At 56.1% G+C, this 57,671-nt stretch carries 48 protein-coding genes and 2 rRNA genes (1 of these 50 running past the window's edge); 33 read left to right on the plus strand and 17 right to left on the minus strand.

Going from position 1 to position 57,671, the window contains the following annotated elements:
- The 7 genes from IAE50_RS11835 to aceK form a co-directional block, all read left to right on the plus strand.
- Positions 1-2,363: ribosomal RNA gene (locus IAE50_RS11835) — 23S ribosomal RNA — on the plus strand; the annotation flags it as partial.
- 92 nt (positions 2,364-2,455) lie between these two features.
- Positions 2,456-2,571: ribosomal RNA gene (gene rrf, locus IAE50_RS11840) — 5S ribosomal RNA — on the plus strand.
- A 98-nt stretch (positions 2,572-2,669) separates the two neighbouring features.
- Positions 2,670-3,098, plus strand: a complete 429-nt coding sequence (locus IAE50_RS11845; RefSeq protein WP_200134469.1) for a YjaA family stress response protein — start codon at positions 2,670-2,672, stop codon at positions 3,096-3,098.
- A 133-nt stretch (positions 3,099-3,231) separates the two neighbouring features.
- Complete coding sequence (gene metA / locus IAE50_RS11850; RefSeq protein WP_200580334.1) at positions 3,232-4,161, plus strand: homoserine O-succinyltransferase; 930 nt, start codon at positions 3,232-3,234, stop codon at positions 4,159-4,161.
- A gap of 246 nt (positions 4,162-4,407) precedes the next feature.
- On the plus strand, positions 4,408-6,009 hold the full coding sequence (aceB, locus tag IAE50_RS11855; RefSeq protein ID WP_200580335.1) for a malate synthase A: 1,602 nt from the start codon (positions 4,408-4,410) through the stop codon (positions 6,007-6,009).
- A gap of 153 nt (positions 6,010-6,162) precedes the next feature.
- Positions 6,163-7,473, plus strand: coding sequence for an isocitrate lyase (gene aceA / locus IAE50_RS11860; RefSeq protein WP_042712589.1), 1,311 nt, complete (start codon positions 6,163-6,165; stop codon positions 7,471-7,473).
- 85 nt (positions 7,474-7,558) lie between these two features.
- Positions 7,559-9,307 carry a bifunctional isocitrate dehydrogenase kinase/phosphatase gene (gene aceK, locus IAE50_RS11865; RefSeq protein WP_200580336.1) on the plus strand — a complete coding sequence of 583 codons (1,749 nt, stop codon included), beginning with the start codon at positions 7,559-7,561 and terminating at the stop codon, positions 9,305-9,307.
- Here the strand turns inward: aceK and IAE50_RS11870 are convergent.
- Positions 9,304-10,320, minus strand: a complete 1,017-nt coding sequence (locus IAE50_RS11870; protein WP_200580337.1) for a hypothetical protein — start codon at positions 10,318-10,320, stop codon at positions 9,304-9,306. The genes aceK and IAE50_RS11870 overlap by 4 nt on opposite strands.
- Before the next feature lie 118 nt (positions 10,321-10,438).
- Positions 10,439-11,266: a glyoxylate bypass operon transcriptional repressor IclR gene (gene iclR / locus IAE50_RS11875; protein WP_023478496.1), complete on the minus strand. Its 828-nt coding sequence runs from the start codon at positions 11,264-11,266 to the stop codon at positions 10,439-10,441.
- Between the two features lie 192 nt (positions 11,267-11,458).
- Between iclR and metH the strand changes: the two genes are divergently transcribed.
- The 4 genes from metH to IAE50_RS11895 all read left to right on the plus strand — a co-directional run bounded on the left by metH (position 11,459) and on the right by IAE50_RS11895 (position 18,432).
- Complete coding sequence (gene metH, locus IAE50_RS11880) at positions 11,459-15,145, plus strand: methionine synthase (protein WP_200580338.1); 3,687 nt, start codon at positions 11,459-11,461, stop codon at positions 15,143-15,145.
- 256 nt (positions 15,146-15,401) lie between these two features.
- Positions 15,402-16,178, plus strand: coding sequence for a hypothetical protein (locus tag IAE50_RS11885; RefSeq protein ID WP_200134474.1), 777 nt, complete (start codon positions 15,402-15,404; stop codon positions 16,176-16,178).
- Positions 16,153-16,629, plus strand: coding sequence for a hypothetical protein (locus tag IAE50_RS11890; RefSeq protein WP_232045116.1), 477 nt, complete (start codon positions 16,153-16,155; stop codon positions 16,627-16,629). Before IAE50_RS11885 ends, IAE50_RS11890 begins: the two co-directional genes overlap by 26 nt.
- Positions 16,630-16,800: 171 nt before the next feature.
- Entirely contained in the window at positions 16,801-18,432 is a 1,632-nt protein-coding gene (locus tag IAE50_RS11895) for a Na/Pi cotransporter family protein (RefSeq protein ID WP_042712600.1), read from the plus strand.
- A 28-nt stretch (positions 18,433-18,460) separates the two neighbouring features.
- Here IAE50_RS11895 and IAE50_RS11900 read toward each other — a convergent pair whose 3' ends face one another.
- Positions 18,461-18,739, minus strand: coding sequence for an addiction module antidote protein (locus IAE50_RS11900; RefSeq protein WP_042712602.1), 279 nt, complete (start codon positions 18,737-18,739; stop codon positions 18,461-18,463).
- 17 nt (positions 18,740-18,756) lie between these two features.
- Complete coding sequence (locus IAE50_RS11905) at positions 18,757-19,047, minus strand: type II toxin-antitoxin system RelE/ParE family toxin (protein ID WP_128483861.1); 291 nt, start codon at positions 19,045-19,047, stop codon at positions 18,757-18,759.
- 240 nt (positions 19,048-19,287) lie between these two features.
- On the opposite strand from IAE50_RS11905, the gene rluF reads away from it, so the two are divergent.
- Positions 19,288-20,157 carry a 23S rRNA pseudouridine(2604) synthase RluF gene (gene rluF, locus IAE50_RS11910; protein WP_094419107.1) on the plus strand — a complete coding sequence of 290 codons (870 nt, stop codon included), beginning with the start codon at positions 19,288-19,290 and terminating at the stop codon, positions 20,155-20,157.
- Here rluF and IAE50_RS11915 read toward each other — a convergent pair whose 3' ends face one another.
- The 3 genes from IAE50_RS11915 to rtcR all read right to left on the minus strand — a co-directional run bounded on the left by IAE50_RS11915 (position 20,158) and on the right by rtcR (position 23,257).
- Complete coding sequence (locus tag IAE50_RS11915; protein WP_042712605.1) at positions 20,158-20,430, minus strand: DUF3811 domain-containing protein; 273 nt, start codon at positions 20,428-20,430, stop codon at positions 20,158-20,160. It lies immediately after the preceding gene.
- A 149-nt stretch (positions 20,431-20,579) separates the two neighbouring features.
- A complete protein-coding gene (gene panS / locus IAE50_RS11920) occupies positions 20,580-21,521 on the minus strand; it encodes a ketopantoate/pantoate/pantothenate transporter PanS (protein ID WP_200134476.1) in 942 nt (313 codons plus the stop codon).
- Positions 21,522-21,670: 149 nt separating this feature from the next.
- Positions 21,671-23,257 (minus strand): RNA repair transcriptional activator RtcR, encoded by a 1,587-nt coding sequence (gene rtcR / locus IAE50_RS11925; RefSeq protein ID WP_200580339.1) that lies wholly within the window; start codon positions 23,255-23,257, stop codon positions 21,671-21,673.
- 473 nt (positions 23,258-23,730) lie between these two features.
- Here rtcR and IAE50_RS11930 point away from each other — a divergent pair, with 473 nt between their 5' ends.
- From IAE50_RS11930 to IAE50_RS11940, 3 genes are read left to right on the plus strand one after another with little or no spacing between them, the layout of a single operon-like run.
- Positions 23,731-24,876: a slipin family protein gene (locus tag IAE50_RS11930; RefSeq protein WP_200580340.1), complete on the plus strand. Its 1,146-nt coding sequence runs from the start codon at positions 23,731-23,733 to the stop codon at positions 24,874-24,876.
- Positions 24,866-26,092: an RtcB family protein gene (locus tag IAE50_RS11935; RefSeq protein WP_200134479.1), complete on the plus strand. Its 1,227-nt coding sequence runs from the start codon at positions 24,866-24,868 to the stop codon at positions 26,090-26,092. The genes IAE50_RS11930 and IAE50_RS11935 overlap by 11 nt, the downstream gene beginning before the upstream one ends.
- Positions 26,093-26,103: 11 nt before the next feature.
- Entirely contained in the window at positions 26,104-26,889 is a 786-nt protein-coding gene (locus tag IAE50_RS11940; protein WP_042712617.1) for a nucleotidyltransferase domain-containing protein, read from the plus strand.
- A gap of 88 nt (positions 26,890-26,977) precedes the next feature.
- Here the strand turns inward: IAE50_RS11940 and lysC are convergent, their stop codons facing one another.
- Positions 26,978-28,327, minus strand: coding sequence for a lysine-sensitive aspartokinase 3 (gene lysC / locus IAE50_RS11945; RefSeq protein ID WP_139568492.1), 1,350 nt, complete (start codon positions 28,325-28,327; stop codon positions 26,978-26,980).
- 364 nt (positions 28,328-28,691) lie between these two features.
- On the opposite strand from lysC, the gene pgi reads away from it, so the two are divergent.
- From pgi to IAE50_RS11970, 5 genes are all read left to right on the plus strand, one after another.
- Positions 28,692-30,341 carry a glucose-6-phosphate isomerase gene (gene pgi, locus IAE50_RS11950; RefSeq protein ID WP_054804247.1) on the plus strand — a complete coding sequence of 550 codons (1,650 nt, stop codon included), beginning with the start codon at positions 28,692-28,694 and terminating at the stop codon, positions 30,339-30,341.
- Positions 30,342-30,785: 444 nt separating this feature from the next.
- Positions 30,786-31,028: an exopolysaccharide production protein YjbE gene (gene yjbE / locus IAE50_RS11955; RefSeq protein ID WP_071789442.1), complete on the plus strand. Its 243-nt coding sequence runs from the start codon at positions 30,786-30,788 to the stop codon at positions 31,026-31,028.
- 64 nt (positions 31,029-31,092) lie between these two features.
- Positions 31,093-31,731 carry a YjbF family lipoprotein gene (locus IAE50_RS11960; protein WP_023478525.1) on the plus strand — a complete coding sequence of 213 codons (639 nt, stop codon included), beginning with the start codon at positions 31,093-31,095 and terminating at the stop codon, positions 31,729-31,731.
- Positions 31,728-32,465 (plus strand): capsule biosynthesis GfcC D2 domain-containing protein, encoded by a 738-nt coding sequence (locus tag IAE50_RS11965; RefSeq protein WP_200580341.1) that lies wholly within the window; start codon positions 31,728-31,730, stop codon positions 32,463-32,465. The genes IAE50_RS11960 and IAE50_RS11965 overlap by 4 nt, the downstream gene beginning before the upstream one ends.
- Positions 32,466-32,467: 2 nt before the next feature.
- On the plus strand, positions 32,468-34,564 hold the full coding sequence (locus IAE50_RS11970; protein ID WP_076769055.1) for a YjbH domain-containing protein: 2,097 nt from the start codon (positions 32,468-32,470) through the stop codon (positions 34,562-34,564).
- Positions 34,565-34,599: 35 nt separating this feature from the next.
- Here the strand turns inward: IAE50_RS11970 and IAE50_RS11975 are convergent, their stop codons facing one another.
- Positions 34,600-35,061, minus strand: a complete 462-nt coding sequence (locus tag IAE50_RS11975) for an acyltransferase (RefSeq protein WP_200580342.1) — start codon at positions 35,059-35,061, stop codon at positions 34,600-34,602.
- A gap of 9 nt (positions 35,062-35,070) precedes the next feature.
- Positions 35,071-35,580, minus strand: a complete 510-nt coding sequence (locus IAE50_RS11980) for a GNAT family N-acetyltransferase (protein WP_200580343.1) — start codon at positions 35,578-35,580, stop codon at positions 35,071-35,073.
- 137 nt (positions 35,581-35,717) lie between these two features.
- Between IAE50_RS11980 and psiE the strand changes: the two genes are divergently transcribed.
- Complete coding sequence (psiE, locus tag IAE50_RS11985) at positions 35,718-36,128, plus strand: phosphate-starvation-inducible protein PsiE (RefSeq protein WP_023478361.1); 411 nt, start codon at positions 35,718-35,720, stop codon at positions 36,126-36,128.
- Positions 36,129-36,203: 75 nt separating this feature from the next.
- On the opposite strand, the gene malG is transcribed toward psiE, so the two are convergent.
- The 3 genes from malG to malE form a co-directional block, all read right to left on the minus strand.
- Positions 36,204-37,094 (minus strand): maltose ABC transporter permease MalG, encoded by an 891-nt coding sequence (malG, locus tag IAE50_RS11990; protein ID WP_023478487.1) that lies wholly within the window; start codon positions 37,092-37,094, stop codon positions 36,204-36,206.
- Between the two features lie 14 nt (positions 37,095-37,108).
- Complete coding sequence (gene malF, locus IAE50_RS11995; protein WP_200580344.1) at positions 37,109-38,653, minus strand: maltose ABC transporter permease MalF; 1,545 nt, start codon at positions 38,651-38,653, stop codon at positions 37,109-37,111.
- A 124-nt stretch (positions 38,654-38,777) separates the two neighbouring features.
- Positions 38,778-39,968, minus strand: coding sequence for a maltose/maltodextrin ABC transporter substrate-binding protein MalE (malE, locus tag IAE50_RS12000; protein WP_023478521.1), 1,191 nt, complete (start codon positions 39,966-39,968; stop codon positions 38,778-38,780).
- Between the two features lie 370 nt (positions 39,969-40,338).
- Here malE and malK point away from each other — a divergent pair, with 370 nt between their 5' ends.
- The 5 genes from malK to ubiA all read left to right on the plus strand — a co-directional run bounded on the left by malK (position 40,339) and on the right by ubiA (position 45,591).
- Positions 40,339-41,448: a maltose/maltodextrin ABC transporter ATP-binding protein MalK gene (gene malK, locus IAE50_RS12005; RefSeq protein ID WP_023478364.1), complete on the plus strand. Its 1,110-nt coding sequence runs from the start codon at positions 40,339-40,341 to the stop codon at positions 41,446-41,448.
- A gap of 170 nt (positions 41,449-41,618) precedes the next feature.
- On the plus strand, positions 41,619-42,971 hold the full coding sequence (locus IAE50_RS12010; RefSeq protein WP_200580345.1) for a maltoporin: 1,353 nt from the start codon (positions 41,619-41,621) through the stop codon (positions 42,969-42,971).
- Positions 42,972-43,079: 108 nt separating this feature from the next.
- The gene (gene malM, locus IAE50_RS12015; protein WP_200580346.1) at positions 43,080-44,027 is read left to right on the plus strand and encodes a maltose operon protein MalM; all 948 of its coding nucleotides are present in this window, start codon (positions 43,080-43,082) and stop codon (positions 44,025-44,027) included.
- Between the two features lie 181 nt (positions 44,028-44,208).
- On the plus strand, positions 44,209-44,706 hold the full coding sequence (gene ubiC / locus IAE50_RS12020) for a chorismate lyase (RefSeq protein ID WP_200580347.1): 498 nt from the start codon (positions 44,209-44,211) through the stop codon (positions 44,704-44,706).
- A gap of 12 nt (positions 44,707-44,718) precedes the next feature.
- Positions 44,719-45,591, plus strand: a complete 873-nt coding sequence (gene ubiA / locus IAE50_RS12025; protein WP_200134486.1) for a 4-hydroxybenzoate octaprenyltransferase — start codon at positions 44,719-44,721, stop codon at positions 45,589-45,591.
- Between the two features lie 287 nt (positions 45,592-45,878).
- Here the strand turns inward: ubiA and plsB are convergent, their stop codons facing one another.
- A complete protein-coding gene (gene plsB, locus IAE50_RS12030; protein WP_042712639.1) occupies positions 45,879-48,299 on the minus strand; it encodes a glycerol-3-phosphate 1-O-acyltransferase PlsB in 2,421 nt (806 codons plus the stop codon).
- A gap of 132 nt (positions 48,300-48,431) precedes the next feature.
- Here plsB and IAE50_RS12035 point away from each other — a divergent pair, with 132 nt between their 5' ends.
- From IAE50_RS12035 to IAE50_RS12050, 4 genes are all read left to right on the plus strand, one after another.
- Positions 48,432-48,800: a diacylglycerol kinase gene (locus tag IAE50_RS12035; RefSeq protein ID WP_042712640.1), complete on the plus strand. Its 369-nt coding sequence runs from the start codon at positions 48,432-48,434 to the stop codon at positions 48,798-48,800.
- A gap of 108 nt (positions 48,801-48,908) precedes the next feature.
- Complete coding sequence (lexA, locus tag IAE50_RS12040; protein WP_023478391.1) at positions 48,909-49,523, plus strand: transcriptional repressor LexA; 615 nt, start codon at positions 48,909-48,911, stop codon at positions 49,521-49,523.
- A 75-nt stretch (positions 49,524-49,598) separates the two neighbouring features.
- Positions 49,599-50,933 (plus strand): MATE family efflux transporter DinF, encoded by a 1,335-nt coding sequence (gene dinF, locus IAE50_RS12045; protein ID WP_200580348.1) that lies wholly within the window; start codon positions 49,599-49,601, stop codon positions 50,931-50,933.
- A 133-nt stretch (positions 50,934-51,066) separates the two neighbouring features.
- Positions 51,067-51,276: a CsbD family protein gene (locus IAE50_RS12050; protein ID WP_042712644.1), complete on the plus strand. Its 210-nt coding sequence runs from the start codon at positions 51,067-51,069 to the stop codon at positions 51,274-51,276.
- Positions 51,277-51,544: 268 nt separating this feature from the next.
- Here the strand turns inward: IAE50_RS12050 and zur are convergent, their stop codons facing one another.
- Complete coding sequence (gene zur / locus IAE50_RS12055; protein ID WP_023478461.1) at positions 51,545-52,060, minus strand: zinc uptake transcriptional repressor Zur; 516 nt, start codon at positions 52,058-52,060, stop codon at positions 51,545-51,547.
- Between the two features lie 331 nt (positions 52,061-52,391).
- Here zur and traF point away from each other — a divergent pair, with 331 nt between their 5' ends.
- Positions 52,392-53,657: a conjugal transfer protein TraF gene (gene traF, locus IAE50_RS12060; protein WP_234467175.1), complete on the plus strand. Its 1,266-nt coding sequence runs from the start codon at positions 52,392-52,394 to the stop codon at positions 53,655-53,657.
- Between the two features lie 42 nt (positions 53,658-53,699).
- On the opposite strand, the gene ycaC is transcribed toward traF, so the two are convergent.
- Positions 53,700-54,323 (minus strand): isochorismate family cysteine hydrolase YcaC, encoded by a 624-nt coding sequence (gene ycaC, locus IAE50_RS12065; protein WP_042712648.1) that lies wholly within the window; start codon positions 54,321-54,323, stop codon positions 53,700-53,702.
- A gap of 264 nt (positions 54,324-54,587) precedes the next feature.
- Here ycaC and dusA point away from each other — a divergent pair, with 264 nt between their 5' ends.
- A complete protein-coding gene (gene dusA / locus IAE50_RS12070; protein ID WP_369811773.1) occupies positions 54,588-55,625 on the plus strand; it encodes a tRNA dihydrouridine(20/20a) synthase DusA in 1,038 nt (345 codons plus the stop codon).
- Positions 55,626-55,853: 228 nt separating this feature from the next.
- On the opposite strand, the gene IAE50_RS12075 is transcribed toward dusA, so the two are convergent.
- Positions 55,854-56,837: a quinone oxidoreductase gene (locus IAE50_RS12075; RefSeq protein ID WP_042712650.1), complete on the minus strand. Its 984-nt coding sequence runs from the start codon at positions 56,835-56,837 to the stop codon at positions 55,854-55,856.
- A 61-nt stretch (positions 56,838-56,898) separates the two neighbouring features.
- Here IAE50_RS12075 and dnaB point away from each other — a divergent pair, with 61 nt between their 5' ends.
- Positions 56,899-57,671 carry the 5' portion of a replicative DNA helicase gene (dnaB, locus tag IAE50_RS12080; protein ID WP_023478500.1) on the plus strand. 634 nt of this gene lie beyond the right edge of the window, so the window shows 773 of its 1,407 coding nt (coding positions 1-773); it begins with the start codon at positions 56,899-56,901; the stop codon falls past the right edge of the window.

A 57,671-nucleotide genomic window follows, 5' to 3' on the forward strand; every position in this document is an offset into this window, starting at 1 on the left:
TTTATGGGGTGACTGCGTACCTTTTGTATAATGGGTCAGCGACTTATATTCTGTAGCAAGGTTAACCGTATAGGGGAGCCGCAGGGAAACCGAGTCTTAACTGGGCGTTAAGTTGCAGGGTATAGACCCGAAACCCGGTGATCTAGCCATGGGCAGGTTGAAGGTTGGGTAACACTAACTGGAGGACCGAACCGACTAATGTTGAAAAATTAGCGGATGACCTGTGGCTGGGGGTGAAAGGCCAATCAAACCGGGAGATAGCTGGTTCTCCCCGAAAGCTATTTAGGTAGCGCCTCGTGAATTCATCTCCGGGGGTAGAGCACTGTTTCGGCTAGGGGGCCATCCCGGCTTACCAACCCGATGCAAACTACGAATACCGGAGAATGTTATCACGGGAGACACACGGCGGGTGCTAACGTCCGTCGTGAAGAGGGAAACAACCCAGACCGCCAGCTAAGGTCCCAAAGTCATGGTTAAGTGGGAAACGATGTGGGAAGGCACAGACAGCCAGGATGTTGGCTTAGAAGCAGCCATCATTTAAAGAAAGCGTAATAGCTCACTGGTCGAGTCGGCCTGCGCGGAAGATGTAACGGGGCTAAACCATGCACCGAAGCTGCGGCAGCGACACTATGTGTTGTTGGGTAGGGGAGCGTTCTGTAAGCCGTCGAAGGTGGCCTGTGAGGGCTGCTGGAGGTATCAGAAGTGCGAATGCTGACATAAGTAACGATAAAGCGGGTGAAAAGCCCGCTCGCCGGAAGACCAAGGGTTCCTGTCCAACGTTAATCGGGGCAGGGTGAGTCGACCCCTAAGGCGAGGCCGAAAGGCGTAGTCGATGGGAAACAGGTTAATATTCCTGTACTTGGTGTTACTGCGAAGGGGGGACGGAGAAGGCTATGTCGGCCGGGCGACGGTTGTCCCGGTTTAAGCGTGTAGGTGTGTGTTCCAGGTAAATCCGGTTCACTCTAACACTGAGGCGTGATGACGAGGCACCACGGTGCTGAAGTGACAAATGCCCTGCTTCCAGGAAAAGCCTCTAAGCATCAGGTAACACGAAATCGTACCCCAAACCGACACAGGTGGTCAGGTAGAGAATACCAAGGCGCTTGAGAGAACTCGGGTGAAGGAACTAGGCAAAATGGTGCCGTAACTTCGGGAGAAGGCACGCTGGTGCGTAGGTGAAGCGACTTGCTCGCGGAGCTGAAACCAGTCGAAGATACCAGCTGGCTGCAACTGTTTATTAAAAACACAGCACTGTGCAAACACGAAAGTGGACGTATACGGTGTGACGCCTGCCCGGTGCCGGAAGGTTAATTGATGGGGTCAACCGCAAGGTGAAGCTCTTGATCGAAGCCCCGGTAAACGGCGGCCGTAACTATAACGGTCCTAAGGTAGCGAAATTCCTTGTCGGGTAAGTTCCGACCTGCACGAATGGCGTAATGATGGCCAGGCTGTCTCCACCCGAGACTCAGTGAAATTGAACTCGCTGTGAAGATGCAGTGTACCCGCGGCAAGACGGAAAGACCCCGTGAACCTTTACTATAGCTTGACACTGAACATTGAGCCTTGATGTGTAGGATAGGTGGGAGGCTTTGAAGCGTGGACGCCAGTCTGCGTGGAGCCAACCTTGAAATACCACCCTTTAATGTTTGATGTTCTAACGTGGACCCGTGATCCGGGTTGCGGACAGTGTCTGGTGGGTAGTTTGACTGGGGCGGTCTCCTCCTAAAGCGTAACGGAGGAGCACGAAGGTCAGCTAATCCTGGTCGGACATCAGGAGGTTAGTGCAATGGCATAAGCTGGCTTGACTGCGAGCGTGACGGCGCGAGCAGGTGCGAAAGCAGGTCATAGTGATCCGGTGGTTCTGAATGGAAGGGCCATCGCTCAACGGATAAAAGGTACTCCGGGGATAACAGGCTGATACCGCCCAAGAGTTCATATCGACGGCGGTGTTTGGCACCTCGATGTCGGCTCATCACATCCTGGGGCTGAAGTAGGTCCCAAGGGTATGGCTGTTCGCCATTTAAAGTGGTACGCGAGCTGGGTTTAGAACGTCGTGAGACAGTTCGGTCCCTATCTGCCGTGGGCGCTGGAGAATTGAGGGGGGCTGCTCCTAGTACGAGAGGACCGGAGTGGACGCATCACTGGTGTTCGGGTTGTCATGCCAATGGCACTGCCCGGTAGCTAAATGCGGAAGAGATAAGTGCTGAAAGCATCTAAGCACGAAACTTGCCCCGAGATGAGTTCTCCCTGAGACCCTGAGTCTCCTGAAGGAACGTTGAAGACGACGACGTTGATAGGCCGGGTGTGTAAGCGCAGCGATGCGTTGAGCTAACCGGTACTAATGAACCGTGAGGCTTAACCTTACAACGCCGAAGATGTTTTGGCGATGAGAGACAGATTTTCAGCTGATACCAGATTAGTTGTGCGGCGGAACGCGGCATGACAACAGAATTTGCCTGGCGGCACTAGCGCGGTGGTCCCACCTGACCCCATGCCGAACTCAGAAGTGAAACGCCGTAGCGCCGATGGTAGTGTGGGGTCTCCCCATGCGAGAGTAGGGAACTGCCAGGCATCAAACAAAGCCGAAAGCCTCATGCGAAAGCATGAGGCTTTTTGCTATTCTTTTTCCACGCGTTTTAATCCCCCCTTCGTCGCTAAAGGAAGTAGCCATGGTCACGCTTTACGTTCAGCTTTATAAAAATCGCATGGTTGTGCGCAATCTCGCCACTCAGCAGCAGGCTTCCGGCCACCAGCCCTTCAGCAACCAGCGCATCATTGTTGCCGACTTCTTCCTTGCAGAGAAACTGCTCCGGGATCTGCTCCTGGAAGTCGCCCCCCGCTCTTTCTGGCATGCTCTGCCCGGAGCCGGTAAGCTGGCCATTCTCGCCCATGCGCTGGAGATGAACGAAGGCGGTTTATCGGCGGTAGAGGAGCGTGCCATCATGGAAATGACTTTCGGTGCAGCATATGGCCGGTGCCGCGCGCCTTATGTCATCGCCAATCCCGCCCCACTTAGCGATCCGCAGGTTTTAGACGCGCTGCAGCAGGCTAAAAAGCCAAAACCGCCAGGCAGTAACAATCCCACTATCATCAGTTAAGGCGTTACGCCGCAAACCGTGATGTGAAACTTTCTCACCTTCCACCGGCAGGCTCGACATTCAGACCATTTATGGGTATTGTCAGCTGTCTGGATGTCTAAACGTATAAACGTATGTTGTGAGGATATAAGTTATGCCGATTCGGGTGCAGGACGAGCTGCCGGCCGTCAATCTTCTCCGGGATGAAAACGTCTTTGTGATGACGACTTCACGCGCGACAGTGCAGGAAATTCGTCCCCTGAAGGTGCTTATCCTCAACCTGATGCCGAAAAAGATCGAGACGGAAAACCAGTTCCTGCGTTTACTCTCCAACTCCCCGCTGCAGGTTGATGTCCGCCTGCTGCGAATCGATTCACGCGAGTCGCGCAATACCCCCGCTGAGCACCTCAACACCTTCTACTGTAATTTCGATGAAGTGTGCGACGAAAATTTCGATGGCCTGATCGTCACCGGCGCGCCGTTAGGCCTGGTCGAGTTTAACGATGTTGCCTACTGGCCGCAGATCGAGCAGGTGCTGGCATGGGCAAAAGATCACGTTACCTCAACGCTTTTCGTCTGTTGGGCCGTGCAGGCAGCACTCAATATCCTCTACGGCATTCCGAAACAGACCCGCAGCGATAAACTTTCCGGCGTTTATGAGCATCACCTCCTGCAGCCTCATGCCCTGCTGACGCGCGGCTTTGATGACTATTTCCTCGCGCCGCACTCGCGATATGCTGATTTCCCCGCTGCGCTGATCCGTGATTACACCGATCTCGATATTCTGGCGGAAACGGCAGATGGCGATGCCTACCTCTTCGCCAGCAAAGATAAGCGCATTGCGTTTGTTACCGGCCATCCGGAATACGATCCCGACACGCTGGCGAGCGAATATTTCCGTGATGTGGAAGCGGGCCTGCAACCTGAAGTGCCGCACAACTATTTCCCGCACAACGATCCGCAAAATAAACCGCGCGCTTCCTGGCGCAGCCACGGTAATTTGCTGTTCATCAACTGGCTCAACTACTACGTCTACCAGATCACGCCATACGATCTGCGTCATATGAATCCGACGCTAGATTAAGCGTTTCAGCATCAGACCACAGGCACCTTCGGGTGCCTTTTTTGTTTGCGAAAATCACTTCACTCCCCAGTAAAAATTTATCTCCATTCTAATCAATCACTTATCATGCATTTATAATTAAAATGGAAATTGTTTTTGATTTTGGAAAAGTTATTGTCCAGGATTGATCCTGCTGCACGAAAACTGCACAACCGATCGTCGTTTGCCCTGGAAAATGAGTTCGCTGCCAAAAGAGGAGACCGCACCATGACACAACAGGCGACCACAACTGAAGAACTGGCCTTTACCCAGCCCTTTGGCGCGCAGGAGAAGCAGATCCTGACGCCGGCAGCAGTAGAATTCCTCAGCGACCTGGTCGCGCGCTTCACGCCTAAACGCAATCAACTGCTGGCCGCACGCGTTCATCAGCAGCAAGAGATTGATAATGGCAAGCTGCCAGGCTTTATTTCGGAAACCGCTTCCATCCGTGAAAGCGACTGGACGATCCTCGGTATTCCTGACGATCTGCTGGACCGTCGCGTCGAGATCACCGGGCCCGTCGAGCGCAAAATGGTCATCAACGCGCTGAACGCAAACGTGAAAGTGTTTATGGCGGACTTTGAAGATTCGCTGGCGCCAAACTGGGGAAAAGTGATCGATGGGCAGATCAACCTGCGCGATGCGGTCAATGGCACCATCAGCTACACCAATGAAGCGGGAAAAATTTATCAGTTGAAGCCCGACCCGGCGGTACTGGTGTGTCGCGTGCGCGGCTTACACCTGCCGGAGAAACATGTCACCTGGCGTGGAGAGGCGATCCCAGGCAGCCTCTTTGACTTCGCGCTCTACTTCTTCCACAACCATAAAAGTCTGCTGGCTAAAGGCAGCGGTCCCTACTTCTATCTGCCGAAAACACAAGCCTGGCAAGAGGCCGCCTGGTGGAGCGAAGTCTTCAGCTTCACGGAGGATCGCTTCAACCTGCCGCGCGGCACCATCAAAGCAACGCTGTTGATTGAAACGCTGCCGGCCGTCTTCCAGATGGATGAGATCCTCCACGCGCTGCGTGACCATATTGTCGGACTGAACTGCGGGCGCTGGGATTACATCTTCAGCTACATCAAAACACTGAAAAACTACCCGGACCGCGTACTGCCGGATCGCCAGGTGGTGACGATGGATAAACCCTTCCTCAGCGCCTACTCCCGCCTGCTGATCAAAACCTGCCATCGTCGCGGCGCGTTTGCCATGGGCGGCATGGCGGCGTTCATCCCCAGCAAAGATGTCGAGCGCAATAACTGGGTGCTGAACAAAGTAAAAGCCGACAAGCAGCTGGAAGCGGATAACGGACACGATGGCACATGGATTGCGCACCCCGGCCTTGGCGATAGCGTGATGGAGATTTTCAACGCAGCGCTGGGCGAACACAAAAACCAGCTTTTCGTCACCCGCGAAGAGGATGCACCGATCCGCGCGGAAGAGCTGCTGGCACCCTGCGACGGGGAGCGCACGGAAGAGGGGATGCGCGCCAATATCCGCGTGGCGGTGCAGTACATCGAAGCGTGGATCACCGGTAACGGCTGTGTGCCCATTTACGGTCTGATGGAAGATGCCGCCACCGCGGAAATCTCCCGAACCTCTATCTGGCAGTGGATCCACCACCAGAAGACGCTGAGCAACGGCAAACCGGTGACCAAAGCGCTGTTCCGCCAGATGCTGGCTGAAGAGATGCAGGTCATTCAGGAAGAGCTGGGTGAGCACCGTTACAGCAGCGGGCGTTTCGACGATGCCGCACGGCTGATGGAGCAAATCACCACTTCCGATGAGCTGATTGATTTCTTAACCCTGCCGGGTTACCGCCTGCTGGCGTAACTACCCGGGCTAATTTGTTTGCCACGTTGGCCAGGGCAGCGTTCACCATCCCCGCTTATGACAAACAGGCTGCGGTGGGTGTGCTGACCCTGAGCAAACGGCCTTCATCAATAACGCCTGGTACGCCAGGAGAAGAATAGGGAGCATCTGCATATGAAAACCCGTACCCAACAAATTGAAGCGCTGCAACAGGAATGGACACAATCACGCTGGGAAGGCATTCGCCGCCCGTACAGCGCGGAAGAGGTGGTGAAGTTACGCGGCTCGGTCAACCCGGAGTGCACGCTGGCGCAGCTTGGCGCAGCCAAAATCTGGCGTCTGCTGAACGGTGAGTCGAAAAAGGGTTACGTGAACAGCCTTGGCGCATTAACCGGCGGGCAGGCGTTGCAGCAGGCGAAAGCGGGCATTGAGGCGGTCTATCTCTCCGGCTGGCAAGTAGCGGCGGATGCCAACCTTGCCGCCAGCATGTACCCGGATCAATCCCTCTACCCGGCGAACTCGGTGCCAGCGGTGGTTGAACGCATCAATAACACCTTCCGCCGCGCGGATCAGATCCAGTGGTCAAGCGGCATTGAGCCTGGCGACCCACGTTATGTCGACTATTTCCTGCCGATCGTTGCCGATGCGGAAGCGGGGTTTGGCGGTGTGCTGAACGCCTTTGAACTGATGAAATCGATGATTGAAGCCGGTGCAGCGGCGGTTCACTTCGAAGATCAGCTCGCCTCGGTGAAAAAGTGCGGTCATATGGGCGGTAAAGTGCTGGTGCCGACGCAGGAAGCGGTGCAAAAACTGGTTGCCGCGCGTCTGGCCGCCGATGTGCTCGGCGTGCCGACACTCGTGGTCGCGCGTACCGATGCGGATGCCGCTGACTTGATCACCTCCGACTGCGATCCCTATGACAGCGCCTTTATTACCGGAGAGCGCACCAGCGAAGGGTTCTACCGCACGCATGCTGGCATCGAGCAGGCGATCAGCCGTGGCCTCGCTTATGCTCCTTACGCTGATCTGGTGTGGTGTGAAACCTCGACGCCCGACCTGGCGCTGGCACGCCGCTTTGCTGATGCTATCCACGCGAAATTCCCCGGCAAGCTGCTGGCCTACAACTGCTCGCCCTCCTTTAACTGGAAAAAGAACCTCGACGACGACACCATCGCGCGCTTCCAGCAGGAGCTGTCGGATATGGGCTACAAATTCCAGTTCATCACCCTCGCGGGTATTCACAGCATGTGGTTCAACATGTTCGACCTTGCGCACGCCTACGCGCAGGGCGAGGGGATGAAGCACTACGTTGAGAAGGTGCAGCAGCCGGAGTTTGCTGCCGGGAAAGAGGGCTACACCTTCGTCTCGCACCAGCAGGAGGTGGGCACCGGTTACTTCGACAAAGTGACCACCATTATTCAGGGCGGAGCCTCCTCGGTCACGGCGTTAACCGGATCGACAGAAGAGGCGCAGTTCGGCGTCTAATGCGCCCGGCTGCATTGTGGCTGCCGGATGGCGCGGGCGCGTCTCCGGCTTACACACTTACCCGAACTTTACCCTGGAGGTGCCCATGTCGCGTGGCCTGGCGTTGTTAATTGCACAAACCATTTTGCAAGGTTTTGACGCGCAGTATGGGCGCTTTCTGGAAGTGACCGCCGGGGCGCAGCAGCGCTTTGAGCAGGCGGACTGGCACGCCGTGCAGCAGGCGATGAAACAGCGTATCCACCTCTACGATCACCACGTCGGTCTGGTGGTGGAGCAGCTGCGCTGTATCACCGACAGCCAGCATCCGGATGAGGCGTTTCTGCAAGAGGTAAAAGCCCACTACACGCAATTGCTGCCCGACTATCCCCGTTTTGAAATTGCTGAAAGCTTCTTTAACTCAGTCTATTGCCGCTTGTTTGATCATCGCTCCCTGTCGCCCGAGCGGCTTTTCATCTTCAGTTCGCAGCCCGAACGCCGTTTCCGCACCATTCCGCGCCCGCTTGCGAAAGCCTTCTGGCCTGAGCGCGGCTGGGAAGCGCTGCTGACAAAAGTGTTATCGGATCTGCCGCTGCGGCTGCCTTGGCGGGACAAAGCACGCGACGTGCGTTATATCAGCGCTCACCTGCTGGAAGCGTTTGGCATGGATGCGCTCAACCACGCGCATTTACAGGTGGCGAACGAGCTTTTCTATCGCAATAAGGCCGCCTGGCTGGTGGGCAAACTCATCACCCCGGCGGGAACGCTGCCGTTTCTGCTGCCGATCCATCGCAGCGAGGAGGGGGAGCTTTTTGTCGATACCTGCCTCACCACGCACGCTGAAGCGAGCATCGTGTTTGGCTTCGCCCGCTCCTACTTTATGGTCTATGCGCCGCTCCCGGCGGCTACCGTCGAGTGGCTGCGCGAGATCCTGCCGGGCAAAACCACCGCCGAGCTTTATATGGCGATTGGCTGCCAGAAGCATGCGAAAACAGAGAGTTACCGCGAATACCTCCACTACGTCACTAACAGTGATGAGCAGTTTATCGAAGCGCCGGGCATTCGCGGCATGGTGATGCTGGTGTTTACCCTGCCGGGGTTCGATCGCGTCTTCAAAGTGATCAAGGATATCTTCCCGCCGCAAAAAGAGATGAGCGCCGCCCACGTTCGCGCCTGCTACCAGCTGGTAAAGGAGCACGATCGCGTCGGGCGCATGGCAGACACCCAGGAGTTTGAAAATTTTGTGCTGGAGAAGCGGCAGATTGCGCCGCCGTTAATGGCGCTGCTGCTGGAGCAGGCGCCGGGCAAAATCACCGATCTCGGCGATCGGATTGCCATCAGCCATCTCTACATCGAACGGCGCATGGTGCCGCTCAATCTCTGGTTCGAGCAGGTGAAAGGCCAGCAACTGCGCGACGCGGTGGAGGAGTATGGCAATGCCATTCGCCAGCTTGCCGCCGCCAATATTTTCCCCGGCGATATGCTGTTTAAAAACTTCGGCGTGACGCGCCATGGCCGGGTGGTGTTTTATGACTACGACGAGATCTGCTACATGACGGAAGTGAATTTCCGCGATATCCCCGCCCCGCGTTACCCGGAAGATGAACTGAGCGCCGAGCCGTGGTACAGCGTCGCGCCAGGCGATGTCTTTCCTGAAGAGTTTCGCCACTGGCTCTGCGCCGACCCGGAGATCGGCCCGCTGTTTGAAGAGATGCATGCCGATCTCTTTCGCGCCGACTACTGGCGTGGTTTGCAGGCGCGCATTCGCCAGGGGCACGTCGAGGATGTCTACGCCTACCGCAAACGCCAGCGCTTCTGCATTCGCTTCGCCCAAAGCACGCTGCGGCAGGCCGGTTAATGCAGATGGGTGTTGTACTGCAACACCGAGTAGCTCAGGGATCCAAACAGTAGCAGCGTCAGCAGCATCACCAGAAAGGCGGCGGTGTTAGCTATGGCGCTGCGAAACAGCACGGTTTCCCTTGGCGTAAGCAGGATCGCCACCAGCGGCACAATAAAAGCCAGGTGACCGACCACGTCCGTGATGCCAAAGGGAATAAAGGCCAGCACCGCAATCAGCGCGAAGAGAGTGATACAGGCATAGCTTGCCAGTTTGCCGCTGTAGATATGCCAAATCAGGCACAGCTCCACAAACCCGCAGCCGCGTACAAAGAAAGCCCAGTCGAGCCCCATCGCCAGCCACGGGTGCGCGTCCAGCAGCTGGAAATAGAGATTCGGCTGCATAAATTTCTCTACGGCGCCCCATAAAAAGGAGTAGCAGAGCATCAGCCGCACAAAGGCAATCACGCGCTCGTCGTTTTCTTTCGGCAGAAAGGTCTGGCTGAGGAGATAGATACCGAGCCCGATAAACAGCAGGTAATCGAGCATATGGAACGCGCCGTAAAGCTGCACCGCATAGCTATAAAGAAACAGCATCAGCAGCCCGGCGACAAAGCTGGTTTTCCGCGTCACGGCGGTAATGGCAATGGCGAGGTGAATAAAGGTCAGCCACGGATTGGCCACGATCAGCTCTGGCGTGAGAATAACATGCGGGTAGAAGAGGCCGAGGATAAGAAAAAAGAGGCCGGTTCCCACACGCATAATCACCGGAACCCAGCGATGGGCGCGCAGAAGCGGCGGGCGAAAGCGTGGGATCTCAGGTAATGAGGGAAGGCGGCGGTCGGCCAGCGAGGTGGCGAAAATCACCAGCGTGGCGAAAACCAGCAGCGCCCAAAAGCTGAGCGAACCGGCAATCGCCGTCAGCGAGGCCGGGGCGACTTTAACGTCATAATCCACAAACCATTTTACATGCGCCCACACCGGAACAGGGAGTGCCAGCAGGAGGGCGGCAAGCGTACGACTATTACACTTCATACAACAGAACCTCAGAAAGGGCATTTTTGCCAAAGTGCCACTGCCTGAGGGGGAACAACAATCAGAGATCCCTTCTGTCGCCTGCGAGAGTGCTCGCGCCCATAGAGAACACTCTCGTTTAGGTGCGGATGCCGCCGTAAGCCAGCGTCACCTCTTTTGCCGCGCGGATCACCATCGCGCCCAACTCCGTGACGCGATCGTCGGTGATGCGCGAAATCGGCCCGGAGATGGAGATGGCGGCGAACGGTTCGCCATGCTCGTCAAAGATGCAGGCGGCGACGCAGCGCAGGCCGAGCGCATGCTCTTCATCATCAAAGGAGTAGCCGCGTTTACGCGTCTGGGCGAGATCCTCTTTCAGATGCAACGGCGACACCAGCGTGGCGTGGGTATAAGCATGCAGCCCCTGGCGATGCAACAGATTACCAACCTGCTCATCATCCAGCCGGGAAAGAAACGCTTTTCCCGCGCCGGAGGCGTGCATCGGCAATTTGCCGCCAATCGGCGCCGACATGCGCATCAACTGCGTACACTGCACCTGATCGATAATGATCGCCTGATGATCGCTCTTATCCAGCACCGCCAGGTTCACCGTCTCGCCAGACTCCTCCATCAGCTTGCGCAGAATCGGGTGCACAATTGCCATCAGGTTGCGGCTTTGCAGAAAGCTGCTGCCGACGATAAAGGCGTGCGCGCCAATCGCCCAGTGCCCCAGCTCGCCGACCTGGCGGACAAAGCCCAGCTGCTGCATGGTGGTCAATAAACGGTGGGTGGTGGAGTTAGGTAAACCGGCCTGCTGCGCCAGTTCGGTCAGCGCGACGCTACTGTGTGATTCGGCAATCCACTCGAGCAATTTCAGGCCGCGCGTTAAGGATTGCACCTGCCCGCCAGCGGGCGCGGCGGGAGCGGCGGCTTTTCTGCCACGTTTTGCGGGGACGGAAGCGACCATAGGAGCTCCTTTTCTGTATCGTGGAAATGATTTTCGTTTTGCCAGAGTATAACGTAACTCTTCACTCTACTGATCGGATGAGTGATGGTGAACTTCTCTCATATTCCCCCCGTGTTGCTTTTCCGCCCAGTGACTTTATGCCAGTATGTCCTGCTGGCCTTTTGGCCTGATCTGGCGCCGTCGGGAGTGAGTGTGAGCAGCAACGTTGAGCAACTGAAACAGCAGTTAAGTGAACGTATTCTGGTTCTGGATGGGGGCATGGGAACCATGATCCAGAGCTATCGTTTAAGTGAACAGGATTTCCGCGGCGAACGCTTCGCCGACTGGCCCTGCGATCTGAAAGGTAACAATGACCTGCTGGTTCTCAGCAAACCGCAGGTAATTGCTGATATTCACGATGCCTATTTTGCAGCCGGCGCGGATATCATTGAAACCAACACCTTTAACTCCACCACCATCGCCATGGCGGATTACCAGATGGAATCCCTGTCGGCGGAGATCAACTTTGCTGCCGCGAAGCTGGCGCGTGCCAGCGCCGATAAGTGGACCGCGCAGACGCCGGATAAACCGCGCTATGTAGCCGGCGTCCTCGGCCCAACCAACCGCACCGCCTCCATTTCGCCAGACGTTAACGACCCGGCGTTTCGTAATATCTCCTTCGATCAACTGGTTACTGCCTATCGCGAATCAACCCGCGCGCTGGTGGAGGGGGGAGCCGATCTGATCATGATCGAAACGGTGTTCGATACCCTCAACGCCAAAGCGGCGATCTTCGCGGTAAAAGAGGAGTTCGACGCGCTGGGCATCGATCTGCCGATCATGATCTCCGGCACCATTACCGACGCTTCCGGCCGCACGCTCTCCGGGCAGACCACCGAAGCATTCTATAACTCCCTGCGCCATGCCGATGCGCTCACCTTCGGGCTCAACTGTGCGCTGGGGCCGGACGAGCTGCGCCAGTATGTGCAGGAGCTGTCGCGCATTGCCGAGTGTTACGTCACCGCGCACCCGAACGCCGGTTTACCAAATGCGTTTGGTGAATACGATCTCGACGCCGACACCATGGCGGCGCAAATCGGTGAATGGGCGCAGGCCGGTTTCCTCAACATTGTCGGCGGCTGCTGCGGCACCACGCCGGAACATATTGCGGCGATGAGCCGCGCGGTTGCCGGTGTGCCGCCGCGCAAGCTGCCGGAACTGCCCGTTGCCTGCCGTCTCGCCGGTCTTGAGCCGCTCAACATCGGTGATGAGAGCCTGTTTGTGAACGTCGGTGAGCGGACGAACGTCACCGGCTCCGCCAAATTCAAACGCCTGATTAAAGAAGAGAAGTACAACGAAGCGCTGGATGTCGCCCGCCAACAGGTGGAGAGCGGCGCGCAGATCATCGATATCAATATGGATGAAGGGATGCTCGATGCCGAAGCGGCGATGGTGCGTTTCCTCAACCTGATTGCCGGTGAGCCGGATATTGCCCGCGTGCCCATCATGATCGACTCCTCCAAATGGGAGGTGATTGAAAAAGGGCTGAAGTGCATCCAGGGCAAGGGCATTGTTAACTCCATCTCAATGAAAGAGGGCGTTGACGCTTTTATTCATCACGCGAAGCTGGTGCGCCGCTATGGCGCAGCGGTAGTGGTGATGGCCTTTGATGAAGTAGGCCAGGCGGATACCCGCGCGCGCAAGATTGAGATTTGCCGTCGCGCATACCAGATTTTGACTCAGGAAGTGGGTTTCCCGCCGGAAGATATTATTTTCGACCCCAACATTTTCGCCGTGGCGACGGGGATCGAAGAGCACAACAACTATGCGCAGGACTTTATCGGCGCCTGCGAAGATATCAAACGCGAGCTGCCCCATGCGCTGATCTCCGGCGGCGTGTCGAACGTCTCCTTCTCGTTTCGCGGTAACGACCCGGTGCGTGAAGCGATCCACGCTGTCTTCCTCTATTACGCCATTCGTAACGGTATGGATATGGGCATCGTCAACGCCGGTCAGCTGGCGATTTATGACGATCTGCCCGCCGAGCTGCGCGATGGAGTAGAAGATGTGATCCTTAATCGCCGCGATGATGCCACCGAGCGCATGCTGGATCTGGCGGAGAAGTATCGCGGCAGTAAAGGTGCCGATGAGGGTGCCGCCGCCCAGCAGGCGGAGTGGCGCAGTTGGGAGGTGAAAAAGCGCCTCGAGTATTCGCTGGTAAAGGGCATCACCGAATTTATTGAGCAGGATACCGAAGAGGCCCGCCAGCTTGCCGCCCGCCCGATCGAAGTGATCGAAGGGCCGCTGATGGATGGCATGAACGTGGTCGGCGATCTGTTTGGCGAGGGCAAAATGTTTCTGCCACAGGTGGTGAAATCTGCCCGCGTGATGAAGCAGGCGGTGGCCTATCTGGAGCCCTACATCGAAGCCAGCAAAGAGAAGGGCAGCAGCAACGGCAAGATGGTGATCGCCACGGTAAAAGGCGATGTACACGATATCGGCAAGAACATCGTTGGCGTGGTGCTGCAGTGCAACAACTACGAAATTATCGATCTTGGCGTGATGGTACCGGCGGATAAAATCCTCAAAACCGCCCGCGAAGTGAATGCCGATCTGATTGGTCTTTCTGGCCTAATCACCCCTTCGCTCGATGAGATGGTCAACGTGGCGAAAGAGATGGAGCGTCAGGGCTTCACTATTCCGCTGCTGATTGGCGGCGCGACCACCTCGAAAGCCCATACGGCGGTCAAAATCGAACAGAACTACAGCGGGCCGACGGTCTATGTGCAGAACGCCTCGCGCACCGTCGGCGTGGTCTCTGCGCTGCTCTCTGCCACGCAGCACGATGATTTTGTCGCCCGCACCCGCAAAGAGTATGAAACGGTGCGCATTCAGCACGCGCGTAAAAAACCACGTACGCCGCCCGTAACGCTGCAGGCCGCGCGCGAAAACGATCTCGCCTTTGACTGGGCGAGCTACACGCCGCCGGTCGCGCATCGGTTAGGTGTGCAGGAAGTTACGGCCAGTATTGAGACGCTGCGTAACTACATCGACTGGACGCCCTTCTTTATGACCTGGTCGCTGGCGGGCAAATATCCGCGCATCCTCGAAGATGAGGTAGTGGGTGAAGAGGCAAAACGGCTCTTCGCCGATGCCAACGAGATGCTCGATATGCTCGGCGCAGAGAAGCGGCTCAACCCGCGCGGCGTGGTTGGCTTATTCCCGGCGAACCGCGTCGGCGATGACGTCGAGATCTACCAGGATGAAACCCGCACAGAGTTGCTGGCGCTGGGCTGCCATCTGCGCCAGCAGACGGAAAAAATCGGCTTTGCTAACTACTGCCTCGCCGATTTTGTCGCGCCGAAACAGAGCGGTAAAGCGGATTACATTGGTGCCTTCGCCGTGACCGGCGGGCTGGAGGAGGATGCGCTGGCAGACGCCTACGACGCCGCGCACGACGACTACAACAAAATCATGGTCAAAGCGATAGCCGACAGGCTGGCAGAAGCCTTTGCCGAGTATCTCCATGAGCGGGTACGCAAAGTCTACTGGGGCTATGCGCCGTATGAAAACCTCAGCAACGAGGCGCTGATCCGCGAAAATTACCAGGGGATCCGCCCGGCGCCGGGATATCCGGCCTGCCCGGAGCACACGGAAAAAGGGACCATCTGGCAGTTGCTGGATGTGGAGAAACATACCGGCATGAAGCTGACGGAGTCCTTCGCCATGTGGCCTGGCGCCTCGGTTTCCGGCTGGTACTTCAGCCATCCGGAGAGTAAATACTTCGCCGTGGCGCAAATTCAGCGTGACCAGGTGGAAGATTACGCGCGTCGCAAGGGGATGAGCGTGCCGGAAGTGGAACGCTGGCTGGCGTCCCATTTAGGTTACGATGCGGATTAAATTATACGGGGCAGGTTAATTGCCCCGTTTTTTCATTTCATTTTCACGAAACTATCGTGAAGCAGACATAATACAAATTTGAACTAAGAACATTCTTAAAGTATGATATTTTCTTAGGCCCTCATTCCGCTTCATGCGTATGATGGAGGCAGATTAAAAAGTAAAGTTGCTCTCTTTTTTGCGCTGCTTTTGGCTGACATCAATTAAACGTGAGTATTATAAAATGGATATTTATGATATCAGGAAAAGAAATTTATTGCCGAAGGATTATGAGAATATCCTTGCGCCAGATATTGCAAAAAACATCATTAAAAAAGAGTACTTTATTGAAAGCAGCCCTAATAATCTTTTAGGCAGTATTGATGGCTACACCATTAAACCTCATCACGGTTTTAAATATGGCTTACCGCACGATCCGCTGGGCCATCAAAAAGAGAACTATATCGATAGCCTGATTGATAAAGGCATTGTGGTGGTGGTCAGGCCGAACGTCAGTGCACGCAACCGCTTCTACTATCCGTTCTTTATTTCCGAAAACGCTGAGCTGTTCTGCGTGCAGAGCCTGTCGTTCAGCGCCGTCTTTGTGCGTACGATTATTAACGGCTTCAAAGATAGCGTGGCGGTACACGGGCGTCCGGCTCCCACCCGCAGCGATTTCGCGCCGGTGACGGATGAGTTTGGCCCCGGCTACTGGAAAACCAGCGAAACGGACTTCCACGGTGTGAAGAATGCGGCAGTGATGCTGCTTAACCGGGCGACCAGTATGGGCGACGAAGGGCGCGTCTTCGGCTCCGACGGCAAAGATTATATGAACACCTCGCGCGATAAAATTCAGCTGTGGACGCCACTGCCGGCAGACCTGGCGTCCGATACGCGCGAGTTCCTCTATAATCGTTCGGTGATCCGCCGCTACGGCGAAAAACGGACGATCTACCAGAAATATCTTGAGGGTGATGATGCCTGGGCGGTGTCAGGTAAATCATGGCACTGGATTCCAGGCGTAAGGGATGAAGATTATGAATTTAAGAAATAAAATATTTATCTTTTGGGGCGTGATGGACGTGCTGGCGCTGCTCGGATATCTCTTTTTTTCGATGCAGAGCGGTAACGTACCTTTTTATTCTGACATCAGTGCATTTTATTCCAACTATGGCCGCTTAGGCGTCAGCGGTGTGACGGGCGGATTAATGCAGTTGATGTTCTTTATTAATATTGTATTAATTGTTTCATTAATATTTTCCGCGTGGTCGTTTCTGGCGAAGAAAAATATCAATATGATTTTCTTTGTGGTGCAGGAAATTGCCCGTGTATTCTCATTAAAATGCTCTGTTGCGCTGATCCCGATGATGATGCATCTGAGTGGATTTAGCTCAGCATGGGGCGCGGTTGTGCTGTTTATGTTGTCGGAAGCGTTAAAAATTGGCTCGGTGATCTGGGCGAAACGCAACGGCACCCCACGCGCGGATGCCGCTTTAACGCGTTAACCGCCAACGCCTCGCTTCCGTCACATAACTGTCATCTATTCTTACAACTCACAGGGCGCGGATTGCGCGCCCTGTGCCCGTCTCAGGTTTAACGCCTTATACTTACTTCATAAAGTTGCCGTATCCAGGTGGATAACAGGCAGCGCATAACGATAAGGAGAAGCTGATTCCGTGTTAACTTTGCTACATCTTCTTTCTGCTGTCGCCCTGCTGGTGTGGGGCACACACATTGTACGAACCGGCGTCATGCGCGTGTTTGGCGCGCGTTTACGCACGGTGCTTAGCCGCAGCGTAGAGAAAAAACCACTCGCCTTCTGCGCCGGTATTGGCGTAACCGCGCTGGTGCAGAGCAGCAACGCTACCACCATGCTGGTGGCCTCCTTTGTCGCCCAGGATCTGGTGGCGCTGACTCCGGCACTGGTGATCGTACTCGGTGCGGATGTGGGTACCGCGCTGATGGCGCGTGTGCTGACCTTCGATCTCTCCTGGCTTTCGCCGCTGCTGATCTTTGTCGGCGTGATCTTCTTTCTTGGGCGTAAACAGACCCGCGAAGGGCAGCTTGGCCGCGTCAGCATCGGCCTTGGGCTGATCCTGCTGGCGCTGGAGTTGATTGTGCAGGCCGTGACGCCGATTACCCAGGCGAATGGCGTGCAGGTGATTTTCGCCTCGCTGACTGGCGATATCATGCTCGACGCGCTGATTGGCGCGGTGTTTGCCATTATCAGCTACTCCAGCCTTGCTGCGGTGTTGCTGACCGCGACGTTAACCGCGGCCGGTATTATCTCGTTCCCGGTAGCGCTCTGCCTGGTGATTGGTGCCAACCTCGGATCCGGTCTGCTGGCGATGCTGAATAACAGCGGGGCCAATGCCGCCGCACGCCGCGTTGCGCTCGGCAGCCTGCTCTTCAAACTGGTGGGTAGCCTTCTTATTCTGCCTTTTGTTCACCTTCTTGCTGACGGGATGCAGAAACTGCCGCTGCCGGAATCGGAGCTGGTGATCTATTTCCATGTCTTCTATAACGTTATTCGCTGCCTGGCGATGGTGCCGTTTGCCAGCCCGATGGCGCGATTCTGTAAACGTATTATTCACGAAGAGCCTGAACTGGAGGCGCGTCTCAAGCCGAAGCACCTCGACAGCTCCGCGCTCGATACGCCAACGCTGGCGCTGGCCAATGCCGCACGCGAAACGCTGCGCATGGGCGATGCGATGGAGCAGATGCTCGAGGGCCTGCATAAAGTGATGCATGGCGAACCGCGTCAGGAGAAGGAGCTGCGTAAGCAGGCTGACGATGTAAATGTGCTCTATACCGCCATCAAACTCTACCTGGCGCGCATGCCGAAAGATGAGCTGGCGGAAGAGGAGTCTAAACGCTGGGGCGAGGTGATTGAGATGTCCCTCAACCTTGAGCAGGCCTCCGACATTATTGAGCGCATGGGCAGTGAGATCGCCGATAAATCCCTCGCCGCGCGGCGCGCGTTCTCCTTTGAAGGGCTGAAAGAGCTGGATGCTCTGCATGAGCAACTGCTTAACAACCTGAAGCTGGCGATGTCGGTCTTTTTCTCCCGCGATGTCACCAGCGCGCGTCGGTTGCGCCGCAGCAAGCACCGCTTCCGCATTCTGAACCGCCGTTACTCCCATGCGCACGTCGATCGTCTGCATCAGCAAAACGTGCAGAGCATTGAAACCAGCTCGCTGCACCTCGGCCTGCTCGGCGATATGAAGCGCCTCAACTCGCTCTTCTGCTCGGTGGCCTACAGCGTACTGGAGCAGCCCGACGAAGACGAATCCCGCGAAGAGTATTAATCCACGCCGTGCCTTCGGGCACGGCAGTTTAGCGTTTGACTGTCAGTTCAATGCCCAGCGCTTTCATTACGGAGAGTGTCGTCTTCAGTGTCGGATTCCCTTTTTCGCTGAAAGAGCGATAGAGCTGCTCGCGTGACAAACCGGTTTCTGCAGCGATGTCGCTCATCCCTTTGGCCCGAGCAATCACCCCTAATGCTCGGGCGATATAAGCCGCATCGCCGGTTTCGAGCGCATCCGCCATGAAGAGTGCTATCGCCTCATCGTTAACCAGTGCCGCTGCGGGATCGTAAGGGGTTAATTTATTCATGGTAATCACCTGATGGTTTAAACACATTTTGCCAGGTATTTGGCATAGATAATGTCTTTTGGTTGGGTGCTTTTATCCCCCCCACACAACAACACGACAACGGTATTACCCCGCAACTGAAAATAGATGCGGTAACCGGCACCATAATGTATTCGTAATTCACTTATCCCTTCCCCGACTGGTTTCACATCTCCGGTGAGGCCATTTGCCAATCTAAAAAGACGCGCTGAGATAATCGCTCGCAATTTCGCATCGCGTAATGATGACTCCCAGAGTTTAAACGCGTCGGTTTGGACTATCTCTTTCATGCCTGTTGCCTTGTAGTTTATAAACTACGATCGTTTTGTTCAAGGCAAAATCATGGCATGCCCGGCGCACCAAAAAAGCGATTCATTTTCAGTCTGGAAAGCGTCTCGCAGACTACTTTGCTCGCTTTCACATAGTGCATATATTTTAACGAGTTAGCGCACATTTCTTTGCCGTTGGGGCAAAAATCCATTTTTCTCTTCTGCTCAACAACGTTATATTCCGCTTTCAGAGGAGAACTTATGCTGCCAACCCAATCAACACGTTTAAACAAATACATTAGCGAAAGCGGAATCTGCTCACGCCGCGAGGCTGACCGTTACATCGAACAGGGCAACGTCTTTATCAACGGCAAACGTGCCGGGATTGGCGACCAGGTGGTGGCCGGAGACGTGGTGAAAGTGAACGGGCAACTTATCGAACCGCGAAATGAAGAAGATCTGGTGTTTATCGCGCTGAATAAACCCGTTGGCATCGTCAGTACCACCGAAGAGGGCGAAAAGGACAATATTGTCGATTTCGTTAACCACAGTAGCCGCATCTTCCCCATTGGCCGGCTCGATAAAGATTCGCAGGGGCTGATTTTCCTGACCAACCACGGCGATCTGGTGAACAAGATCCTGCGCGCGGGAAATGACCACGAAAAAGAGTATCTGGTCACGGTCAACAAGCCGGTTACCGACGAGTTTGTTCGCGGGATGGGCGCAGGTGTGCCGATCCTCGGTACGGTGACCAAAAAGTGCAAAGTGAAGAGGGAAGCGCCTTTTACCTTCCGCATCACGCTAGTGCAGGGGCTTAACCGCCAGATTCGCCGCATGTGCGAGCACTTTGGCTATGAGGTGACCAAGCTTGAGCGCACGCGCATTATGAACGTCAGCCTGACCGGATTACCGCCCGGCGAGTGGCGCGACCTCACCGGTGATGAGCTGATTGCGCTGTTTAAGCTGATTGAGAACTCCACCTCGGAAGCCAAACCGAAAGCGAAGAGCAATGCGAAACCGCAGGCGGCGAAAAAGCCTGCGGTGAAAGCGGCGAAGCCGGAGGAGAAAAGCCGGGCGAAACCGGCCGGTAAGCGCTTTACCCAGCCGGGCAGGAAAAAGAAAGGGCGCTAATCAGCGGCGTCCGCGCGTTTGCGTAGTTGCCGACCACGAAAAAGTGCTGTTCTCATCAGGTTTGTAAGCCTGCTGCTTTTTCACCTGGCGGGCTTTCTTCGCGGTCGCTTCACGCTGCGCCATCAGCTTATCGATATACTCTTTCTTAACATGGTTCGCCTCAGAGTTACTCAGCGGGCGTCCATGCGCAATGCGGGCGCGATCGAGCAGCGTTTTAAGCTCCCGCTGTTCACTTTCGGTCATCTCTTTCTGCGTCAGTCTGGTCACGGCCATGGCATGTTCTCCTAAGGAAGTGTCACGAGTCTACGCGATAACGCGTCAAAAGCGCAGGCAAGAACGCGATAACTGGAAATTGGCTCGCAGGTTATCGCCAAGTCAGGATAACCGGATCGACCTGCTGCGATCCGCTCTCCCTTTATCCGTTAACTCGCTTTACGCTTTTCTGCCTGACGGCCCTCTACCGGTTTACCCGACCAGTAGCCCGCCAGCAGCGAGCCGGAAAGGTTATGCCACACCGAGAAGAGCGCGCCGGGCAGGGCGGCGAGCGGTGAGAAGTAGAGCTTGCCGAGCGCGGCAGCCAGCCCCGAGTTCTGCATTCCCACTTCGATAGCCAGCGTCCGGCAGGTGGACTCATCAAAACCAAACAGACGCCCGCCCCAGTAACCGCTGAGCAAACCAATCGCGTTGTGCAGGATCACCGCCACAATCACCATCAGCCCAACAGAAGCAATGTGTGATGCGGAACCGGCGACCACCGCGCTGATGATGGCCAGAATACAGACCATCGAAAAGGCGGGTAGCCAGGGTTCTACCGCTTTCACCACGCGCGGGAAGAGGTAGTGAACAATCAAACCCAGCCCAATCGGGATCACCACAATTTGCAGGATACTCAGCAGCATCCCCATCACATCGACCTGGATATGGGCATCGACATAGAGGCGCGTCAGCAGCGGCGTGGCGATAACCCCCACCAGCGTTGAGACCGAAGAGATGGTCACCGACAGCGCGACATCGCCTTTAGCGAGATAGATCATCACGTTGGATGCGGTTCCGCTGGCGACGCTGCCGACCAGCACCATTCCGGCCGAGAGATCCGGCGGCATCTTGAAAATCATCGCCAGCAACCACGCCGCCAGCGGCATCACCAGGTAGTGAAGAAACGTACCCGCCGCGACGGGGGCCGGTCGGGAGAGCACGCGCTTAAAGTCGTCGAGAGTCAGATGTACGCCCATGCCGAACATAATCAGCATCAGTAGCGTAGTGACCCACGGGCCAATAGCGACAAATGTCGGCGGGAAGAAGTAGGCGAGAACGGAGAGCAGCACGGCCCAGAGCGGGAACAGCCGCGTGAAGGTTGCGAGCATGGGGATTTCCTTGCGATGACATTGTGTTGTGTTATTCCCCGTTCTCGTAAACGATTCGGGGGTTTATTAACGGCCGGGTTCAAGCCCGGCCATAGCCAATGTTTATCGTGCTAAGGATTAATATTCAAACGAATTATGATGAAGATCGTTTATGTTGCGCCACGCACGCTCTCCCAACTGAGGCCAAAGCGCGCAAGATATTTACGCAGCCGGTCAGCATCATTGGGGTTGGCTTTTTTCTGCCGCGAGACCGCAAACAGTTCACGGCCCGCTTCAGAGAGGCTCTGCGTGCGGCGACACACCTCCACCACGCTCTCCAACTGGCGTCGGTCGAAGAGATCCAGCGTCTCCATGTCGACCGGCAAATCGCCCATTGATGGCGCACCGCGCCAGTTGTACTCCAGCCGCGCGATCTCCTCCGCCACCAGCGTATCGGTGATGCGGCCCTGTTCCGCCAGCGTTGCCATGCGGGCAATCGAGGTGCTCAGCTCGCGGAAGTTGCCGCGCCACGCCGCCTGCGCCGAGCAGGCGAAGGCCAGGTAACGCTCGCGCGCCCCTTTGTCGAAGCGGATCTGCGTCTGCTGCTCAAGACCAAAACGCTGCAACTCATACTCGATATTGGGCGCGATATCCTCGCGCCGCTGCGCCAGCCCCGGCAGTTCAAAGGTCCACATATTGATACGCGCGTAGAGATCCTCCCGAAAGCGCCCCTCATCAACCCACTGCTGCATATTGCGATGGGTACCGGCAATCAGCTGGAAGTCACTCTGCACCTCTTTATCCGAGCCGAAGGGGAAAAAGGTCTTCTCTTCAATCGCTTTTAACAGCATCGCCTGCTCATCCAGCCCCAGCTCAGCGATCTCATCAAGAAACAGCACCCCGCCGTCCGCTTCGCGCAGCAGCCCGGTTCGCGCCTGCTGTGCGCCGGTAAATGCTCCCTTAACGTGACCAAACAGCGTCGACATGGCGTTATCGCCGCGCAGGGTGGCGCAGTTCACCGCCACCAGCCGCCCGGCAACGAGATGGCGGGAGTGGCGTAGCTGAAAGATGCGTTTTGCCAGAAACGATTTTCCTGCCCCGGTCGGGCCGGTAAGCAGAATCGGCGCAGAGGAGCGCAGCGCGACACGCTCAATCTGATCGATCAGGCGGTTAAAGGTGGCGTTGCGCGTATCAATACCCGATTTCAGGAACGAGACCGACTGCTGCTGCTCGCGCTGAAAACGGCTGGTCAGCGTGGCATAGCGGCTTAAATCGAGATCGATAACCGAACAAACACCCGCTGAGATCTCTTTATCGTTCGCGCCTCTCGCCGCCGGGCCGGTCTGCAACAGGCTGGCGGGAAGGTAGCGCGCTTCGGTGAGCAGGAACCAGCAGATCTGCGCCACGTGCGTCCCGGTGGTGATATGCACCAGGTACTCTTCATTGTCGGTGTCGAAAGGGTAGTGAGTGGCGAAATCGAGAAACGCGGCGTAGACCTCTTCGAAATCCCACGGGTTTTTGATCTCCACCGGGTGGGTGCGCACCTCGGTGCGCGGCGAGAGCACAGCGATATCCTCTGCGGTGTGCGCCGCCAGCCCCTCATCGCGCGGCTGGTGGATCAACTCCAGCCGGTCAACAGGAAAATCCGCTTGCTGGCAGAGTGCCACCGTCGGTCGCCATTTGCGAAAGCGGTTATGCCGTTTTCCGCGTTTATCCAGCACTGTTCCCAGCACCCCAATCACAACCCGACGTTTCATCTTTATCCTAAATAATAAAATGCGATATATAAAGATAAGAAATATCGTAGGCTGGCACAATGCCTGACATCGACTTAAAAAAATAAACTATTAATTTTCAATAAGATAAAAATTTATTTGTTGGTTCCCCTCTTTTTGGCACGCCTCTCGCAATAATTATCTCGTCAACACGCTGAGTTCGCTGGGGTTATTCACCCCGCCGGCGCATCAGGAGCGGCAAGCGCCGTTTTCCCGGAGGCGTTCCGTCAGTGCAGAGACATGTGCGAAAAATTGGTTATTGATCGGGTTCGACTCCCGAGTTCGCAACCATTATCTCTCCAGATAATCATGATGCAGTACCCCGTCATCGCGCAGTTTACGGTGACATGAGACGACCGCCGATAATGGCGCCGGGCGGCAGGCAAAACAGTGTTTCCCCTGTCGCTTCGCCCCTGCATCCGCGGTCGTAACAACAAAAATAAGAGGGAATAGAGATGACCAACAAAATCACAATTCGAAAAGGTCAGTTAGCGTTACTGGCAAAAGAGGGCGACTACTACCAGGTTCTGGAAACCGGAGAGCACCGTTTGCCATGGTTTGGCAAAAAACCGGATGTGCTGATTGTTAACCGTGACGGCAGCGAAGTGCCGGCGGGTCTTGCCGAGTATTTGCGCCGTTTCCAGCCGGAGTGGGTGGAAAAATATTGCCTGGCAGCCGATCTGGGCGATAACGAAGCGGGCGCGCTCTGCCTGAACGGCATGCTGCTGGAGATTTTGCCGCCCGCCACGCGCCGTCTTTACTGGAAAGCGGACGACACCCTGACGCTTGTGCGCCTCAATACCGACGAGGTGAGCGTCCCGGCCGATATTCTGAACGCCGTATTACAGCCGAAACGCGGCGCGGCAGTGAAAGGGCGCGACGCAATCCTGGTGGTGCAGGTTCCCGCCTGGCATGCGGGCGTGCTGAAAATCGATGGTGAAACCCAGGCGCTGTTACCGGCGGGTATCAGCGGTTACTGGAAAGTGAACCACCTGGTGGAAGCGGAAGTGGTCGATCTGCGCCTGCAGGTGCTGGAAGTGAGCGGTCAGGAGATCCTGACCAAAGATAAAGTGACCCTGCGCCTCAACCTGGCGGCGAACTGGCGTTACAGCGATGTGTTGAGCACGTTTGCCCAGTTGAGCAAACCGCTGGATCACCTCTACCGCGAGCTGCAGTTTGCCCTGCGTGAAGCGATCGGTACCCGCACGCTGGATGAGCTGCTGGAAGATAAGCAGATTATTGCTGATGTGGTTAGCGTACAGGTGGCGAACCGCATGGCGGCCTTCGGTATTGAAGTGGCGTCGCTTGGCGTGAAAGACATCATCCTGCCGGGTGAGATGAAAACCATTCTGTCGCGCTTAGTGGAGGCAGAAAAGTCGGCGCAGGCGAATGTGATCCGCCGCCGCGAAGAGACCGCCGCCACCCGTTCGTTGCTGAACACGGCAAAAGTGATGGAGAGCAACCCGGTGGCATTGCGCCTGAAAGAGCTGGAAACGCTGGAGCGTGTCGCAGAGCGCATCGATAAGATCTCGGTCTTCGGTGGTCTCGACCAGGTATTGCACGGCCTTGTAAACATTAAAGGAAAAGATAATGCAGCATAACGATTACAACCTGCTGGCGCGTGAAAACAGCGCGCCGGTGAAGATGTGGACCCACGGCGTGCCGGTCGAGCCAGAAGCGCGTGAGCAGTTGCTTAATACCGCCAAAATGCCGTTTATCTTCAAACATCTGGCGGTGATGCCGGATGTTCACCTCGGGAAAGGTTCCACCATTGGTAGCGTCATCCCGACCAAAGGGGCGATTATCCCGGCGGCGGTCGGCGTGGATATCGGTTGCGGCATGATTGCCGTGCGCACCTCGCTGCTGGCAAGCGATCTGCCGGATAACCTGAGCGGGCTGCGCAGCGCCATTGAGCAAGCTGTGCCGCACGGGCGCTCGGTAAACCGATCGAAGCGGGATAAAGGCTCATGGTCAAGACCGCCGGAAGAGGTGGATGTGCACTGGGCGTCGCTTGCGCCGCGCTTTAAGCGGCTGACGGATAAATATCCGCGCTTGCTGAAAACTAACAATTATCAGCATCTGGGAACATTGGGCACCGGTAACCACTTTATTGAAGTGTGTCTGGATGAGCAGCAGCGGGTCTGGGTGATGTTGCACAGCGGTTCGCGCGGCGTGGGTAACGCCATCGGCAACGTCTTTATCACCCTGGCCCAGCAGGATATGCAGCAGCATATCGCCAATCTGCCGGACCGAAACCTCGCCTATTTCCGCGAGGGGAGCAAGCACTATGACGACTATCTGGAAGCGGTCGAGTGGGCGCAGGATTTCGCCCGTCATAACCGGGAAGTGATGATGTCGCGCGTGTTGGCAGCGCTGTCGAGTATTATCACCAAACCTTTTATGACCCAGCAGGAAGCGGTGAATTGCCACCATAACTATGTGCAAAAAGAGACGCACTTTGGTGAAGAGGTGCTGGTAACGCGTAAAGGCGCGGTGTCGGCGCAAAAGGGGCAGATGGGGATTATTCCCGGCTCAATGGGTGCGAAAAGCTTTATCGTGCGCGGGCTGGGAAATGAAGAGAGCTTCTGTTCATGCAGCCACGGTGCCGGGCGCACCATGAGCCGTACCGCGGCTAAAAAGCGCTTTACCGTTGAGGATCAGATCCGCGCTACCGCGCATGTGGAGTGCCGTAAAGACAGCGAGGTGATCGATGAGATCCCGATGGCCTATAAAGATATCGACGCCGTGATGGCGGCGCAGGCCTCGCTGGTGGAAGTGGTGCATACCCTGCGTCAGGTGGTGTGCGTAAAAGGATAAAGGAGTCAGAAATGGAACAGCACGGAGTTGATGCCGCCATGCGTGAACGCGTGCGGCTCGAGTTAGAGGCAGTAGAGCGCAAATATGATGTGAGAGTGCTCTACGCCTGCGAATCAGGCAGTCGCGGCTGGGGCTTTGCCTCGCCGGACAGCGATTATGATGTGCGCTTTTTGTATGTGCACAAGCCGCGCTGGTATCTGCGCGTTGAACCGCAGCGCGATGTGATCGAGCTGCCGATAGACGCGGAGCTGGATGTTTGCGGCTGGGAGTGGCGCAAAGCGCTGGGGTTATTGAAGTCCGCAAACCCGACGCTTATCGAGTGGCTCGATTCGCCGGTGGTCTATCAGCAGGATGAGGGCGTGCTGGCGGCGTTACGCGATCAGGTGCCGCACTGGTTTTCACCGGTTCGCGCGCGCTGGCACTACTACGCGATGGCGAAGAAGAACTTTCGCAGCTACTTGCAGGATGAGCAGGTGCGGCTGAAGAAATACTTCTATGTGCTGCGCCCGCTACTGGCGGTGCGCTGGATAGAGGCGGGGAAAGGGATGCCGCCGATGCGTTTCGCCACGCTGCTGGCAGGGAGCGATCTCGGCGCGCCGCTGCGGGCTGAAATCGATGAGCTGCTGGAGGTGAAGCAGCGCGCAGGTGAAGCGCAGTACGGCGCGCGGCGGCCGTTGATGCATGATTTTATAAGCCAGGAGCTGGCGCGCGGTGAAGTGGCCGATGCGTTGCCCGAGAGCCGCAGCGGCAATGTTCACGATCTCGACCAGTTGCTGTTTGAAACGGTGATGGCGTAATCCTGCCGGGTGGCGCTGCGCTTACCCGGCCTACAAACGGCATCATTCCCGTAGGCCTGATAAGGCGCAGCCGCCATCAGGCAAAATCTCACTCGAACAGGTTGTGATGTAACTTCTGCACCACCTGTTCGGCCTCTTTTCCGGGGACAAGGAAACAGAGGTTATGGCTCGACGCGCCGTAACAGATCATGCGGATATTGAACGGTTCGAGCACGCCGAACACCTCTTTGCCCACGCCGCACGCTTTCGACAAATCGTTGCCAATCAGCGCCACCAGCGCCAGATCCTCTTCCACTTCCACCCGACAGAGCGCCGAAAGCTCCATCAGCAGCCCCTGCGTCAGCAGCGTATCGCCCGTGGAGGTGGAACCGGTGGTATCCAGCGTCAGCGCCACGCTCACTTCCGAGGTGGTAATCAGATCGACCGAAATATTATGCCGCGCCAGAATGCCGAACACTTCGGCGAGGAAGCCGCGCGAGTGGAGCATATTCAGGCTGTGCAGCGTTAATAGCGTCTGCTTACGACGCAGCGCCAGCGCGCGGAACAGCGGCGGATTGGTAGTGTTATTGCACACCAGCGTACCGCCCGCCTGCGGATCTTTGCTCGAGCCGACAAACACCGGAATATCGCTGCGTACCGCCGGTAACAGCGTCGCTGGATGGAGCACTTTCGCGCCGAAGGTCGCCATCTCTGCCGCCTCTTCAAAGGCGATTTCATCAATGCGTTTTGCCGCTGGCACCACGCGCGGATCGGTGGTGTAAATGCCCGGGACATCGGTCCAGATATCGACGCGCGACGCGCTCAGCGCTTCAGCCAGTAACGCGGCGGTGTAATCGCTGCCGCCGCGGCCAAGCGTAGTGGTGCGGCCTTTCGCTTCGCTGCCGATAAAGCCCTGGGTGATCACCAGGCCTTCGTTGATGCGCGGGGCAAGTTGCTGCGTGGCAAGCGTTGAGAGGGCGGCTACGTCTGGCTCGGCGCGGCCAAAACGGTCGCTGGTGCGCATCACTTTGCGAATATCAAACCACTGCGCCTGCACGCTACGCTCGCGCAGCACTTCCACAAACAGCAGGGTCGACATCAGTTCGCCGTGGCTGACCAGCTCATCCGTCAGCGCCGCCGAGGTTGCCAGCGAAGCAGCTTCAGCGAGGGTAGTAATATTTTCCAGCAGGCGTTCGATCTCTTCGCGGATCACCGCCTGGCTGCCCATACGCTCCAGAATATCGAACTGAATTTTGCGGATGGCGTCGAGCTTGACGAAACGCTCGGTCGCTTCAAGGCCTTCGGCCAGCGCAACCAGTAAGTTGGTCACGCCTGCGGAAGCGGAGAGCACCACCAGACGGACACTGTTATCGGAGAGCACCACGTCCGCACTGCGGTTCATGGCATCGTAATCGGCAACGCTGGTGCCGCCAAATTTAGCGACAACGAAACTTGACATAACTACCTCGTGTCAGGGGATATCATTTCAGCCATGGCACAAGGTTGAACCTTCGCCTTTCACCCCACAGCGGTGGCCTGGGTAGATGAAACTGAAGCGTGCAGTTTTCCTGCAAAAAACATTCGCAAAACAGTGTATTTATAAATAAAGGCTGGGCGGGCATAGTGTCAACGTCGGGATTATGCGGATTTTTCATGCTGCTTTTGCTGTTAGTAAAATGACTTATGTTGTGCTGGTTTTCGCTGTTTTTTGCCTGGCTTTTGCGCACATCGACCGAACCTTTGACATAAAAACCATCACACCTTCCCTTCGCAGGCGCTACAATCGACGGCAGTCTCACTTCTCAAATCAGAAGAGTATTGCTATGAAAAACATCAATCCAACGCAGACTTCTGCCTGGCAGGCACTACAGAAACACTACGCTGAAATGAAGGACGTCACTCTTGCGGATCTCTTCGCAAAAGACGGTGACCGCTTTACCAAATTCTCCGCCACCTTCGACGATCTGATGCTGGTGGATTACTCCAAAAACCGCATCACGCAAGAGACCCTCGACGCGCTGCTGGCGCTGGCGAAAGAGACCGATCTGGCCGGTGCCATCAAATCGATGTTCTCCGGTGAGAAGATCAACCGCACCGAAGATCGCGCCGTGCTGCATGTCGCGCTGCGTAACCGTAGCAATACGCCGATTATGGTCGACGGCAAAGATGTGATGCCGGAAGTGAACGCGGTGCTGGAGAAGATGAAAAGCTTCTCTGAAGCGATCATTTCAGGTAGCTGGAAAGGCTACACCGGCAAGCCGATCACCGACGTGGTCAACATCGGCATTGGCGGCTCGGATCTCGGCCCGTTTATGGTCACCGAAGCGCTGCGCCCGTACAAAAATCACCTCAACATGCACTTTGTCTCTAACGTCGATGGCACCCACATCGCCGAAGTGCTGAAGAAAGTGAACCCGGAAAGCACCCTGTTCCTCGTGGCATCGAAAACCTTCACCACCCAGGAAACCATGACCAACGCCCACAGCGCGCGCGACTGGTTCCTGAAAACCGCTGGTGATGAAAAGCATGTGGCGAAGCACTTTGCCGCGCTCTCGACCAACGCGAAAGCGGTGGGTGAGTTCGGGATTGATACCGCTAATATGTTTGAGTTCTGGGACTGGGTGGGCGGCCGTTACTCCCTGTGGTCGGCGATTGGCCTGTCGATCATCCTCTCGGTTGGCTTCGACAACTTTGTTGAGCTGCTTTCCGGCGCGCATGCGATGGACAAGCACTTCGCCTCCACCGAGCTGGATAAGAACCTGCCGGTGCTGCTGGCGCTGATCGGTATCTGGTACAACAACTTCTTCGGCGCTGAAACCGAAGCGATCCTGCCGTATGACCAGTACATGCACCGCTTTGCCGCTTATTTCCAGCAGGGCAACATGGAGTCCAACGGTAAATACGTTGACCGTAATGGCAACGCCGTGGATTACCAGACTGGCCCAATCATCTGGGGTGAGCCGGGTACCAACGGTCAGCATGCGTTTTACCAGCTGATTCACCAGGGAACCAAAATGGTGCCGTGCGATTTCATCGCTCCGGCCATCACCCATAACGCGCTTTCCGATCACCACCAGAAGCTGCTCTCTAACTTCTTCGCTCAGACCGAAGCGCTGGCGTTCGGCAAATCCCGTGAGGTGGTTGAGCAGGAGTATCGCGATCAGGGTAAAGATCCGGCGACGCTGGATCACGTGGTGCCGTTCAAAGTGTTTGAAGGCAACCGCCCGACCAACTCCATCCTGCTGCGTGAAATTACGCCGTTTAGCCTCGGCGCGCTGATTGCGCTCTATGAGCACAAAATCTTCACCCAGGGCGCCATCCTCAACATCTTCACCTTTGACCAGTGGGGCGTGGAGCTGGGTAAACAGCTGGCGAACCGTATCCTGCCAGAGCTGGGTGACGATCGCTCCATCTCCAGCCATGACAGCTCGACAAACGGGCTGATTAACCGCTACAAATCCTGGCGCGGTTAACAGAGAAAGCGTCGCTTCGGCGGCGCTTTTTTTTGTCTGCGCAATTATTCCCGCCGCGCCGTAAATATCCACCGTCTGCGCCAATCAATATATAAGTAATTCCAATAATGTTATTTCCGTTAGGGCTAATCCGGGCGTAATAGCCTTCTTTAACACGCGTAATATCATTCATCAGGTTTATCCGAAAATCAGGGCGCATAGCGTAACGCTTGCTATCTATTTTAGGACTAGCCTTATTGTATGAATAATATGTGATTATTTATGTCTATGTTTTTTAAAGTATTTATAAAGATAGCTGTTTGCTAAATATACGCTCCGGCTAATGTTCCGAAAAGGTTCCCCGCTATTTCCTGAGGCGTAATTCATCTGCTTTAGTTGTGTATACTCCCTATCGCCTGAATTTTTTCAGGCAAATCTCCATTCATTCAATGAAGGGAAATTGATATGAAAAAAGCTCTTTATGGCATTTTTGCCATAACCGCGCTTGCGGCGACGTCTGCTTTCGCTGCACCGGTGCAAACCGGTGACGCAGCAGGCTCGGCAGCGACCTCTGTTTCTGCAGGCAGCTCTGCGGCAACGAGTGCGAGCACCGTAGGGTCAGCGGTAGGTGTCGCTCTGGCGGCAACCGGTGGCGGTGATGGTTCCAATACGGGGACCACAACCACCACCACGACAAGTACTCAGTAATAGCGAGTGCATTAACTATAACCACACTTCGGTGTGGTTATTTCGTCCCTTTCGGAGAAGAGTCGTGAAGCGACCTGGTATCATTTTGATTTGCCTGCTCCTTCAGGCATGTTCTGGCCCGATCAAAGGCCTCGGGAATTCACTCTGGAATAGCGTATTTGGCACGCCGGGCGTGCAGCTTACCGATGAAGATATCCGTAATATGCCCTACGCCAGCCAATATATGCGCCTTAATAACGGCCCTCAGCTGTTTGTGGTGTTGGCATTTGCCGAAAACGGCCAGCAAAAATGGGTGACGCAAGATCAGGCCGTCATCGTGACGCAAAACTATCGCATCGTAAAAACCCACCTTGGCACCGATAACCTGCTTGATGTCACCAACCTGGCGGCAGACCCGCTGGCGAAACCTAACCAAATTATCGATGGCACCAGCTGGACACGCATGATGGGCTGGACCGAATACAAACAGGTGCGCTATGCCACTGCCCGCTCGGTGTTCCACTGGAATGGCACCGACACCGTGCAGTTGGGCAGCGACGAAACCCGCGTCCGCGTGCTGGATGAAGAGGTCACAACGGATCAAAAAAGCTGGCGCAACCGCTACTGGGTGGATGAGGACGGGGTGATCCGCCAGTCTGAACAGTATCTTGGCGCGGACTGGTTCCCGGTGAAAACCACGCTGATTAAGGCGGGCAAACAATGAAAACACGCGCGCTCCTTTTGATGCTTTCAAGCCTCGCCTCCCCGCTGGCGCTGGCGACCGGCACCGTTGATGTCTACACCCCCGGCGACAGCAAACCGAAAACTTTAACCAATGCCGAACATCTGGTCGATCTGGTGGGCCAGCCGCGGCTGGCGAACAGCTGGTGGCCGGGCGCGGTGGTCAGCGAGCGCAGAGCGACGATCACCGAGCAGGCACGCCATCAGGCGCTGCTGGCGCGGCTCACCACGCTCGCGTCAGAAGAGGGCGGTGACAGCGCCGCCGCCATCAACGGCTTGCGTCAGCAGTTGCAGGGAATCAAGGTCACCGGCAGGCAGCTTGTTGAACTCGATCCCGACTTTTTGCGCACGCATCGCCGCGCTAACCGGCCGCTGGAAGGCGACTACACCCTGTGGGTGGGAACCCAGCCGACCACTATTACCGTGGTCGGGCTGGTGAGCCGGCCGGGCAAGAAACCCTTTACGCCAGAGCGCGATGTGGTGAGCTACCTCGACGAGATGGATCTGTTGAGCGGCGCGGATCGCAGCTATGCATGGGTGGTCTATCCCAACGGTAAAACGCAAAAGGTACCGGTGGCTTACTGGAACCGTCGTCACGTCGAGCCGATGCCCGGCAGCGTGATTTTCGTCGGTTTCGCACCGGGTTTGTGGAGCGATGAGAATGACAAGCTCAATGCCGACATTCTCCAGTCCCTGACGCATCGGATACCGGAATAATAATGAAAAAATCGTTTGTTATTAGCATATTGGCGCTTGGCGTGAGCGCCGCTTGTCACGCGGAGTCCTGGCCGGACCCGATCGGGCCTTCGCAGTCAGATTTCGGCGGCGTTGGCCTGTTGCAAACGCCCACCGCGCGTATGGCGCCCGAGGGCGAGCTGAGCCTGAACTACCGCGATAACGACCAGTATCGTTACTACTCTGGCTCGGTGCAGCTCTTCCCGTGGCTGGAAACTACACTGCGTTACACCGACGTGCGCACGCGCAAATATAGCTCGGTCGAAGCGTTCTCCGGCAATCAGACCTATAAAGATAAAGCGTTCGATCTGAAATTACGCCTCTGGGAAGAGGGCTACTGGCTGCCGCAGGTCTCCGTCGGCGCGCGCGATATCGGCGGGACAGGGCTGTTCGATGGCGAATATCTGGTGGCGAACAAAGCCTGGGGACCGTTTGATTTCTCCCTCGGTATTGGCTGGGGCTACCTAGGCACTAATGGCAACATTAAAAACCCGCTCTGTAGCTATAAGTCAGCCTATTGCGTGCGCGATACCCGCTATAAACAGGCCGGTTCAACGGATACCAGCCAGATGTTCCGCGGCCCGAGCGCGCTGTTCGGCGGCGTGGAGTACCAGACGCCGTGGAACCCGCTGCGCCTGAAGCTGGAGTATGACGGCAACAACTATCAGCAGGATTTCGCCGGCAAACTGCCGCAGCGCAGCAAAGTGAACGTCGGCGCGATCTATCGCGTGTCGGACTGGGCAGACATCAACCTGAGCTACGAGCGCGGCAACACCTGGATGTTCGGCTTCACCCTGCGCAATAACTTCAATAATTTGCGCCCGGCGTATAACGATAATCCACGGCCGAAGTATCAACCGCAGCCGCAGGATGCGATCCTGCAACACTCGGTGGTGGCGAACCAGCTTACGTTGCTGAAGTACAACGCCGGTCTTGCGGATCCGCAAATTCAGGTCAAGGGCGATACGCTCTATGTCACCGGCGAGCAGGTGAAATATCGTCATAACCAGGAAGGCGTTGAGCGCGCAAACCGTATCATCATGAATGATTTGCCGGACGGTATTCGCACCATCCGGGTGACGGAAAACCGTCTGCGCATGCCAGCCGTGACCACCGAAACGGATGTCGCCAGCCTGAAACGCCACCTTGAGGGCGAACCGCTGGGACAGGATACGGAGCTGGTGCAAAAACGCGTCACGCCAATCGTGCCGGATAAAACCGAGCAGGGCTGGTATATCGACCGCACGGCGTTCGACTTCCATCTCGATCCGGTGCTTAACCAGTCGCTCGGCGGGCCGGAAGGCTTCTACATGTATCAACTGGGGATAATGGCGACCGCCGACTGGTGGGTCACCGACCATCTGCTGACCACCGGCAGCCTGTTCGGCAACATCTCCAATAACTATGACAAGTTTAACTACACTAACCCGCCGAAAGACTCCGCGCTGCCGCGTGTGCGTACCCGCGTGCGTGAATATGTGCAGAACGATGTCTATGTGAACAACCTGCAGGCCAACTACCTCCAGTACCTCGGCAATAACTTCTATGGTCAGGTCTATGGCGGTTATCTGGAGACCATGTACGGCGGCGCGGGTGCAGAGGTGCTGTGGCGTCCGGTCGATGGGCCGCTCGCCTTCGGGATTGACGCGAACTACGTGAAGCAGCGTGACTGGCGCAGCGCCCAGGACATGATGAAGTTCACCGATTACAGTGTGAAAACCGGGCACTTCACCGCCTACTGGACGCCGTGGTTTGCCGATAATGTGCTGGTGAAAGCGAGCGCCGGGCAGTATCTGGCGGGCGATAAAGGGGTGACGCTGGAAGTGTCGAAACACTTCGACAGCGGCATCGTGGTCGGGGCGTATGCGACGAAAACCAACGTTTCCGCCGCGCAGTACGGCGAAGGTGATTTCACCAAAGGGGTGTATGTCTCTGTACCGCTGGATCTGTTCAGCGCCAGCCCGACCCGCAGCCGTGCCGCCATCGGCTGGACACCGCTGACGCGTGACGGTGGCCAGAAACTGGGCCGTAAGTTCGATCTCTACAGCCTGACCAGCGATAAGTCAGTTAACTTCCAGTAAGCAAACGCCCTTCTCGCGCTGAGAAGGGCGCTGTTTTACAACCGGCGCAGCAGTCGCGCCGGGTTGCCCGCATAAACCCCTTTCAGCGTAATCGACTTTGTCACCACGCTGCCCGCGCCAATCACACAGCCATCGCAAATCGACACCGCCAGAATCGTCGCACCGCTGCCAATAGATACTCCATCGCCAATCGTAATCCGCCCCCAGTTTTCGCGATTGGGATCGGGTTTGCCGTCGCGAAACAGATCGTTGGCGAACATCACGCCGTGGCCGATAAAGCAGCCTTCGCCAATGGTGACGTACTCACAGATAAAGGTGTGGGACTGGATCTTCGTGGCTTTTCCTATCTGCGTATTGCCCTGGATTTCTACAAACGGGCCGACAAAAACCTCATCCGCCAGCGTGCAGTCATACAGATTGGCGGGCTCATAAATCACCACATTTTCACCGCAGGTCACGTTGCGAACGGCGGCGTGGCGAAGAGAGGCGGTGTGCATAATGGCTCCTTAAAGCGCTTTCCCGAGAATATGCAGCGTGCTTTGTTGCGAAGGTGTGGTGAAGAGGGCGCTCTTAATCAGCGTGAACCCCTGGCGCTGATAGAAACGCTGCGCGTGCGGGTTGGCATCCAGCACTTCCAGCCAGAAAAAGGTCTCGCCACGGCCTTGTGCCTCACGTGCTATCTCATTAATGAGATGCTCGCCGTAGCCTTTTCCCGTTTCGCCAGGTAAGAGATAGAGCTTATGCAGCAGCGTGCCGGCCGGGCCATTATCGTCACTGGCGCAATGCCAGGTGACTTTAGCAAAACCCACCGGACTGGGATCGCAGAGGATAAACCAGTTTCCCGCTTCGCTTTGCAGGCTCTGCTGCAGGGATGGCACAGCGTACTCCTGGTGCAGAAACGCCTCCAGTTCACTCTTCTCCTGCCATAAGTGCGCGAAATGGTGGGTGTAACTGGCATAGCCCATCTCGCTCAACAGCGCGGCATCTTCCACGCTCGCTTTACGTATCGTCATCATCGCTTATTACTCTCCCGCTTCGCTGGCTCAGCGATACATCTCATCACGGGCTGTCACATAATCTAAGTAAAAAAAGTAGATCAAGATCACATTTACGCGATATACAGAGGATCTTCTAACAATAATGAGGTGCTGTTATGTCGTCGCTTAATCACCCGCGGGTGGCGTTTGTTTCAACTATTTTGCAGGGCATACTCAGCCTGGGTCTGCTGGCGCTGGGTATTATCCTGATTGTTTTTTTGGGCAAAGAGACGCTGCATCTGGCCATTGCGCTCTTCGCGCCGGTACAAACCAGCAAATATGAGCTGGTCGAAGGGCTGGTGGTCTACTTCCTCTACTTCGAATTTATCGCCTTGATTGTGAAGTATTTTCAGTCCGGGCTTCACTTCCCGCTGCGCTACTTTGTCTATATCGGCATTACGGCGATTGTGCGGTTGATCATCATCGATCATCAGTCGCCGATGGATGTGCTGATCTACTCGGCGGCGATCCTGCTGCTGGTGATCACGCTGTGGATCTGCAACTCCCAGCGCCTGCGCCGCGAATAAAAAAGGCGGCCTGTTCAGGCCGCCGAAATTGAGGGTGCAGTGGCAATAACAACAAGGGTATGACAACGATGAAATTTAGCCCTTCACCCCGCCGGCCGTCAGGCCATTGACCAGCCAGCGCTGCGCCAGCAGGAACACCAGGGTAATCGGGATGGCGGAGAGCACCGCCGCGGCGGCGAAATCGCCCCATAAGTAGTTCTGCGGGTTGAGATACTGCTGCATCCCCACCGCCAGCGTGTAGCTGTCGACATCGCGCAGCAGCAGCGAGGCGACCGGCACTTCGGTAATGGCCGCAATAAACGACAGAATAAACACCACCGCCAGAATCGGCACCGACAGCGGCAGCAGCACCAGGCGGAACGCCTGCCATGGGGTCGCGCCATCCAGCGAGGCGGCCTCTTCCAGCGAACTGTCGATCGTCTCGAAATACCCCTTGATCGTCCAGACATGCAGTGCGATCCCACCAAGATAGGCGAAGATCACCCCACCGTGCGTATTCAGCCCGATAAACGGAATGTACTGGCCTAAACGATCGAACAGGGCATAGAGCGCCACCAGCGACAGCACCGCCGGGAACATCTGGAAAATCAGCATCCCTTTCAGCAGCGTCGCTTTACCGCGAAAACGCATACGGGCAAAGGCGTAGGCGCAGGTAGTGGAGAGCGCGACAATGCCGATGGCGGTAATCACGGCGATCTTCACCGAGTTCCACAGCCATAACAGCACCGGGAAGGGCGGCGGCGTCACGCGCCCATCGGCATGCTCAACGCTAAAGCCCAGCGCCAGCCGCCAGTGCTCCCAGGAGATGCGCTCCGGGATCAGGCTGCCGGTAGCGAAGTTGCCTTCACGCAGTGAAATGGCGATCACCATCAGCAGCGGGAACATAATCGCGGCGATAAACAGCAGCAGTAACGCATGGGTGAAAAAGAGCCGCAGCTTTTGCGATTTCGCCTGCACCATAGCCATAGTTTTCCTCCTCCTTAATCGAATTTCATGCGCGTGGCTTTCAGATTGACGATGGCCAGCGCGCCCACCAGCAGGAAGATCAGCGTGGCGATAGCCGCCGCAAGACCGAAGTCCTGGCCGCCGCCGCCTTCAAAGGCGATGCGGTAGGTGTAGCTCACCAGCAGGTCGGTATAGCCCGCCGGTGTGGTGGTGCCGATGCGATCCGGCCCGCCGTTGGTCAGCAGCTGGATCAGCACGAAGTTGTTAAAGTTAAAGGCAAAGCTGGCGATCATCAGCGGCGTCAGGGGCTTGATCAGCAGCGGGAAGGTGATGCGGAAAAAGTTCTGTAACGGCCCGGCGCCATCCATTGCCGAGGCTTCATAGAGATCTTCCGGGATCGCTTTCAGCAGACCCATGCAGAGGATCATCATGTAGGGGTAGCCGAGCCAGGTGTTAACGATCACCACCATCGCGCGGGCGGTATTCGGATCGCTAAACCACGCCGGTTTAATGCCGAACAGCGCGCTCAGCATCATGTTGATCTCACCAAAGCTCTGGTTGAACAGCCCTTTAAAGATCAGGATCGAGATAAACGACGGCACGGCGTAAGGCAGGATCAGCAGCAGCCGGTAGACAGCCTTACCCTTTAACGACTCCCACTGCACAACGCAGGCCAGCACCATGCCGACCGCTACCGTCAGCACCACGGTGAGGATGGAGAAGATCACCGTCCAGATAAAAATCTCGATAAACGGTTTCTGGATACCCTCATCGGTAAAGACGCGGGTGAAGTTATCCCAGCCGATAGTAACGGTATAACCGGGGCTCAGTTTCTCACTGCCCCAGCTGCCGTCGGCGTTAAGCGCCTGGTAGAAGCCGGTCTGGTTGTTCGGGCGATACTTGACGCCGCTCTGGTTATTGAGCAGCGTGCCGTCCTGCTCAACCTGATAGAGCGGGCGGGTGCCGGAGAACTGGCGCAGCGAACTCATCGCCACTTTGCTCTCATCCGGCAGTACCACGGTGAGCTGGTTCAGCCCCTGGCGGTTTTGCGTAATCACACGCAGATTGGCGCGCTCGCCCGCAGGCAGCGCATCGACCTCTTTAACCTTCAGCTGCTGTTCGCCGCCGGGTTTAAAGGCGTCGGAGAGATAGTGTTTGTCGCTCTCGCCATCCGTCAGCGCTAATTGCCACTTATCCCCGTTCGGATAGAGCCCGAAGTTATAGGCTTTGCCCGCCTGATATGAGCGGTCGAGCAGCACCTGCTGCGCGCGCTCCTGGGTGAGCTGGTTGGTACTGCTGTAGTTGGTAAAGGCGATGGCGATGGTGCAAATCAGCGGGAAGAGGACAAACAGCCCCATGCCCGCAAGACCCGGGTAGACATAGCGCCAGGCGTACGCTTTACGATTGGCAAAAATGTAGAGGCCCGCCGAACTCAGCACGAGCGTGGTGATGGCAAAAAGGTATTCCCCCTGGGCATACATCATGACGACAAGGTAAGCCACCAGCAGCCCGATCACGGCGATGGCGGCCCATGCAATCTGCGAGCTTTGCCACCAGTGGCGTTTTCTTACAACATCCATGGGAGTGTCCTCTCTACACGCCCCTCTTCACGCCGCTTCGTTATTGGTGAGGCAGCGTGAAATCTGGCGTGTATACAGCCTGTCCAGTTAGCCCTGCTCCGGGAGGAACAGGGCCGTTACGTTCTTACTTGGTGATGCGGCCCTGCGCATCTTTCAGCGCCGCATCTACGGTCTGGCGACCAGTCACGGCGTTGATCACTGCGGTACGGGTGGCGTACCAGAAGGCGGACATTTGCGGGATATTCGGCATGATTTCACCGGTTTTGGCGTTCGCCATGGTGGCGGCGATGCGCGGATCTTTCGCTAACTGATCCTGATAGGATTTCAGCGCTACCGCACCGAGCGGTTTGTCTTTGTTCACTTCCGCCAGGCCTTCATCGGTCAGCAGGTAGTTTTCAAGGAACTCTTTCGCCAACTCTTTGTTCGGGCTGGCGGCATTGATGCCTGCGCTCAGTACGCCAACGAAGGTTTTCGACGGTTTACCGTTGAAGGTCGGCAGCTGCGCGACGCCGTAGTTAATCTTACTCTTGTCGATATTGGTCCACGCCCACGGCCCGTTGATGGTCATTGCCGTTTCGCCTTTGTTAAACGCGGCTTCGGCAATGGAGTAATCGGTGTCGGCATTCATGTGCTTGTCTTTGATCAGTTTCACCAGGAAGCTGAGACCGGCTTTCGCGCCCGCGTTATCCACGCCGACATCTTTCACATCATATTTGCCGTTTTCATACTTAAAGGCGTAACCCCCATCGGCGGCAATCAGCGGCCAGGTGAAGTAGGGCTCTTGCAGGTTGAACATCAGCGCGCTCTTGCCTTTCGCCTTCAGCGCTTTATCCAGCGCCGGGATCTCTTCCCAGGTTTTCGGCGGGTTCGGCACTAAGTCTTTGTTATAAATCAGCGACAGGGATTCTACAGAAACCGGGTAGGCGATCAGCTTGCCGTTGTAGCGCACCGCGTCCCAGGTGAAGGGAACCAGTTTGTCCTGGAAGGCTTTGTCCGGCGTCACTTCCGCCAGCAGGCCAGATTGTGCGTAGCCACCGAAACGGTCATGCGCCCAGAAGATGATATCCGGGCCGTCGCCGGTCGCCGCAACCTGCGGGAACTTCTCTTCCAGCTTGTCCGGATGCTCAACGGTCACTTTGATGCCGGTATCTTTCTCGAATTTTTTACCCACTTCAGCCAGGCCGTTATAGCCTTTGTCGCCGTTGATCCAGATAACCAGCTTACCTTCTTCGATTTTGGCAAGGGCAGAGGCGGAGAACATCATCGTTGCCACTGCGGACAATGCGAGGATGCGTGCGCCTGTTTTGATTTTCATATATCCCGTCCTTTAGATGATGTGCTCATAAATACGCATAAGGTGGTTTGACGGGAGTAGTCTCCTTTTTTGGCAAGCGCTTCTCATCATCCCCACCCCTACGCCCCTGGGGTGATTTGTGTGATCTCTGTTACAGGGATTTTCGTTATGTGTCGCAGCGCACATAAAAATGCGCCGTTTTTTGCAAAGCCGGTCACGAATTTACCCGCCGCCCACTCGCCGGGGGGGCAGAGCAGCGCGTCTCATCCTCCCATCTCCTCCCCCATAAAAAACGCGGGGGGTGGAGGATTCGCCGGAAAAATCCTTACGCCATAGTCAGGCCACTTTGAATGTATCCGTTGGTATCAGGTTGTAACGAAGGGAGATGGGGATGGCGAGCGTACAGCTGCGAAATGTCACGAAAGCCTGGGGCGATGTGGTGGTATCGAGAGATATCAGTCTGGACATTCACGAAGGTGAGTTCGTCGTGTTTGTCGGCCCGTCAGGCTGCGGTAAGTCAACGCTGCTGCGCATGATTGCCGGGCTGGAGACGATTACCAGCGGCGATCTGCTGATTGGCGATACCCGCATGAATGACGTGCCGCCCGCTGAGCGCGGTATCGGCATGGTGTTCCAGTCCTATGCGCTCTATCCACACCTGTCGGTGGCGGACAATATGTCATTCGGCCTCACGCTCGCGGGCGCGAAGAAAGATTTGATCAAATCGCGCGTCACCCAGGTCTCCGAAGTGCTGCAACTGGGGCATCTGCTGGAGCGTAAACCGAAGGCGCTCTCCGGTGGTCAGCGTCAGCGCGTGGCAATTGGCCGTACGCTGGTGGCCGAGCCGCGCGTTTTTCTGCTCGATGAACCCCTCTCCAACCTTGATGCCGCGCTGCGCGTGCAGATGCGTATTGAGATCTCCCGTCTGCACAAGCGGCTGCGCCGCACGATGATTTACGTCACCCACGATCAGGTCGAAGCGATGACGCTGGCCGACAAAATCGTAGTGCTGGACGCCGGGCGAGTGGCGCAGGTCGGCAAGCCGCTCGAGCTTTATCACTACCCGGCAGATCGCTTTGTCGCCGGCTTTATCGGCTCGCCGAAGATGAACTTCCTGCCGGTAAAAGTGACCGCCACGGCGATTGAGCAGGTGCAGGTTGAGCTGCCCAACCGCCAGCAGGTATGGCTGCCGGTCGACAGCGCCAACGTGCAGGTCGGCGCCAATATGTCGCTCGGCATTCGCCCGGAGCATCTGCTGCCCAGCGATATCGCCGATGTCACGCTCTCCGGCACCGTTCAGGTCGTCGAACAGCTCGGTCACGAAACACAGATTCATATCCAGATCCCCGCAATACGTCAGAACCTGGTCTACCGCCAGAACGACGTGGTGCTGGTAGAAGAGGGTGCCACATTCGCCATCGGCTTACCGCCGGAGCGTTGCCATCTGTTCCGTGAAGATGGCACCGCCTGCCGCCGGTTGCATAAAGAACCTGGCGTTTAAGCTACCCCACAAAGAGATTACACAAAGCCATTCGCATGATGTCGAGGCGGCAACGGCATGCACTTGTGAGCCTACAAAGGTAGGCGCATGGGTGAATACGGCAGCCAACAAAGCGTTAGCCGGACGGGGGCGTGTAAAAAAAGAAAAGCAAGCTCTCAGGAGATAGAACGATGATTACTCTGCGCAAAGTTCCTCTGGCAATCGCCATTACGGCAGGCATTTTGTCTGCTCAGGCGGGCGCTGTTGATTTTAAAGGTTATGCACGTTCCGGCATTGGCTGGACCGGCAGCGGCGGCGAGCAGCAGTGCTTCCAGGCCACCGGTGCGGGCTCCAAATACCGTCTCGGCAACGAATGTGAAACCTATGCAGAATTAAAACTCGGTCAGGAAGTGTGGAAAGAGGGCGATAAAAGCTTCTACTTCGACACTAACGTAGCCTATTCCGTCGCCCAGCAGAATGACTGGGAAGCGACCGATCCTGCCTTCCGTGAAGCGAACGTGCAGGGTAAAAACCTGATTGACGCGCTGCCGGGTTCCACCATCTGGGCAGGTAAACGCTTCTACCAGCGTCATGACGTCCACATGATCGACTTCTACTACTGGGATATCTCCGGCCCGGGCGCAGGTCTGGAAAACGTTGATCTTGGCTTCGGTAAACTCTCTCTCGCCGTGACTCGCTCAACGGAAGCGGGTGGTTCTTCCACCTTCTCCAGCAACAATATTTACGATTACAACAGAAAAACCGCCAACGACGTCTTTGACGTGCGTTTAGGCCAGATGGAAGTCAACCCGGGCGGCACGCTGGAGCTGGGTGTGGACTATGGTCGTGCAAACACGCGTGATGGTGAATACCTGAATGGTGCCACGGCGACCAAAGATGGCTGGATGTTCACCGCTGAGCATGTTCAGAGCATGCTGAAAGGCTATAACAAATTTGTGGTTCAGTACGGAACTGATGCTCTGACCTCGCAGGGCAAAGGGCTTTCTCAGGGCAGCGGTGTCGGTATTGATACCAACAGCACCTTCCCGAATAACGCCTACAGCACCAACAACAACGGCTCGCTGCTGCGTATTCTCGACCACGGTGCCATCTCTCTTGGCGATAGCTGGGATCTGATGTATGTCGGTATGTACCAGGACATCGACTGGGATAACAACAACGGCACCAAATGGTGGACCGTGGGTGTGCGCCCAATGTACAAGTGGACGCCGATCATGAGCACCCTGCTGGAAGTTGGCTATGACAACGTGAAATCCCAGCGTACTAACGACACCAACAACCAGTACAAAATCACCCTCGCGCAACAGTGGCAGGCTGGCGACAGCATCTGGTCCCGTCCGGCAATCCGCGTCTTCGCAACCTACGCGAAATGGGATGAGAAATGGGGCTACAACTACAACGGTAATCCTGGCAACAACGTCGATTACTCGCTGGCAACCCGTAATGGAACCGGCGGTCAGTCCTTCGGTCGCGGTGACAACGACGAGTGGTCCTTCGGCGCTCAGATGGAAATCTGGTGGTAAGCCTGATAGCAGTCTGATGACCAAAAGAGGGGCGCAAGCCCCTCTGATCCTTACAAACAGCGCGCTATTGCCTGGCTACCGCTGTTCTGCATCCTGAAGGTGATAACAATGAAAATGAAAAAAAGTCTCATCGCCCTGTCCCTCTCCGTCGGTTTACTGGCGAGCGTACCGGGTATCACGCTGGCTGATGTCAATATCGTGCCGCAAAATACCGCCGCTGCGCCCGCGATCCCAACCTCAGCTTTACAGCAGCTTAACTGGACGCCTGTCGATACCAGTAATACGCAGTCGGTACAGCTCTCTACTGGCGGCCAGCATCTTAATGTTGCCGGTATTACCGGCCCGGTTGCCGCCTTTAGCGTACCGGCAAACATCGGCGAGCTGACCCTGACACTTACCAGCGAAGTTAATAAAGAGAGCGGTGTTTTCGCGCCAAATGTGCTGGTTTTCGATCAAAACATGGCACCTGCGGCCTACTTTCCCGGTAGCTACTTTACCTATCAGGAGCCGGGCGTGATGAGCGCCGATCGGCTGGAAGGGGTAATGCGGCTGACGCCCGCGCTGGGCCAGCAGAAACTCTACATTCTGGTCTTTACCACGCAGAGCGATCTGCAAAAAACCACAACCCTGCTCGATCCTGCTAAAGCCTATGCCAAAGGCGTGGGCAACGCGGTTCCTTCGATTCCCGACCCCATTGCCCGCCATATCACCGATGGCGTGGTTAAGCTGAAAGTGAAAAACAGCAGCAGCTCAAGCATCCTGGTTGGCCCGCTGTTTGGCTCCTCGGCACCGAGTGCGGTGACGGTCGGCAACACCGCCGCACCAGCCTATAACACGCAGCCTGCACCAGCGCCGGTGGCTACGCCTGCTCCGGCGCCTGCCGCGAAAAGCGAGCCGATGCTCAATGATACCGAGAGCTACTTTAACCGGGCGATCAAACAGGCGGCTGAGAAGGGTGATATCGATAAGGCCCTGAAATTATTGAATGAAGCGGAGCGTCTCGGGTCGAAAACTGCCCGTGCCACTTTTATCAGCAGTGTAAAAGGCAAGGGGTAACCTCTCCCCACGTTGTTGATATTTGTAGTAACTGGTGCGTCGCCAGACGCACCTTTTTTTCCGCCGTGCGGATGCGCTGTTGCGCAACTGTTGCACGGATGAAAAGCGAATAAACTTTCCCGCCACTCCCTAATCCGTTCTGCGATACACTACTGCGACGTTATGTACCGGAGAGTATGGCATGTCACATCCTGCGCTTACGCAATTGCGTGCGCTGCGCTACCTGGACGCAATCCCCGCGCTGGAACCGCAACTGCTCGAGTGGCTGTTGCTGGAAGATTCCATGACCAAACGTTTTGAACAACAGGGCAAAAAGGTCACGGTTACGATGATCCGTGAGGGGTTTGTCACGCCTGATGAGATCGCCGAAGAGCGCGATCATCTGCCCGATGAAGCCTGTTACTGGCTGCGGGAAATTCTGCTCTGCGCCGACGGAGAGCCCTGGCTTGCCGGTCGCACCGTGGTGCCCGAGTCAACCCTGAGCGGCCCCGAACTGGCGCTGCAGAAGCTGGGGAATACGCCGCTGGGGCGATATCTTTTCACCTCTTCTACACTTACGCGTGACTTTATTGATATTGGACGCCACGAGCAGTTATGGGGGCGGCGCTCCCGCCTGCGTCTCGGCGGTAAACCGCTGATGTTGACCGAACTGTTTCTGCCCGCGTCACCGCTGTACTAAGAGGAATTGAAAATGGAGTGGAGTCTCACGCCAACTAAACTGTTGGCCTTTCATCGGCTGATGCGTACGGACAAACCAATTGGTGCGCTGTTACTGCTGTGGCCGACGCTGTGGGCGCTGTGGGTGGCAACACCTGGCGTACCGCCGCTGTGGATTTTGTTAGTGTTTGTCGCTGGCGTCTGGCTGATGCGCGCGGCTGGCTGTGTGGTGAATGATTACGCCGATCGTAAGTTTGATGGGCACGTAAAGCGTACTGCGAATCGTCCTCTGCCGAGCGGCGCGGTGACGGAAAATGAGGCGCGCGGGCTGTTTATCATCCTTGTGCTGCTGGCTTTTGCGCTGGTGCTTACCCTCAATCTGATGACGATCCTGCTCTCGGTCGCGGCGCTGGGCCTGGCCTGGATCTACCCGTTTATGAAGCGCTATACGCATCTGCCGCAGGTGGTGCTGGGCGCGGCGTTTGGCTGGTCGATACCGATGGCGTTTGCCGCTGTGAGCGAGTCCGTACCGCTGAGTTGCTGGATTATGTTCTTCGCCAACATTCTGTGGGCGGTGGCCTATGACACTGAATATGCGATGGTCGATCGCGACGATGATGTGAAGATTGGTATCAAGTCGACGGCGATCCTCTTTGGGCGTCACGACAAGCTGATTATCGGCATTTTGCAGGTGCTGGTGATGGCGATGATGGCGGCAGTCGGCTGGCTGAACGGGCTGGGGTGGATCTATTACGCCACCGTGCTGGTTGCCGGGGCGCTGTTTGTTTATCAGCAGGTGTTGATTGCAGACCGTGAACGCGATGCCTGTTTTAAAGCCTTTCTGAATAATAACTACGTTGGTCTGGTGCTGTTTCTGGGGCTGGCGGTGAGTTATCTGCACCTATAGCGCGGATTTGTCGGGGTTGTGCGCTGAATCGACGGGCTCGTGCGCTAATTTGCTGCGCTCATGCGCTGAAGTGCCGGATGGCGGCTACGCCTTATCCGGCCTACGGGTTCGGTGCCGCTGAAACCGCCCAGGCCGGATAAGCGTTAGCGCGGCATCCGGCAATGAGCATACCGTTCAGCATTATCACCCAGGCCGGATAAGCGTTTACGCGCCATCCGGCAATGAGCATACCGTTTAGCATTATCACGTAGGCCGGATAAGCATTTACGCGCCATCCGGCACTTCCGTTACTCCGCTTGCGTCGCGCTCTCGATCGTTAAACGCACATCCGATGTCATCAGCTCCGCCAGCATCTGGTAAACGCCAAGCGTGCGTGCCGGATCGGCGTCGCCGGTATCACTGATATAACCCTCGTCGCGCAGGGTGAGCACCAGCGTGCTGAAGACCGCTTTATCGAAGAACTCCGGCGCATTGATGCCGTGCAGCACCGACAGGCGCTGCGCCAGCGTACGGCTCTCTTTCTCAAGCGTACTGCGGTTCATCGCCGGGTTGGCGCTCAGCAGCCAGAAGGTGATGGCATAACGCTGCAGCGTCTCGCGCGCGCCTGCGGCCAGCAGCTGCAGGGTACGTGAGTGTGCCGGATTGATGCTCAGCAGATCCTCTTTCAGGGTAATCAGCCCCTGGCGCACCAGCTCCTGAATCAGCTTATCCAGCACCTCAGCCAGCTCTGCATTTTCCCAGCGCAGGAACAGCTCGGCCTTCAGCATCGGGTAGAGCAGTTCCACATGACGCAGAATTTCACCGCGTGAGATGGCGCGATGCTGGGTCACAATCGCTGCGATCAGCGACGGCAGCATCAGCATATGCGCAATGTTGTTGCGGTAATAGGTCATCAGCACCGCCTGCTCGCGCGGCAGGATGATGATATCGCCGATGGTGTCCTTCTCGACCTCAAACTTGTTCATCTGCAGCGCGTGAGCGATAAGCTCGGCGGCGCTGGCGGATGGAGCGGTAGAGTCCGGGGAGTAGGGCACATTACGCATCAGCTCAAGGTAGCAGTTGAGCTGCTCGGTGAGCTGCTCGCGCGTCAGCGAGCGCTGGCGTGAAGCCAGCAGCGCCGTACAGCAGAGGTTCATGGCGTTTGCCGCACCGGCATTATTGATGCGTACCATCAGATCGGCGGCGATGCTGTTAACCGTCGGCGTCAGCCATGCCGGACGGATCGCTTCAATCGGATCGATCGATTCGCGCCACTCCGGCACATGGTGGTTCAGGTAGTTCATCAGCGGGATTGGCTCGCCAAAGTTCACATAGCCCTGACCGAGGTTACGCAGCTTGCTGAGGCCGCGCACCATCTGCAGCAGGCTCTCTTTCTCTTTCGTCGCACCGCGCAGCTCTTTGGCGTAGGTGCCGACCTCCATCACATGCTCGTAACCGATATAGATCGGTACCAGCGTGATCGGGCGCGTGCCGCCGCGCAGCATCGCCTGGATGGTCATCGACAGGGTACCGGTTTTCGGATCGAGCAGACGCCCGGTGCGCGAGCGGCCGCCCTCAACGAAATACTCTACCGAATAACCACGGCTGAAGAGCTCGCCCAGGTATTCACGGAACACCGTCGAGTAAAGCTTGTTGCCTTTAAAGGTACGGCGAATAAAGAAGGCGCCAAGGCGGCGGAAAATCGGACCGGCGGGCCAGAAGTTGAGGTTGATCCCGGCCGCAATATGCGGCGGCACCAGGCCCTGGTGGTAAAGCACGTAGGAGAGCAGCAGGTAGTCCATGTGGCTGCGGTGGCAGGGCACATAGACAATTTCATGGCCCTCGTGCGCCAGCTGGCGTACGCGCTCGGCGTTGTGCACGTTGATCCCCTGATAGAGCCGGTTCCACGTAAAGCCGAGGATACGGTCGGTCAGGCGAATCATCTCGTAAGAGAAGTTAGCGGCAATCTCTTCCATCAGCGCGATAGCGTTCTGCTGCGCCTTATCGTGGGAGATCTTTTTGCTGCGCGCTTCATCTTCCACCGCACGGGCAATCGCTTTCGACGACAGCAGCTTATTGAAGAGATCCTGACGCGCCGGCAGGCGTGGGCCAACGGCGGCCAGACGCTGGCGGGCGAAGTGCATACGCGCCACGCGCGCCAGTTTCTGCGCGATGATCTTATCCGTGCCGTGTTCGGTCGCCATGCGGCGCAGCGAAACCGGCGGGGAGAAGCGCACAAAGCTGTCGCGGCCAAGCCACGAAACAGCGAAGAATTTCTGAATACCGTTGAGCATGCGCAACGGCGGGTTGACCTCACCCTTTTCACGCCCCGGCGAGCGGCCAAACATCACCGATACCGGCACCATCTGCACATCCAGATCGGGATGGCTGCGGTGTAAATCCAGATAGTCGTGGAACAGTTTGATCGACTCTTCTTTCGGCGTGTAATAGGTGAATACGCGCGGGCCGCCGTGAATAAACACGTAGCGTGGTAGCAGCGCGCCATCGATCTCCAGCGGTTCGAGGGGATCGGGTAATTCATGCGCCAGGCACTGCTCGCGCAAGGTCATTAAGTCTGCCTTTGAGTTGTAAGGCAGCACGTACATAATAGGACGTGATGTGTCGAGCCCCAGTTCCTGTGCAGGTTCTGCGGGGATCGATTTACTTTTTACCAGCACGCTTAATGGTAAGTTCAGTAATTTGTAGTAAATTCGTGGCCAGCCGGACATAAAGGGTGTAAAGCCTCTGGTTATTAATAGTGCCATTGCGCCGCAAGAATATCAGAAAGCACGCATAATTTCTGTGGTACCGCTGCGTGTACCACTACTCATTGACGCTTAATAGTTAAAAAGGTTCTTTTCATGGCCAATAATACCACCGGTTTTACCCGGATCATTAAAGCCGCAGGATATTCGTGGAAAGGCGTACGCGCAGCCTGGATTAATGAAGCTGCATTTCGCCAGGAGGGCGTAGCCGTTGTTCTGGCTATTATTATCGCTGCATTTTTGGATATTGATGTCATCACGCGCGTCCTGCTTATTGGCTCGGTCACGCTGGTGATGATTGTCGAAATCCTCAACAGCGCTATCGAAGCGGTTGTAGACCGTATCGGGTCTGAATTCCATGAGCTTTCCGGCCGGGCAAAGGATATGGGCTCGGCGGCGGTGCTGATGACAATCTTACTGGCGCTCTTTACCTGGATCTCGCTTCTTTGGTCACATTTTCGATAGCGTTTCCATAATTCTATAACACTCTGGATTTTTGCTTAAATGTGGTTTCAAAATCGCCGTTGACTGTATATACTCACAGCATAACTGTATATACACCCAGGGGGCGGGATGAAAGCATTAACGGCCAGGCAGCAAGAGGTGTTCGATCTGATTCGCGATCGCATCACCCAAACCGGTATGCCACCGACGCGTGCGGAAATCGCACAGCAATTGGGGTTCCGTTCCCCAAATGCAGCCGAAGAACACCTTAAAGCGCTGGCGCGCAAAGGGGTGATCGAAATCGTATCTGGTGCATCGCGCGGTCTGCGCCTGCTGCTGGAAGAAGAGAACGATATTGGTCTGCCGCTGATTGGTCGCGTCGCTGCGGGTGAGCCGCTGCTGGCGCAACAGCATATCGAAAGCCACTATCAGGTCGATCCGAATCTCTTTAAACCGCATGCGGACTTCCTGCTGCGCGTTAGCGGGATGTCGATGAAAGATATCGGTATTATGGACGGCGATCTGCTGGCGGTGCATAAAACCCAGGATGCGCGTAACGGCCAGGTGATCGTTGCCCGTATTGAAGATGAAGTGACGGTGAAGCGCCTGAAAAAACATGGCAACACCGTTGAACTGCTGGCGGAAAACAGCGACTTCTCCCCGATTGTGGTCGATCTGCGCAAACAGAACTTCACCATTGAAGGGCTGGCAGTTGGCGTGATCCGTAACGGTGAATGGCTGTAACGCCTCTTTTCTCTGCTGTGGCGCCCCGTTTAGCGCCGCAGCGCCACGCTTCTCCTCTTTAACGACGCTTACGCTATGCCGCTGTTAACCGCATCCGACAAAGCTTTGTGGCGGCTTGCGCTGCCGATGATTTTATCGAATATCACCGTTCCGCTGCTGGGCTTAGTTGATACAGCGGTGATTGGTCATCTGGATAGCCCCGTCTACCTTGGCGGCGTGGCGATTGGCGCAACGGCAACCAGCTTCCTCTTTATGCTGCTGCTGTTTTTGCGTATGAGCACCACCGGGCTGACCGCCCAGGCATTCGGTGCAAAAAATCCCTCTGCACTCTCACGTGCGCTTGTCCAGCCTCTGCTGCTGGCGCTCAGCGCAGGTATCGTCATTGCGCTGCTGCGTACGCCGCTTATCGACCTGGCTCTGCATATTACCGGCGGCAGCGAGGCGGTGCTGGAACAGGCGCGGCGCTTTCTTGCCATTCGCTGGCTTAGCGCGCCCGCCTCGCTGGGCAATATGGTGCTGCTTGGCTGGCTGCTCGGCGTGCAGTATGCCCGCGCACCGGTGATACTGCTGGTGGTCGGCAACCTCTTTAATATCGTGCTCGACCTCTGGCTGGTGATGGGCCTGCATATGAATGTGCAGGGCGCTGCGCTCGCGACGGTTATCGCGGAATATGTCACCTTCTTTATCGGCTTGCTGATGGTGTGGCAGGTTTTACGCCGGCAAGCTATCTCTCTTTCGATGCTGAAATCCGCGTGGCGCGGCGGCGTTCGCCGTTTGCTGGCGCTCAATCGCGATATCATGCTGCGCTCCCTGCTGCTGCAACTCTGCTTTGGCTCCATCACCGTGCTGGGCGCACGCCTCGGCAGCGAAACGGTCGCCGCCAACGCGGTGCTGATGATGTTCCTCACTTTTACCGCCTACGCGCTGGACGGCTTTGCCTATGCCGTCGAAGCCCACTCCGGTCAGGCTTACGGTGCGCGTGATGGTAGCCAGCTGCTGCACGTCTGGCGCGCGGCCTGCAGGCAGGCAGGGTTTGTGGCGCTCGCCTTTGCCCTTGTCTATGCGCTGGCAGGAAGCACGCTTATTACGCTGCTGACCTCCATTCCTGAACTGCAGGCGGTTGCCGGGCACTATCTCATCTGGCAAGTGGTATTGCCGCTGGTGGGGGTGTGGTGCTATTTGCTCGACGGCATGTTTGTGGGTGCGACGCGTGCGGCTGAAATGCGTAACAGTATGGCGGTTGCCGCTGCCGGTTTTGGCCTGACTCTGCTGACGGTGCCGTGGTTGGGCAACCACGGTTTATGGCTCTCTCTGGCGGTTTTCCTTGCGCTGCGTGGCATCACGCTGGCGCTGATCTGGCGTCATCACTGGCGCAACGGCAGCTGGTTTGCCAATGCCGACAATGCATGAGGATCTGCGGCTTCGTCTGGCGTGTATGGTTAAAGATTCCGAATAAAAAACCGAACGCCGAATCCTTATCTACAATAATTAATACGTTCAGCACGCAAGAACGTCATTTTAACCGAACGATAAGGAGTCAATTATGAACAAAGACGAAGTCGGCGGTAACTGGAAACAGTTTAAAGGCACTGTTAAAGAGAAATGGGGCAAATTGACTGATGACGATATGACCGTCATCGAAGGTAAACGTGACCAGCTGGTAGGTAAAATCCAGGAGCGTTACGGTTACGCGAAAGACGAAGCGGAGAAGGAAGTTACGGATTGGGAATCACGTAACGAATACCGCTGGTAGCCAACACTTCCCCCTCAAGTGTATTAACCCTCACAGGCTACCCTGCCCGTAGGTACAAGGATGTACCTCCCTAATCACCCCTTATCTTCCACGTTTTATCTACAATCCCTTCATATTTCACGCTTTATCTGCGTTGGCTGCACTTGCTCACATGAGTCACATACTTTCGTATGCTCCCCATGATTCGCGCGTTTGCCGCCTTGCTAAAACGCGAAATCTTTTGGGATTGCCTTGTAAAAGAGAAACAGAAAAAGAAAAGTAAAAATCTCTAACGTGGTTTCTTCTTCACCTGCAGGCTGTGATCGTGCTGGCAATGGTCGTGATGACGACAGGCTTCGACTTCCACGCAGGCCGCGCATAAGCCGTGGGCTTCAATCACATTATGGCGCAGGGCAAAGCCCATCTTCGCCGCCAGCGCATGCATGATATCTTCCACCCCTTCCGCCTGCTCCTCTTTAACCGCACCGCAGCGGTCACAGATAAACATCGCAGAGGTGTGCGTCGGCTGATCAAAGAGATGGCACAGCACATAGCTGTTGGTGGACTCCACTTTATGCACAAAACCCTGCTCCAGCAGAAAATCGAGCGCGCGATAAACCGTGGGCGGCTTCGCCTGCGGTTCGCTCTCCCGCAGCAGGTCTAGCAGATCGTAGGCGCTGATGGCGCTCTTTTGCAGGCTCAGCAAACGTAAAACTTCCAGACGCTGTGGAGTCAGGCGCACGTTGCGCTGCGCGCACAGCTTTTCAGCCTGCACTAACATCTCTTGCGAAGTGGTCTTATCCATAGGCGCTCTCGGGTTGGTGAAAAGATGAAGCTTCACACTTTACCATGTCCTGCCGGAAACGCCGAGACCGCCAACTTTAAAGACACTTTCGGAACTTTCCTTCCCGAAATGATTTTCCTCTTCTATAAATAGTGAGTGCCATCACTATAAATATGAACCGGCCGCCCTGGAGCGTTCGGAAGAGGTAGTGCCTTTTTCTACTGTTATTCACAGCAATATAAATTCCTGTTTGTGCGCAAACTAACAGGCTTAAATACTCATCTGGCTACGAGAACATACTGTGAAAATAAATGCGAAACTTTCGGTGGTCGCTATTGGTGTCTCCTTTTTTATGGCAAATCAGGCGGGAGCAGCCAATACATGGGCAGAGGCGCGTAACGATGCAATGGGTGGAACGGGCGTCGCATCGGCAAATTATGGCAGTGGAGCATTAATCAACCCGGCGTTGCTGGCGAAAGGTCAGCCGGAAGATGATGTCACCGTGATCCTGCCAAGCGTACAGGCACAAATTTCAGATAAGGATAATCTGCGCGACGAAATTGACTACATCAATGACAAAGTCGATCAGTATAAAGATGTCGTCAATAATCTGACGCCGATAGAGATTATTACCAACCCTTTCGGCACCGTCGATCAGTTCCAGAACGCGGCCAAAGATTTGGGTGACGAGCTGGTTAAACTACGTGGCAAAACTGCGCAGGCTAAAGCGGCAGCCGGTATTGCGGTCAGCATCCCTAACGATGTGCTCTCTGCGGCGTTTGTCACCAAAGCCTACGCCCACGCGCGCGTTAGCTCCAATATCGATCAGCAGGATATTGATTACCTGCGCAGCATTCAGAACAGCGATGCCGTTGCGGTGCGTGAAGCACTGGGCGCGGCGCTGTCGCCAAACGGCAGCGATGAGATCACCCGTAACCTGAACTCCACCGCTTCCGGACGTGGCGCGATTGTCACCGACTTTGGCGTGGCGCTGGCACATCAGTTTGACGCGGGCGGCATTCCGCTCTCCGTTGGCGTAACGCCGAAGCTGCAAAAGGTGTGGGTCTACAACTACACGGCGTCGATTTATGACTACGACAGCAGTGACTGGAACAGCAGCCGCTACCGCCGCGATGACACCGGCTTCAACGTTGACGTTGGCCTCGCCGCCGACCTTAATGAAAACGTGACGCTCGGCTTAACCGGCCAGAACCTCATCTCGCGTAATATCGACACCCAGGATGCCATTATTCGTAACGGCAGAACGGGCGAAGTGCGCAACTACAAAGATACCTACCAGATTAGCCCGATCGTCACCGCCGGTGCCGCATGGCATAACGAGCTGGTAACGCTGAGCGCTGACGGCGATCTGACTGAAACCAAAGACTTTAAGAGCGAGAAGAACTCGCAGTATGTTGGCGTCGGGGCAGAAGTCCGTCCACTTAACTGGCTGGCAGTGCGTGCCGGTTACCGCGCTGATGTGAAGGGCGATGACAAAGATGTCTTCACCGCCGGTGTTGGCTTCTCGCCGTTCAACCGCGTTCATCTTGATCTGATGGGGCTGGTGGGCGAAGACGAAACCTGGGGTGCTGGCGCGCAGCTTAGCCTGACATTCTAAGGAGTAACCGGAGGCTCTGCGCCTCCGGTTTTTTTATTGCGGTTATGGCTTGTTAAGGGTGTTAAAACTGGTCATCAGGTTGCGGTAATCCGGAATATGGTTAGAGAAGAGCGTCCCGAGGCCTTCAATATCATTACGCCAGTCGCGGTGTAATTCACAGGCGATACCAAACCAGGTCATCAACTGCGCACCGGCCTGCGACATGCGATCCCATGCCGAATGTCGCGTGATTTCGTTGAATGTTCCTGATGCATCGGTCACCACAAACACCTCAAAACCCTCCTCAATGGCTGATAAAGCAGGAAAGGCGACGCACACTTCCGTCACCACGCCGGCAATAATCAGCTGTTTTTTACCTGTGGCTTTAACGGCATTCACAAAATCCTCGTTATCCCAGGCATTGATATTGCCCGGGCGCGCGATATAAGGCGCATCGGGAAACTGCTCCTTTAACTCAGGGACGAGCGGGCCATTCGGTCCGGTTTCAAAACTGGTGGTCAGGATGGTGGGAAGATTAAAGTATTTTGCGAGATCGCCCAGCGCCAGCACGTTATTTTTGAATTTGTCGGGATCGATATCCCGCACCAGAGAGAGTAAACCTGCCTGATGATCAACAAGCAGTACCGCAGCATTATCTTTATCAAGGCGAACATAAGGTGTGGTCATGTTTCAGCTCCTGTCACCCGCAGAGGTGAAGTGAATAGTGCGATTTATTGGAATAGAACTACGTTGACTAACAAAAATAATAGGTCATGGTTAAGTTTTGACCAGCGTGACGGCGCGGACCTGTTTGCGGATGCGGGCTGCACGCCGTCGGATTTAACGCATTTCTCTGTGCTAGAATGGCGGCCCGCGATTTCTGGAGCCGGTTTTTTTGCCCGCGCCTGAGGTGGGAGCGATGACGAGAGATTGATTTTAATTGCCCAAAAAATGCACGGTAATCCTGATATGACAAACACCCCTCAAACCTGCGTAACGTCCGCCGATTCGGCTTCTCACTGGCCCGGCCGATTCTCGGTTGCCCCGATGCTCGACTGGACGGACAGGCACTGCCGCTACTTCCTGCGTCTGCTGTCGCGCCACACGCTGCTCTATACCGAGATGGTGACTACCGGGGCGATTATTCATGGCAAAGGTGATTACCTGGCGTACAGCGACGAGGAGCATCCGGTGGCGTTGCAACTTGGCGGCAGCGATCCGGCGCAACTGGCTCACTGCGCGAAGCTTGCCGAAGCGCGCGGCTATGACGAAATCAACCTTAACGTCGGCTGCCCGTCCGATCGCGTGCAGAATGGCCGTTTCGGCGCCTGTCTGATGGGCGAAGCGCAGCTGGTGGCGGACTGCATTAAAGCGATGCGCGATGTCGTCTCCATTCCGGTCACGGTCAAAACCCGTATCGGCATTGATGAGCAGGACAGCTATGAATTCCTCTGCGACTTTATTGGCACCGTAGCCGGTAAAGGCGAGTGCGAAAGCTTCACAATCCACGCCCGTAAAGCCTGGCTTTCTGGCCTTAGCCCGAAAGAGAACCGCGAAATTCCGCCGCTCGATTACCCGCGCGTCTACCAGCTAAAACGCGATTTCCCGCACCTGATGATGTCGATCAACGGCGGAATCAAATCGCTGGAAGAGGCGAAAGCGCATCTCGAACATATGGATGGCGTGATGGTCGGGCGCGAAGCTTATCAAAACCCCGGCATCCTCGCGTCGGTAGACAGAGAGATTTTCGGCGTCGATACGCCGGATGCCGACCCGGTGGCGGTGGTGCGCGCAATGTACCCCTATATTGAGCGCGAACTGAGCCAGGGAGCCTATCTCGGCCATATCACTCGCCATATGCTGGGCCTGTTCCAGGGCGTGCCGGGCGCGCGTCAGTGGCGTCGTTACCTGAGTGAAAACGCGCACAAAGCGGGGGCGGATATCAATGTGGTGGAGCACGCCCTCAATCTGGTGGCGTCGAAACGCTAAGGCGTGCAGATTTATTGCGCAATCGTGGGATCGGTTACGAAAGGAGTGAGCGCTTCGTCACATCCTTGAAACATTTCCCCGTGCAGCCCGGTGAAGCAAATAGGATTTAGCGCGTAAATCTGTCACTATTCCGGCGTAACGAATTCATCGCGCTGTACCCTACAATACAGCCGAACAAAAAAAGAAAGGGCTTCCTGCGGGAAGCCCTAATTCTTTCTGCACAATCACTTACGGAATCAGCAGGCTCGATCCCTGGGTGGCCCGGCTCTCCAGCGCTTCATGGGCGCGCTGCGCATCGGCGAGCGCAAACTTCTGGCTCTCAGCCACTTCCACTTTGATGACGCCACTGGCGATCAGCGAGAAGAGTTCATTGCTCGCTTCCTGCAACTCGTCGCGCGTGGTGATGTAACCGTTCAGCGAAGGGCGGGTGGCGTAGAGCGATCCCTTCTGGTTGAGAATGCCCAGATTGACGCCGGTCACCGGCCCGGAGGAGTTGCCGAAGCTGACCATCAGGCCGCGGCGGCGCAGGCAGTCGAGGGAGGTTTCCCAGGTGTCTTTACCAACGGAATCGTATACGACGCTCACTTTTTTACCGCCGGTCAGCTCTTTTACCCGCTCAACCACGCTCTCTTCGCTGTAGTTGATCACCTGCCAGGCGCCCGCCTGCTGAGCGCGCTGCGCTTTTTGCGCCGAGCCAACGGTGCCAATCAGTTTCGCGCCGAGCGCTTTTGCCCACTGGCAGGCGATCAGGCCAACGCCGCCCGCCGCAGCGTGAAACAGGAACATCTCATTGGGCTTCACTTCATAGGTTTTGCGCAGCAGATAGAAGACAGTCAACCCTTTGAGGAAGGAGGCGGCGGCTTGTTCAAAGGAGATGGCGTTGGGCAGGACGGCGACTTTATCGGCGGGCACATTGTGCACGGAGCTGTATGCGCCCAGCCCCGATTGCGCGTAAACCACGCGGTCGCCAACTTTCACCTCCGTGACGCCAGAACCCACTTTACTGACCACCCCGGCGGCCTCGGTTCCTAGCCCGCTTGGCAAGCCCGGCGGCGGATAAAGGCCGCTGCGAATGTAGGTGTCGATATAGTTAATACCGATGGCTTTATTCTCGACCTGCACCTCATTTTCTGCCGGATCGACGGGCGTAAACTCCACAGCCTTTAAGACTTCAGGGCCGCCGTGCTGTTGAAACTCGATTCTTGTCGCCATGCTTCCTCCTGATCTGTGATAATCTCTCAACCCATTCATTACCCGGATAACTCCATTCACTATGGCAGGAAATAAACCCTTCAACAAACAGACTGAGCCCCGCGACCACAAGCTTGAGGGGATGAAAGTGCCTCCGCATTCGATCGAAGCGGAGCAGTCGGTGTTGGGCGGTTTAATGCTAGATAATGAGCGCTGGGACGACGTTGCCGAGCGCGTGGTCTCCGAGGATTTTTATACTCGCCAGCATCGCCATATCTTTACGGAAATGCACCGCCTGCAGGAGATGGGCAAACCCATCGACCTGATTACCCTCGCCGAATCGCTGGAGCAACAGGGCCAGCTCGATATTGTCGGCGGCTTCGCTTATCTCGCTGAACTGTCCAAAAACACGCCAAGTGCGGCTAACATCAGCGCTTACGCCGATATCGTGCGTGAACGCGCAGTAGTGCGCGAGATGATCGCGGTGGCGAATGAGATCGCCAACGCCGGTTTCGATCCGCAGGGCCGCAGCAGTGAAGATCTGCTCGATCTGGCCGAGTCGCGGGTGTTTAAAATTGCCGAAAGCCGCGCCAATAAAGATGAAGGGCCGAAGAACATCGCCGATGTGCTTGAGGCGACGGTGGCGCGTATTGAGCTACTGTTCCAGCAGCCCCATGATGGCGTGACCGGCGTAAATACCGGCTATGACGATCTGAACAAAAAGACCGCCGGTTTACAGCCGTCGGATCTGATTATTGTCGCGGCGCGTCCCTCGATGGGTAAAACGACCTTTGCGATGAACCTCGTCGAAAATGCGGCGATGTTGCAGGATAAGCCGGTGCTTATCTTCAGTCT

Source organism: Kosakonia sp. S42 (genome assembly GCF_016624785.1).
Taxonomy (GTDB): Bacteria; Pseudomonadota; Gammaproteobacteria; order Enterobacterales; family Enterobacteriaceae; genus Kosakonia; species Kosakonia cowanii.

Bases quoted from the DNA above. Each gene is read 5' to 3' on its own strand.
- IAE50_RS11845 (WP_200134469.1), top strand. From the start codon at position 2,670: ATGGTCACGCTTTACGTTCAGCTTTATAAAAATCGCATGGTTGTGCGC.
- metA (WP_200580334.1), top strand. From the start codon at position 3,232: ATGCCGATTCGGGTGCAGGACGAGCTGCCGGCCGTCAATCTTCTCCGG.
- aceB (WP_200580335.1), top strand. From the start codon at position 4,408: ATGACACAACAGGCGACCACAACTGAAGAACTGGCCTTTACCCAGCCC.
- aceA (WP_042712589.1), top strand. From the start codon at position 6,163: ATGAAAACCCGTACCCAACAAATTGAAGCGCTGCAACAGGAATGGACA.
- aceK (WP_200580336.1), top strand. From the start codon at position 7,559: ATGTCGCGTGGCCTGGCGTTGTTAATTGCACAAACCATTTTGCAAGGT.
- IAE50_RS11870 (WP_200580337.1), bottom strand. From the start codon at position 10,320: ATGAAGTGTAATAGTCGTACGCTTGCCGCCCTCCTGCTGGCACTCCCT.
- iclR (WP_023478496.1), bottom strand. From the start codon at position 11,266: ATGGTCGCTTCCGTCCCCGCAAAACGTGGCAGAAAAGCCGCCGCTCCC.
- IAE50_RS11890 (WP_232045116.1), top strand. From the start codon at position 16,153: ATGAAGATTATGAATTTAAGAAATAAAATATTTATCTTTTGGGGCGTG.
- IAE50_RS11900 (WP_042712602.1), bottom strand. From the start codon at position 18,739: ATGAATAAATTAACCCCTTACGATCCCGCAGCGGCACTGGTTAACGAT.
- IAE50_RS11905 (WP_128483861.1), bottom strand. From the start codon at position 19,047: ATGAAAGAGATAGTCCAAACCGACGCGTTTAAACTCTGGGAGTCATCA.
- rluF (WP_094419107.1), top strand. From the start codon at position 19,288: ATGCTGCCAACCCAATCAACACGTTTAAACAAATACATTAGCGAAAGC.
- IAE50_RS11915 (WP_042712605.1), bottom strand. From the start codon at position 20,430: ATGGCCGTGACCAGACTGACGCAGAAAGAGATGACCGAAAGTGAACAG.
- panS (WP_200134476.1), bottom strand. From the start codon at position 21,521: ATGCTCGCAACCTTCACGCGGCTGTTCCCGCTCTGGGCCGTGCTGCTC.
- rtcR (WP_200580339.1), bottom strand. From the start codon at position 23,257: ATGAAACGTCGGGTTGTGATTGGGGTGCTGGGAACAGTGCTGGATAAA.
- IAE50_RS11930 (WP_200580340.1), top strand. From the start codon at position 23,731: ATGACCAACAAAATCACAATTCGAAAAGGTCAGTTAGCGTTACTGGCA.
- IAE50_RS11935 (WP_200134479.1), top strand. From the start codon at position 24,866: ATGCAGCATAACGATTACAACCTGCTGGCGCGTGAAAACAGCGCGCCG.
- IAE50_RS11940 (WP_042712617.1), top strand. From the start codon at position 26,104: ATGGAACAGCACGGAGTTGATGCCGCCATGCGTGAACGCGTGCGGCTC.
- lysC (WP_139568492.1), bottom strand. From the start codon at position 28,327: ATGTCAAGTTTCGTTGTCGCTAAATTTGGCGGCACCAGCGTTGCCGAT.
- pgi (WP_054804247.1), top strand. From the start codon at position 28,692: ATGAAAAACATCAATCCAACGCAGACTTCTGCCTGGCAGGCACTACAG.
- yjbE (WP_071789442.1), top strand. From the start codon at position 30,786: ATGAAAAAAGCTCTTTATGGCATTTTTGCCATAACCGCGCTTGCGGCG.
- IAE50_RS11965 (WP_200580341.1), top strand. From the start codon at position 31,728: ATGAAAACACGCGCGCTCCTTTTGATGCTTTCAAGCCTCGCCTCCCCG.
- IAE50_RS11970 (WP_076769055.1), top strand. From the start codon at position 32,468: ATGAAAAAATCGTTTGTTATTAGCATATTGGCGCTTGGCGTGAGCGCC.
- IAE50_RS11975 (WP_200580342.1), bottom strand. From the start codon at position 35,061: ATGCACACCGCCTCTCTTCGCCACGCCGCCGTTCGCAACGTGACCTGC.
- IAE50_RS11980 (WP_200580343.1), bottom strand. From the start codon at position 35,580: ATGATGACGATACGTAAAGCGAGCGTGGAAGATGCCGCGCTGTTGAGC.
- psiE (WP_023478361.1), top strand. From the start codon at position 35,718: ATGTCGTCGCTTAATCACCCGCGGGTGGCGTTTGTTTCAACTATTTTG.
- malG (WP_023478487.1), bottom strand. From the start codon at position 37,094: ATGGCTATGGTGCAGGCGAAATCGCAAAAGCTGCGGCTCTTTTTCACC.
- malF (WP_200580344.1), bottom strand. From the start codon at position 38,653: ATGGATGTTGTAAGAAAACGCCACTGGTGGCAAAGCTCGCAGATTGCA.
- malE (WP_023478521.1), bottom strand. From the start codon at position 39,968: ATGAAAATCAAAACAGGCGCACGCATCCTCGCATTGTCCGCAGTGGCA.
- malK (WP_023478364.1), top strand. From the start codon at position 40,339: ATGGCGAGCGTACAGCTGCGAAATGTCACGAAAGCCTGGGGCGATGTG.
- IAE50_RS12010 (WP_200580345.1), top strand. From the start codon at position 41,619: ATGATTACTCTGCGCAAAGTTCCTCTGGCAATCGCCATTACGGCAGGC.
- malM (WP_200580346.1), top strand. From the start codon at position 43,080: ATGAAAATGAAAAAAAGTCTCATCGCCCTGTCCCTCTCCGTCGGTTTA.
- ubiC (WP_200580347.1), top strand. From the start codon at position 44,209: ATGTCACATCCTGCGCTTACGCAATTGCGTGCGCTGCGCTACCTGGAC.
- ubiA (WP_200134486.1), top strand. From the start codon at position 44,719: ATGGAGTGGAGTCTCACGCCAACTAAACTGTTGGCCTTTCATCGGCTG.
- plsB (WP_042712639.1), bottom strand. From the start codon at position 48,299: ATGTCCGGCTGGCCACGAATTTACTACAAATTACTGAACTTACCATTA.
- IAE50_RS12035 (WP_042712640.1), top strand. From the start codon at position 48,432: ATGGCCAATAATACCACCGGTTTTACCCGGATCATTAAAGCCGCAGGA.
- lexA (WP_023478391.1), top strand. From the start codon at position 48,909: ATGAAAGCATTAACGGCCAGGCAGCAAGAGGTGTTCGATCTGATTCGC.
- dinF (WP_200580348.1), top strand. From the start codon at position 49,599: ATGCCGCTGTTAACCGCATCCGACAAAGCTTTGTGGCGGCTTGCGCTG.
- IAE50_RS12050 (WP_042712644.1), top strand. From the start codon at position 51,067: ATGAACAAAGACGAAGTCGGCGGTAACTGGAAACAGTTTAAAGGCACT.
- zur (WP_023478461.1), bottom strand. From the start codon at position 52,060: ATGGATAAGACCACTTCGCAAGAGATGTTAGTGCAGGCTGAAAAGCTG.
- traF (WP_234467175.1), top strand. From the start codon at position 52,392: ATGGCAAATCAGGCGGGAGCAGCCAATACATGGGCAGAGGCGCGTAAC.
- ycaC (WP_042712648.1), bottom strand. From the start codon at position 54,323: ATGACCACACCTTATGTTCGCCTTGATAAAGATAATGCTGCGGTACTG.
- dusA (WP_369811773.1), top strand. From the start codon at position 54,588: ATGCACGGTAATCCTGATATGACAAACACCCCTCAAACCTGCGTAACG.
- IAE50_RS12075 (WP_042712650.1), bottom strand. From the start codon at position 56,837: ATGGCGACAAGAATCGAGTTTCAACAGCACGGCGGCCCTGAAGTCTTA.